Origin of the sequence: Rhodovulum tesquicola (assembly GCF_024128855.1) — a bacterium.
Lineage (GTDB): Bacteria > Pseudomonadota > Alphaproteobacteria > Rhodobacterales > Rhodobacteraceae > Rhodovulum > Rhodovulum tesquicola.
This window is the reverse complement of sequence record NZ_JAMYDV010000017.1, coordinates 1-56,273: the sequence shown is the minus strand read 5'-3', so window position 1 is coordinate 56,273 and position 56,273 is coordinate 1. Positions and strand designations below refer to the sequence as shown.

Annotated in this window: 50 protein-coding genes and 1 riboswitch (1 of these 51 running past the window's edge); of the genes, 25 read left to right on the top strand and 25 right to left on the bottom strand. The window is 69.2% G+C overall.

The annotated features are described in order from the left end of the window. From NHN26_RS13540 to NHN26_RS13530, 3 genes are all read left to right on the top strand, one after another. A protein-coding gene (locus tag NHN26_RS13540) for a hypothetical protein (protein WP_253089939.1) crosses the window boundary here: on the top strand, positions 1-75 show its 3' end. 165 nt of this gene lie to the left of the window's left edge; the window shows 75 of its 240 coding nt (coding positions 166-240); its start codon lies beyond the left edge, outside the window; it ends in the stop codon at positions 73-75. Positions 76-159: 84 nt separating this feature from the next. Further along, on the top strand, positions 160-1,446 hold the full coding sequence (locus NHN26_RS13535; RefSeq protein ID WP_253089938.1) for a homoserine dehydrogenase: 1,287 nt from the start codon (positions 160-162) through the stop codon (positions 1,444-1,446). A gap of 150 nt (positions 1,447-1,596) precedes the next feature. Beyond that, entirely contained in the window at positions 1,597-3,651 is a 2,055-nt protein-coding gene (locus NHN26_RS13530; RefSeq protein WP_253089937.1) for a glycosyltransferase family 2 protein, read from the top strand. Here NHN26_RS13530 and NHN26_RS13525 read toward each other — a convergent pair. Further along, entirely contained in the window at positions 3,585-4,238 is a 654-nt protein-coding gene (locus tag NHN26_RS13525; protein WP_253089936.1) for a GntR family transcriptional regulator, read from the bottom strand. The genes NHN26_RS13530 and NHN26_RS13525 overlap by 67 nt on opposite strands. A 103-nt stretch (positions 4,239-4,341) precedes the next feature. Here NHN26_RS13525 and NHN26_RS13520 point away from each other — a divergent pair, with 103 nt between their 5' ends. The 4 genes from NHN26_RS13520 (at position 4,342) to ilvC (ending at position 7,712) form a co-directional block, all read left to right on the top strand. Continuing rightward, entirely contained in the window at positions 4,342-4,992 is a 651-nt protein-coding gene (locus tag NHN26_RS13520; RefSeq protein WP_253089935.1) for a pyrimidine 5'-nucleotidase, read from the top strand. A gap of 140 nt (positions 4,993-5,132) precedes the next feature. Further along, positions 5,133-5,318, top strand: coding sequence for a hypothetical protein (locus NHN26_RS13515; RefSeq protein ID WP_253089934.1), 186 nt, complete (start codon positions 5,133-5,135; stop codon positions 5,316-5,318). Positions 5,319-5,379: 61 nt separating this feature from the next. Beyond that, positions 5,380-6,585 carry a UbiH/UbiF family hydroxylase gene (locus NHN26_RS13510; protein WP_253089933.1) on the top strand — a complete coding sequence of 402 codons (1,206 nt, stop codon included), beginning with the start codon at positions 5,380-5,382 and terminating at the stop codon, positions 6,583-6,585. Between the two features lie 104 nt (positions 6,586-6,689). After that, positions 6,690-7,712 (top strand): ketol-acid reductoisomerase, encoded by a 1,023-nt coding sequence (gene ilvC, locus NHN26_RS13505; protein ID WP_253089932.1) that lies wholly within the window; start codon positions 6,690-6,692, stop codon positions 7,710-7,712. A gap of 45 nt (positions 7,713-7,757) precedes the next feature. Here ilvC and NHN26_RS13500 read toward each other — a convergent pair whose 3' ends face one another. From NHN26_RS13500 to NHN26_RS13465, 8 genes are all read right to left on the bottom strand, one after another. Further along, the gene (locus tag NHN26_RS13500; RefSeq protein ID WP_253089931.1) at positions 7,758-8,570 is read right to left on the bottom strand and encodes a DUF429 domain-containing protein; all 813 of its coding nucleotides are present in this window, start codon (positions 8,568-8,570) and stop codon (positions 7,758-7,760) included. Next, a complete protein-coding gene (glmM, locus tag NHN26_RS13495; protein WP_253089930.1) occupies positions 8,570-9,916 on the bottom strand; it encodes a phosphoglucosamine mutase in 1,347 nt (448 codons plus the stop codon). Before glmM ends, NHN26_RS13500 begins: the two co-directional genes overlap by 1 nt. Beyond that, positions 9,913-10,926, bottom strand: a complete 1,014-nt coding sequence (gene folP, locus NHN26_RS13490) for a dihydropteroate synthase (protein WP_253089929.1) — start codon at positions 10,924-10,926, stop codon at positions 9,913-9,915. Before folP ends, glmM begins: the two co-directional genes overlap by 4 nt. Positions 10,927-10,965: 39 nt before the next feature. Then, positions 10,966-11,916, bottom strand: coding sequence for a dihydroneopterin aldolase (locus tag NHN26_RS13485; protein WP_253089928.1), 951 nt, complete (start codon positions 11,914-11,916; stop codon positions 10,966-10,968). A gap of 112 nt (positions 11,917-12,028) precedes the next feature. Beyond that, on the bottom strand, positions 12,029-12,715 hold the full coding sequence (locus NHN26_RS13480; RefSeq protein ID WP_253089927.1) for a cell wall hydrolase: 687 nt from the start codon (positions 12,713-12,715) through the stop codon (positions 12,029-12,031). Positions 12,716-12,863: 148 nt separating this feature from the next. Next, positions 12,864-15,452 carry a putative PEP-binding protein gene (locus NHN26_RS13475; RefSeq protein WP_253089926.1) on the bottom strand — a complete coding sequence of 863 codons (2,589 nt, stop codon included), beginning with the start codon at positions 15,450-15,452 and terminating at the stop codon, positions 12,864-12,866. Between the two features lie 69 nt (positions 15,453-15,521). Next, a complete protein-coding gene (gene glyS / locus NHN26_RS13470; protein ID WP_253089925.1) occupies positions 15,522-17,768 on the bottom strand; it encodes a glycine--tRNA ligase subunit beta in 2,247 nt (748 codons plus the stop codon). A 9-nt stretch (positions 17,769-17,777) separates the two neighbouring features. Continuing rightward, on the bottom strand, positions 17,778-18,722 hold the full coding sequence (locus NHN26_RS13465; protein ID WP_253089924.1) for a glycine--tRNA ligase subunit alpha: 945 nt from the start codon (positions 18,720-18,722) through the stop codon (positions 17,778-17,780). Between the two features lie 180 nt (positions 18,723-18,902). Here NHN26_RS13465 and NHN26_RS13460 point away from each other — a divergent pair, with 180 nt between their 5' ends. Beyond that, entirely contained in the window at positions 18,903-20,633 is a 1,731-nt protein-coding gene (locus NHN26_RS13460) for a serine protease (RefSeq protein ID WP_253089923.1), read from the top strand. Between the two features lie 6 nt (positions 20,634-20,639). On the opposite strand, the gene NHN26_RS13455 is transcribed toward NHN26_RS13460, so the two are convergent. From NHN26_RS13455 to ftsY, 6 genes are all read right to left on the bottom strand, one after another. Beyond that, entirely contained in the window at positions 20,640-22,088 is a 1,449-nt protein-coding gene (locus tag NHN26_RS13455; protein WP_253089922.1) for a TrkH family potassium uptake protein, read from the bottom strand. Positions 22,089-22,133: 45 nt separating this feature from the next. Continuing rightward, the gene (gene folE2, locus NHN26_RS13450; protein WP_253089921.1) at positions 22,134-23,237 is read right to left on the bottom strand and encodes a GTP cyclohydrolase FolE2; all 1,104 of its coding nucleotides are present in this window, start codon (positions 23,235-23,237) and stop codon (positions 22,134-22,136) included. Between the two features lie 105 nt (positions 23,238-23,342). Further along, positions 23,343-24,512, bottom strand: a complete 1,170-nt coding sequence (metZ, locus tag NHN26_RS13445; protein WP_253089920.1) for an O-succinylhomoserine sulfhydrylase — start codon at positions 24,510-24,512, stop codon at positions 23,343-23,345. Positions 24,513-24,559: 47 nt separating this feature from the next. Continuing rightward, a riboswitch (SAM riboswitch) is annotated at positions 24,560-24,638 on the bottom strand. Positions 24,639-24,683: 45 nt separating this feature from the next. After that, positions 24,684-25,298, bottom strand: a complete 615-nt coding sequence (locus NHN26_RS13440; RefSeq protein WP_253089919.1) for an inner membrane-spanning protein YciB — start codon at positions 25,296-25,298, stop codon at positions 24,684-24,686. A 6-nt stretch (positions 25,299-25,304) separates the two neighbouring features. Next, positions 25,305-26,210 carry an EamA family transporter gene (locus NHN26_RS13435; RefSeq protein WP_253089918.1) on the bottom strand — a complete coding sequence of 302 codons (906 nt, stop codon included), beginning with the start codon at positions 26,208-26,210 and terminating at the stop codon, positions 25,305-25,307. An 18-nt stretch (positions 26,211-26,228) separates the two neighbouring features. Then, positions 26,229-27,728, bottom strand: a complete 1,500-nt coding sequence (gene ftsY / locus NHN26_RS13430) for a signal recognition particle-docking protein FtsY (RefSeq protein ID WP_435594210.1) — start codon at positions 27,726-27,728, stop codon at positions 26,229-26,231. 1,009 nt (positions 27,729-28,737) lie between these two features. Here ftsY and NHN26_RS13425 point away from each other — a divergent pair. Next, positions 28,738-29,148: a hypothetical protein gene (locus NHN26_RS13425; protein ID WP_253089917.1), complete on the top strand. Its 411-nt coding sequence runs from the start codon at positions 28,738-28,740 to the stop codon at positions 29,146-29,148. A 10-nt stretch (positions 29,149-29,158) separates the two neighbouring features. Here the strand turns inward: NHN26_RS13425 and xseA are convergent, their stop codons facing one another. Then, entirely contained in the window at positions 29,159-30,715 is a 1,557-nt protein-coding gene (gene xseA / locus NHN26_RS13420) for an exodeoxyribonuclease VII large subunit (protein WP_253089916.1), read from the bottom strand. Continuing rightward, on the bottom strand, positions 30,715-31,200 hold the full coding sequence (locus NHN26_RS13415) for a hypothetical protein (protein WP_253089915.1): 486 nt from the start codon (positions 31,198-31,200) through the stop codon (positions 30,715-30,717). The genes xseA and NHN26_RS13415 overlap by 1 nt, the downstream gene beginning before the upstream one ends. Positions 31,201-31,292: 92 nt before the next feature. Here NHN26_RS13415 and purD point away from each other — a divergent pair, with 92 nt between their 5' ends. Then, positions 31,293-32,555 carry a phosphoribosylamine--glycine ligase gene (gene purD / locus NHN26_RS13410; RefSeq protein ID WP_253089914.1) on the top strand — a complete coding sequence of 421 codons (1,263 nt, stop codon included), beginning with the start codon at positions 31,293-31,295 and terminating at the stop codon, positions 32,553-32,555. 111 nt (positions 32,556-32,666) lie between these two features. Here purD and NHN26_RS13405 read toward each other — a convergent pair whose 3' ends face one another. Together NHN26_RS13405 and NHN26_RS13400 are read right to left on the bottom strand one after the other, a co-directional pair. Then, positions 32,667-33,362, bottom strand: coding sequence for an FG-GAP repeat domain-containing protein (locus tag NHN26_RS13405; protein ID WP_253089913.1), 696 nt, complete (start codon positions 33,360-33,362; stop codon positions 32,667-32,669). Further along, positions 33,362-33,685: a 2Fe-2S iron-sulfur cluster-binding protein gene (locus NHN26_RS13400; RefSeq protein WP_253089912.1), complete on the bottom strand. Its 324-nt coding sequence runs from the start codon at positions 33,683-33,685 to the stop codon at positions 33,362-33,364. Before NHN26_RS13400 ends, NHN26_RS13405 begins: the two co-directional genes overlap by 1 nt. A gap of 215 nt (positions 33,686-33,900) precedes the next feature. On the opposite strand from NHN26_RS13400, the gene NHN26_RS13395 reads away from it, so the two are divergent. The 3 genes from NHN26_RS13395 to NHN26_RS13385 all read left to right on the top strand — a co-directional run bounded on the left by NHN26_RS13395 (position 33,901) and on the right by NHN26_RS13385 (position 36,615). Further along, the gene (locus tag NHN26_RS13395; RefSeq protein WP_253089911.1) at positions 33,901-34,275 is read left to right on the top strand and encodes an OB-fold nucleic acid binding domain-containing protein; all 375 of its coding nucleotides are present in this window, start codon (positions 33,901-33,903) and stop codon (positions 34,273-34,275) included. Between the two features lie 97 nt (positions 34,276-34,372). Beyond that, a complete protein-coding gene (locus NHN26_RS13390) occupies positions 34,373-35,626 on the top strand; it encodes an aminotransferase class V-fold PLP-dependent enzyme (RefSeq protein WP_253089910.1) in 1,254 nt (417 codons plus the stop codon). A gap of 80 nt (positions 35,627-35,706) precedes the next feature. Beyond that, positions 35,707-36,615 carry an HAD-IIA family hydrolase gene (locus tag NHN26_RS13385; RefSeq protein WP_253089909.1) on the top strand — a complete coding sequence of 303 codons (909 nt, stop codon included), beginning with the start codon at positions 35,707-35,709 and terminating at the stop codon, positions 36,613-36,615. Positions 36,616-36,712: 97 nt separating this feature from the next. Here NHN26_RS13385 and NHN26_RS13380 read toward each other — a convergent pair whose 3' ends face one another. Together NHN26_RS13380 and NHN26_RS13375 are read right to left on the bottom strand one after the other, a co-directional pair. Beyond that, positions 36,713-38,149: a thioesterase family protein gene (locus NHN26_RS13380; RefSeq protein ID WP_253089908.1), complete on the bottom strand. Its 1,437-nt coding sequence runs from the start codon at positions 38,147-38,149 to the stop codon at positions 36,713-36,715. A gap of 202 nt (positions 38,150-38,351) precedes the next feature. Further along, positions 38,352-39,395 (bottom strand): aldo/keto reductase, encoded by a 1,044-nt coding sequence (locus NHN26_RS13375; protein ID WP_253089907.1) that lies wholly within the window; start codon positions 39,393-39,395, stop codon positions 38,352-38,354. 155 nt (positions 39,396-39,550) lie between these two features. On the opposite strand from NHN26_RS13375, the gene NHN26_RS13370 reads away from it, so the two are divergent. The 4 genes from NHN26_RS13370 to NHN26_RS13355 all read left to right on the top strand — a co-directional run bounded on the left by NHN26_RS13370 (position 39,551) and on the right by NHN26_RS13355 (position 44,263). Then, on the top strand, positions 39,551-40,159 hold the full coding sequence (locus NHN26_RS13370) for an ImuA family protein (protein WP_253089906.1): 609 nt from the start codon (positions 39,551-39,553) through the stop codon (positions 40,157-40,159). A gap of 82 nt (positions 40,160-40,241) precedes the next feature. Next, entirely contained in the window at positions 40,242-41,957 is a 1,716-nt protein-coding gene (metG, locus tag NHN26_RS13365; protein ID WP_253089905.1) for a methionine--tRNA ligase, read from the top strand. Between the two features lie 58 nt (positions 41,958-42,015). Further along, positions 42,016-43,290, top strand: a complete 1,275-nt coding sequence (locus tag NHN26_RS13360; RefSeq protein ID WP_253089904.1) for a 3-deoxy-D-manno-octulosonic acid transferase — start codon at positions 42,016-42,018, stop codon at positions 43,288-43,290. Continuing rightward, on the top strand, positions 43,283-44,263 hold the full coding sequence (locus NHN26_RS13355) for a threonine dehydratase (RefSeq protein ID WP_253089903.1): 981 nt from the start codon (positions 43,283-43,285) through the stop codon (positions 44,261-44,263). Before NHN26_RS13360 ends, NHN26_RS13355 begins: the two co-directional genes overlap by 8 nt. Before the next feature lie 4 nt (positions 44,264-44,267). Here NHN26_RS13355 and NHN26_RS13350 read toward each other — a convergent pair whose 3' ends face one another. The 3 genes from NHN26_RS13350 to NHN26_RS13340 form a co-directional block, all read right to left on the bottom strand. Beyond that, the gene (locus NHN26_RS13350; protein ID WP_253089902.1) at positions 44,268-44,750 is read right to left on the bottom strand and encodes a hypothetical protein; all 483 of its coding nucleotides are present in this window, start codon (positions 44,748-44,750) and stop codon (positions 44,268-44,270) included. Positions 44,751-44,775: 25 nt separating this feature from the next. Next, complete coding sequence (gene thpR, locus NHN26_RS13345) at positions 44,776-45,342, bottom strand: RNA 2',3'-cyclic phosphodiesterase (RefSeq protein ID WP_253089901.1); 567 nt, start codon at positions 45,340-45,342, stop codon at positions 44,776-44,778. A gap of 142 nt (positions 45,343-45,484) precedes the next feature. Next, on the bottom strand, positions 45,485-46,015 hold the full coding sequence (locus NHN26_RS13340; RefSeq protein WP_253089900.1) for a glutathione peroxidase: 531 nt from the start codon (positions 46,013-46,015) through the stop codon (positions 45,485-45,487). A 132-nt stretch (positions 46,016-46,147) separates the two neighbouring features. Between NHN26_RS13340 and NHN26_RS13335 the strand changes: the two genes are divergently transcribed. From NHN26_RS13335 to ptsP, 3 genes are all read left to right on the top strand, one after another. Beyond that, on the top strand, positions 46,148-46,570 hold the full coding sequence (locus NHN26_RS13335; RefSeq protein ID WP_253089899.1) for a DUF1178 family protein: 423 nt from the start codon (positions 46,148-46,150) through the stop codon (positions 46,568-46,570). Between the two features lie 179 nt (positions 46,571-46,749). Beyond that, positions 46,750-47,988, top strand: coding sequence for an aspartate kinase (locus NHN26_RS13330; RefSeq protein ID WP_253089898.1), 1,239 nt, complete (start codon positions 46,750-46,752; stop codon positions 47,986-47,988). 11 nt (positions 47,989-47,999) lie between these two features. Next, on the top strand, positions 48,000-50,246 hold the full coding sequence (gene ptsP, locus NHN26_RS13325) for a phosphoenolpyruvate--protein phosphotransferase (protein WP_253089897.1): 2,247 nt from the start codon (positions 48,000-48,002) through the stop codon (positions 50,244-50,246). A 3-nt stretch (positions 50,247-50,249) separates the two neighbouring features. Here ptsP and NHN26_RS13320 read toward each other — a convergent pair whose 3' ends face one another. Next, on the bottom strand, positions 50,250-51,470 hold the full coding sequence (locus NHN26_RS13320) for an MFS transporter (RefSeq protein WP_253089896.1): 1,221 nt from the start codon (positions 51,468-51,470) through the stop codon (positions 50,250-50,252). A 166-nt stretch (positions 51,471-51,636) separates the two neighbouring features. Between NHN26_RS13320 and NHN26_RS13315 the strand changes: the two genes are divergently transcribed. The 5 genes from NHN26_RS13315 (at position 51,637) to brnA (ending at position 55,996) form a co-directional block, all read left to right on the top strand. Next, positions 51,637-52,701, top strand: coding sequence for a YeeE/YedE family protein (locus tag NHN26_RS13315; protein WP_253089895.1), 1,065 nt, complete (start codon positions 51,637-51,639; stop codon positions 52,699-52,701). Between the two features lie 227 nt (positions 52,702-52,928). Further along, positions 52,929-53,624 carry a VPLPA-CTERM sorting domain-containing protein gene (locus NHN26_RS13310; RefSeq protein ID WP_253089894.1) on the top strand — a complete coding sequence of 232 codons (696 nt, stop codon included), beginning with the start codon at positions 52,929-52,931 and terminating at the stop codon, positions 53,622-53,624. 189 nt (positions 53,625-53,813) lie between these two features. Beyond that, positions 53,814-55,481 (top strand): energy-dependent translational throttle protein EttA, encoded by a 1,668-nt coding sequence (gene ettA, locus NHN26_RS13305; RefSeq protein ID WP_253089893.1) that lies wholly within the window; start codon positions 53,814-53,816, stop codon positions 55,479-55,481. A gap of 49 nt (positions 55,482-55,530) precedes the next feature. Then, a complete protein-coding gene (locus tag NHN26_RS13300) occupies positions 55,531-55,794 on the top strand; it encodes a BrnT family toxin (RefSeq protein WP_153747449.1) in 264 nt (87 codons plus the stop codon). After that, on the top strand, positions 55,775-55,996 hold the full coding sequence (gene brnA / locus NHN26_RS13295) for a type II toxin-antitoxin system BrnA family antitoxin (protein WP_253089892.1): 222 nt from the start codon (positions 55,775-55,777) through the stop codon (positions 55,994-55,996). The genes NHN26_RS13300 and brnA overlap by 20 nt, the downstream gene beginning before the upstream one ends. Positions 55,997-56,273: the final 277 nt, after the last annotated feature.

Here is a 56,273-nt window from a genome sequence, read left to right as displayed (position 1 = left end):
GACACCGAGGCGCTCGAGGCGCGCGCCGCCGCGCTGCGCGCCACGGCCGCCGCCCTGCGCGCCCGCGACCTCTGAGCCCCGGGCCGCGTTGCAAGACCCGCGCCTTCGCGCTAACACCCCCGCGAACCCTCGGCACCAGCCCAACCGGGAGCACGCCCCATGACCACCCCCCTGCGCCTCGGCATCGCCGGGCTCGGCACCGTCGGCGCCGGTGTCGTCAAGATCGTCCAGACCCGCGCGAACCTGATCGCCCAGCGCGTCGGGCGGCCGGTCACGGTCTCGGCGGTCTCGGCCCGCACCCGCGACCGCGACCGGGGCGTGGACCTGTCCGCCTTCGCCTGGGAGGATGACCCCGTCCTGCTGGCCCGGCGCGAGGACGTGGACATCTTCGTGGAACTCATGGGCGGCTCGGACGGCCCCGCCAAGGCCGCGACCGAGGCGGCGATCGCCGCAGGCAAGGACGTGGTGACCGCCAACAAGGCGATGCTGGCCGTTCATGGCCAGGCGCTGGCCGAGGCGGCCGAGGAAGCGGGCCGGGTGATCCGCTTCGAGGCGGCGGTCGCGGGCGGGATCCCCGTGGTCAAGGCCCTGACCGAGGGGCTGGCAGGCAACCGGATCACCCGCGTCATGGGCGTGATGAACGGCACCTGCAACTACATCCTGACCCGGATGGAAGCCGAGGGCCTGCCCTATGAAACCGTCTTCGAGGAGGCCCGCGCGCTGGGCTATCTCGAGGCCGATCCGACGCTGGATGTGGGCGGGATCGACGCCGGTCACAAGCTGTCGCTTCTGGCCGCCATCGCCTTCGGCACAAAGGTCGATTTCCCCGCGATGGAGCTGGAGGGGATCGAGCGGATCTCGATCGACGATATCCGCCATGCCGCCGACATGGGCTTCCGGATCAAGCTGCTGGGCGTGGCCCAGATCACCGGCCGCGGGCTGGAACAGCGGATGTCGCCCTGCCTGGTGCCCGCAAGCTCGCCGCTGGGCCAGCTTGAGGGGGCGACCAACATGGTCGTGCTGGAAGGCGACGCGGTGGGCCAGATCGTGCTGCGCGGCGCCGGTGCCGGTCAGGGGCCGACGGCCAGCGCGGTGATGGCCGACGTCATCGACATTGGCCGCGGCTTCCGCGTGCCGACCTTCGGCCAGCCCGCCGCGGGCCTTGAACAGGCGCGCGCGGCGCGCGCCTCGGCCGCGGCGCCCTACTACCTGCGGATGGAGCTCGAGGACAAGCCCGGCGCACTGGCCAGGGTGGCCGCGGCGCTGGGCGAGGCGGGCGTCTCGATCGACCGGATGCGGCAGTATGGCCACGCCACGACCACCGCGCCGGTGCTGATCGTGACCCACAAGACCACCCGCGATGCGCTGGATCACGCGCGCAAGGGCTTTGCCGGAACCGGTGTCATGGTGGGCGATCCGGTCGCGATCCGGATCGAGGAAGTCTGATCCGGCGGCCCGGGTCGCACCACCCTGCCACCGGCGCACGGCGATGCACCCCGCCCGCATCGCCGCCATCCGCCCGGGCCGGGTTGGCCTTTACCCTTCATTAACCTTAACGGGCGATTGAATCGGGGTCTTGTTCGAGAGGCCCTTTCCATGCCGCCGGTGATTTCCCTGGCCGCGGCCCGGCAGCACCCCGCCGCGACCGCCGAGTTCGCCCCCCAGCCGCATCGCAGCGCCCTTCGCCTGGGCGAGCAATTGCTCTTCGCCGGGGCCGTCACCCCCGAGGCGCTCGAGCGCGCGCTGGCCGATCACGCGCGGATGGAGGTGCGGCTGGGCGAACTTCTGATTGCCGAGGGCGACGCCACCGCCGACGCCGTGGCCGAGGCGCTGTGCCGCCAGTTCGGCACGGGTCGCGCCGATTTCGCCGCCTACCCGCCCGATCCGAGGCTGATAGACATCCTTGGCGCGCGGACCTGCCTGAAAAAGGGTCTCCTGCCCTGGCGCCGATTCGCGGGCGCCACGCTGATCGCGACCGCGCACCCCGACCGGTTCGAGCAGCTTGCCCCGACGCTCCCCGCCGACCTGACCCCCGCGATCATGGTCATCTGCCGCGAGGACGAGTTGCAGCAGGCGCTGGCCTCCTGCCGGTCCGAAGTGCTGGCCCGCGCCGCCGAAACCCGCGTGCCCGAGCAGGAAAGCTGCCGGGCCTGGCTGCGCGCCGGTCCCCGCGCCGGTGTTCTGATCGCCCTGGCCGCGCTTGCGCTGCTGGCGGCGCTGGCCCCGCTGACGGTGCTGGGCGTGCTCACGCTCTGGGCGCTGGGCTGGATGCTGGCCGGCAGTCTTCTCAAGGCGGCCGCGGCGCTTTCCCAGGCGCGCGCCATGATCCGGGACCGTGGCGCGCCGCCCCAGGCCGCCCCGATCATCGCGCGACTGCCGCGGATCTCGATCCTCGTGCCGCTGTTCCGCGAATCCGCCATCGCGCCGTGCCTGATCGCGCGACTGTCGCGGCTCGACTATCCGCGCGCGCTTCTGGACATCTGCCTGGTGACCGAGGCGGGCGATGACGACACCCGCGCGATGCTCGACGCCACGCCCCTGCCGCCCTGGATGCGGCGGGTGACGGTCCCCGAGGGCGCGCTCAAGACCAAGCCGCGCGCGCTGAACTACGCGCTCGATTTCTGCCGCGGCTCGATCGTCGGCATCTATGACGCCGAGGACGCCCCCGCCCCCGACCAGTTGCGCAAGGTGGTCGCGCATTTCCACAGCTGCGGCCCCGATGTCGCGGTCGTGCAGGGAGTCCTGGACTTCTACAACCCGCGCGCCAACTGGCTGGCGCGCTGCTTTTCCATCGAATACGCCGCCTGGTTCCGGGTGGTGCTGCCGGGGCTCGCGCGGCTGGGCATGCCGGTGCCGCTGGGCGGCACGACGCTGTTCTTCCGCCGTCGCGTGCTGGAGGATCTGGGCGGCTGGGACGCCCATAACGTGACCGAGGATGCCGATCTGGGCCTGCGCCTTGCCCGGCACGGTTATCGTACCGAGTTTCTCGACAGCGTCACCGAGGAGGAAGCCAATTGCCGGGCCTGGCCCTGGGTGCGGCAACGCTCGCGCTGGCTAAAAGGCTACGCAATGACCTGGGCCACCCATATGCGCCGCCCCGACCTCTTGCTGCGCCAGTTCGGCCCGCTGGGCTTTTTCGGCATGCAGGTGCTGTTCCTGGGCACGCTGACCCAGTTCGCGATGATGCCGCTGATCTGGTCGTTCTGGCTGTTGCCGCTGGGGATCACGCACCCGCTGGCACAGGCGGTTCCGGCGGGCGGATTCGTCGTGCTCTTCGCGCTGTTCATCGCTGCGGAGCTGGTCACGCTGGGGGTGGGGGCGATGGGGCTTTCGCGGGCGGGCAAGCGCGGGCTGATCCCCTGGCTGCCGACGCTGCACCTGTATTTCCCGCTGGCGGCCATCGCCTCCTACAAGGCGGTCTGGGAAATGGCGGCGCGGCCCTTCTTCTGGGACAAGACGCGGCACGGGCTGGACGGACCCGACCGCGGCCAGACCGCCTCGGCCCGCGCCCATGTGCGCGCCGCGATTGCGCGGGCGGGTGCCGTAGATGTCAGGCAAGGCGCCGGGCAGACCGCCGACGCGGTTCAGCCCTGGGCCATCAGGGCCTCTGCGTCGTGGCGCAGGCGCGTCTCGAAGGCCAGCGAGATGTGAGCCTTGAGCGCCGCCGAGGCCGCCTCGCCATCGCCCGCCTCGATCGCGGACACGATGGCGTCATGCTCGGCCATCGCATCCTCCCCCCGCCCCTGGATCGCCAGAGAGGTCGTCGCCATCAGCGCCATGGTCCGATGCACCAGGTCAAGCTGCTGCACCAGATAGCGGTTATGCGAGGCCAGGTGGATCTGCTTGTGGAACCGCCGGTTCGCCCGGGCCATGGCCGACAGGTCGCGCATCAACCGGCGATCCTCCTCGACCATGGCGCGCAGCACGCGGACCTCTTCGGCCGTGGCATGGCGCGCGGCAAGGCGCGCGGCCAGCCCCTCCAGCTCGGCCCGCACGACGTAAAGCTCGGCCATCTGGTCGTGGCTCAGCGAGGCCACGATCAGGCTGCGCCCGTCCCGGGCGAGCAGGGACTGGGTTTCCAGTCGCTGCAAGGCCTCGCGGATCGGGGTGCGCGACACACCAAAGCGTTCGGCCAGTTCGCTTTCGACAAGGCGGTCACCGGGACCGTAGATGCCCACATCGATCGCCTCCAGGATCAACTCATACGCATCCTTGTGTGCGGGGCGGACGTCCTTCATCTGCGGGGGCTCCTGCATACGATGGTCCACAATAATGTATGACCGCATGAGAGTTCAAGGCTTCGTGATTGTTCCCGTTGCCGCAGTCGGTTAGGCAGGGCGCATGGTGGCCGATGATTTCTCGCATGTCCGGGGCTGGGTCTTCGATCTGGACAACACGCTCTACCCGCCGGGGATGCGCCTGTTCGACCAGATCGAACAGCGGATGGCCGGTTTCGTGATGGACCTGCTCGGCGTCGACCGGGCCGAGGCCGACCGTTTGCGCAAGCTCTACTGGGCGGAATACGGCACCACGCTGGCGGGGCTGATGGAACGCCACGGCATCGAGCCCGGCCCCTATCTGGTCGCCGTCCACGACATCTTGTTCGACGCGCTGACACCCGACCCCGACCTGCGCGCCCGCATCGCCGCCCTTCCCGGCAGGCGAATCGTGCACACCAATGCCAGCGCCCCCTATGCCGAACGGGTTCTCGCGGCGCGCGGGCTCACGGGCGTGTTCGATGCGGTCTTCGGGGTGGAACATGCCGGTTTCCAGCCGAAACCGCGTCGTGCCGCCTTCGAGGCGGTCCTCGCCCAGGGCGGCATCCTGCCGGTCGAGGCCGCGATGTTCGAGGATGACGCGCGCAACCTGGCCGAGCCCCACGCCATGGGCATGCGTACGGTCCATGTCGCCCCCATGCCGGAACCGGCCCCCCATATTCACCACCATACCGACGATCTGACGGCCTTTCTCGCCAGGCTCGATCGGGGATAGGTCGGCGTCTTCGATGCGAAGGTCTGTCTCGCCGGGGCGGCCCTTCCGCGGCAGTATCTGCATGCACTCGTATGCAAAGACTTGCCACATCAGCCGAGGCATCCTAGGATCCGTGGCGGGAAACATTCACGGGGACGAATATGGCGGACGGTCACGAGGAAAAGACCAGCATCTGGACCGAGGCGGGGATCTGGGTCGTCGTTCTGGCGGCCATGGCGCTCTGGGCGCTCGCGATCCTGAAATGGGGGGTTCTGGGGCTTTACATGCCCGCCGTGATCTCGGTGCCGATCATCCTGCTGATCCTTGTCTGGATCAGCCGCGGCTGACCCCGGATCGCCCCTTGGACCGGACGGCCCGGCGGGCTATGTCCGGGGCAGGAGGCATCCCATGACGCGCATTTCCACCGATATTCTCGTGTCCGGCGGCGGGGTCGCCGGGCTTGCGGCCGCGGCCCTGTTCGGCTCGGCCGGGTTCCGGGTGATCTGCGTCGATCCCGCCCCGCCCGTCACCGACGAGGCCGCCGACGGCGCCGACCTGCGCACCACCGCCTTCCTGCAACCCTCGCTGAAGGTGCTGCGCGAAGCCGGGCTGTGGGATCGCCTTGCCCCGCACGCGACCGAGCTTCAGGTGATGCGCATCGTGGATGCGGGCGGCAAGACCCCCGCCCCCCGCATCACCCGCGATTTCAACGCAGCCGATGTCTCGGACCTGCCCTTCGGCTGGAATCTGCCCAACTGGCTTTTGCGGCGCGAAATGGTGGCGCGCGTCGCCGAACTGCCGAATGTCACGTTCCGCCCCGGTATCGGCACCAAATCGGTGCTGACCCGCGACACCGAGGCGCTGGTCACCCTGAGCGACGGCACCCGCGTCTCGGCCCGGCTGCTGGTGGCCGCCGACGGGCGCCATTCCCCCGTGCGCGAGGCGGTGGGGATCGGCGCGCGCACCATTCGCTATGGCCAGAAGGCGCTGGCCTTCGCCGTCACCCACCCCCAGCCGCATGGCAATGTCTCGACCGAGATCCACCGCTCGGGCGGGCCGTTCACCCTGGTCCCGCTGCCCGACCGTGACGGGCGGCCCTGCTCGGCCATCGTCTGGATGGAACGCGGCCCCGAGGCGCTGCGCCTTTTCGCGATGCAAGAGGCCGAGTTCAACGCCGAGATGACGGCGCGCTCCGGTGCGATCTACGGCCCGCTGACGCTGATCACCCGCCGCACGCTCTGGCCGATCATCAGCCAGATCGCGCATCGCTTTTCCGCCCAACGCACCGCGCTGGTGGCCGAGGCCGCGCATGTCGTCCCGCCCATCGGTGCGCAGGGGCTGAACATGAGCCTTGCCGATCTGCGCGTGCTGCTGGAACTGTGCCGCGGCGCCCCGGCCCATATCGGCGAAGCGGCCATGCTGGAGATGTATCACCGCCGCCGCTATCCCGAGGTCGCCGCCCGCGTCACCGGCATCGACATGCTCAACCGCGTCTCGATGCAGGGCGCGCCCGCCATCCGCGACCTGCGCGCCGCCGGCATCGCCGCGCTTTACGGCCTGCCGCCGGTGCGCAAGACCCTGATGCGCGCGGGGCTGGGCATGCGGCTGGGCTGAGGCCCCCGAACCGCTTGGCGTTGCAACTCGCGCAGATTCCGGTATTCAGCCCGGGATCATTCCGGCGCGCGCCGCGCCGCTCACCGCTGCAACGAGGGACATCCATGCGCGTCTATTACGACCGTGACTGCGACATCAACCTGATCAAGGACAAGAAGGTGGCGATCCTGGGCTATGGCAGCCAGGGCCATGCCCACGCGCTGAACCTGCGCGACTCGGGTGCGAAGAACGTCGCCGTCGCGCTGCGCGAAGGCTCGCCCTCGGCGAAAAAGGCCGAGGCCGAAGGGCTTCAGGTGATGGGCATTGCCGAGGCCGCCGCCTGGTGCGACCTGATCATGTTCACCATGCCCGACGAACTTCAGGCCGAGACCTACCGCAAATATGTCCATGACAACCTGCGCGAAGGTGCGGCCATTGCCTTCGCCCACGGCCTGAACGTGCATTTCGGCCTGATCGAGCCGAAACCCGGCGTCGATGTCATCATGATGGCGCCCAAGGGCCCCGGCCACACCGTCCGCGGCGAATATGTCAAGGGCGGCGGCGTGCCCTGCCTTGTCGCGGTGCATAACGATGCCACCGGCAAGGCGCTGGAAATCGGCCTGTCCTATTGCTCGGCCATCGGCGGCGGGCGTTCGGGCATCATCGAGACCAATTTCCGTCAGGAATGCGAAACCGACCTGTTCGGCGAACAGGCGGTGCTGTGCGGCGGTCTGGTCGAACTGATCCGCATGGGCTTCGAGACGCTGGTCGAGGCCGGCTACGAGCCCGAGATGGCCTATTTCGAGTGCCTGCACGAGGTGAAGCTGATCGTGGACCTGATCTACGAAGGCGGCATCGCCAACATGAACTACTCGATCTCGAACACTGCCGAATACGGCGAATATGTCTCGGGCCCGCGCATCCTGCCCTACGAGGAAACCAAGGCGCGTATGAAGGCCGTGCTGACCGACATCCAGACCGGCAAGTTCGTGCGCGACTTCATGCAGGAAAACGCCGTCGGCCAGCCCTTCTTCAAGGCCACCCGCCGCATCAATGACGAACACCAGATCGAACAGGTCGGCGAGAAACTGCGCGCCATGATGCCCTGGATTTCCGCGGGCAAGATGGTCGACAAGGCCAAGAACTGAGCCGGTCCCCCGGCCGACGACAGGGCGCCCCCCGGGGCGCCCTTTTCAGTTCAGGATTCTCGGATCGGCAATCCACCCCTCCAGCGGATCGCAGCCCGGCGGCCCGCTGTCCTGGAACCCCTGCCGGAACGCCCAGGCGGCCTGCACCGCACAAAGCGCCGCGTCCAGCCTGTCGCCGGCGGGATCATCCGCAAGCCAATCGGGGGCTTCAACGGCAAGGCCGTAGGACTGCGCCCCGATATCCCCCCGAACCGCGTCGAGGATCGCCTTGCGCGCGGCGGCCTGCCCGGTCGTCTGGCGAGTGCGGTTGTCGTTCTTGTAGGAAAGTCGGCCGACCAGGTGGCGGGCGATCACGCCGGGATAGGCTTCGACGCATATGCGATTCCGGTCCCCCTCTGCCAGCCCGGGAACATGCACCCCGGCACGCAAGAGCGCGGGCGCGGCCCTGAAGAACATGCGTCCGACCGGCGTGAAATACAGCGTCTGAGGGCTTGCCCCACCGCAAAGGCGGTCGACCTGACGGAAATGCTGCCTGTCCCCATCCGGTCGCTCGGCCTTGTAGGCTTCCAGTTCCGCAACGAACCCCCGCATGTCCATGCGGGCGACATGCGCGACATAGCCCTTCCAGTCCCCTGGCCAGCCGATTGTCTCGATGAAACGCCTTGCCTGACCGAAGGGAAAATCCAGACCGGCTATCCACGAACCCGGACGGGAAAGGAACTCATCGAAGGCCGCGAGGGTCGTCAGGGCCTCGAACGCCTCGAACCGAAGGGTGACCCCGTCCAGCCGGAACGCCGCCAACGTGATCGGTTTGCGGCGCCCCGGCGCCGAGGTCATGTCGACGCCGAAGACCCGCATCACCCCGCCGCGCGGCTGACGGCCTCCACCACGCCGCCCACCACCTCGGCCAGCAGCGCCTCGTCCTCGCATTCGGCCATCACGCGGATCAGGGGTTCCGTGCCCGAGCGGCGGATCAACAGCCGCCCGCAGCCGGTCAGCCGGTCCTCGGCCGCGGCGATGGCGGCCTTGACGGGCGCGGCGCCCATCGGGTCCGTCCCGGCGGCGTAGCGCACGTTCTGCAACATCTGCGGCACCCGCTCGAACCGCTGCGCCAGCGCGGATGCCCTCTGGCCCGTCTCGACCATCGCCGCCAGGAACTGCAAGCCCGCCAGCAGCCCGTCGCCGGTGGTGCCGTAATCGGTCATCACGATATGGCCCGACTGCTCTCCGCCCAGATTCCAGCCGCCGCGGCGCATCGCCTCGACCACATAGCGGTCGCCTACCGCGGTCCGTTCCAGCCGCAGCCCGCGCGCGCCCAGATGCCGTTCCAGCCCAAGATTCGACATCACCGTGGCGACCAGCGTGCCATCCTTCAGCCGCCCCTCCTCGGCCCAGCGTTCGGCGAACAGCGCCATGATCTGGTCGCCATCGGCCACCGTGCCGGTCTCGTCGATGATCATCACCCGGTCGGCATCGCCATCGAGGCAGATCCCCAGATCCGCGCCATGCGCCACCACCGCGGCGGCCGCCGCCTCGGTATGGGTCGAGCCGCATTTGTCATTGATGTTCAGACCGTTCGGCGACACGCCCAGCGGGACCACCTCGGCCCCCAGTTCCCACAGCACCTCGGGCGCCACCCGGTAGGCCGCGCCATTCGCGCAATCGACCACCACCTTCAGCCCATCGAGCCGCCGCCCGGCCGGAAAGGTCGTCTTGGCATATTCCGCATAGCGCCACAGCCCGTCGTCGATCCGCTTGGCCTTGCCGATATTCTCGGGCTGGGCCAGCCTGATCTCGCCGCCCAGGATCGCCTCGATCTCGGCCTCGGCCTCGTCGGACAGCTTGAAGCCTTCGGGGCCGAAGAACTTGATCCCGTTATCCTCGTGCGGGTTGTGGCTGGCCGAGATCATGATGCCCAGATCGGCCCGCATCGACCGCGTCAGGAACCCCACCGCAGGCGTGGGTACCGGCCCCAGCAGCAGCACGTTCATCCCGGTCGAGGTCAGCCCCGCGGTCAGCGCGTTTTCCAGCATGTAGCCCGACCGCCGCGTGTCCTTGCCGATCACTACCCGGTGCTTGTCGGACCGGTCGCGCCGGAAATACCGCCCCGCCGCCGCGCCCAGACGCAGCGCCATCTCGGCGGTCATCGGATAGCTGTTCGCCCGGCCCCGCACCCCGTCGGTGCCGAAGATCGTCCTGGTCATCCCGCCTCTCCGTATTCCTTCAATGCCCCGTCCAGCCGCATCGCCTGCCGCGTCTCGGCCACGTCATGGACGCGCAGGATCTGCACCCCCTGCGCGATCCCGGCCAGCGCCACGGCCAGCGAGCCCGGCCCGCGCCGATCGGCCCGCTCCGCCCCGCCCAGCGCGCCGATGAACCGCTTGCGCGAGGCCCCCAGCAGGATCGGACAGCCCAGCCCGTGGAACAGGCTGAGGCCGCGGATCAGCGCGAGGTTATGCGCCACCGTCTTGCCGAAGCCGATGCCGGGATCGACCACGATCCGCGCGCGGGGAATGCCCGCTTCCTCGGCCGCGGCGATGCGGGCGGCAAGGAAATCGTAGACATCCAGCAGCACATCGTCATAGCGGGGATCGTCCTGCATGGTGGCGGGGTCGCCCTGCGCATGCATCAGGCAGACCGGCACCCCGGCCCCGGCCACAACGCCCGCCAGCGCGGGATCGAAGCCCAGCGCGGCTACGTCGTTCAACATGTCGGCCCCTGCGGCCAGCGCCGCCCGGGCCACCGTGGCCTTGCGCGTGTCGATGGAAATGGGCGTTGCCACACCCGCCGCGCGCAGCGCCGCGATCACCGGGGCGGTGCGGGCGATCTCGTCGGCCTCGGGCACCGCGGCCGATCCGGGCCGGGTCGATTCGCCGCCAATGTCCAGAATGTCGGCCCCGGCCGCCAGCGCCCGGCCATGGGCCAGCGCGGCCTGCGGATCGGCAAAGCGGCCGCCATCGGAAAAGCTGTCGGGCGTGACGTTCAGGATGCCCATGATCCGCGGCCGATCAAGGCTCAGCCCGGCCAGCGCGGGGCGCGGGGCGGTCAGCTTGGCGCGTACCTCCTCGGGCAGGTCGGCGGCGCGCAGCAGCCGGGGGGGGGCGTCACGGCCGAATTCTTCGGCCAGCGTGAACCATGCCCAGCCGCCCGCCAGCGGCAAGGCGTCGACCGGCCGCGCGGCATCTGTCTGCACGAGGGGGCGGTAATAGCGCATGGCGGTTGAATGGGTGACGCGCCCCGTTTTGGCAAGCCCTCAGAGCGCGCCCAACAGCGCGCCGGGCGCGACCGCCGTGACATCCAGCGCCCCGGTCGGAGCGACCTCGCCCATGCCCACCACCAGCACCCGCGCCGCATCCAGCAGATGGGCCAGCCACAACGCCAGCCCGACCGCGTCGCGTGGGCTGGCCGAGGGATGCTCGACCGTATCCAGCACGATCTTGGACGGCGCCCAGACGGTGAACTCGCGATGCTTCATCGCCCAGTCGATCTCGGTCCGGCTGCCGCGCACCACACAGCGGGGATCGCGGCCCGCCAGCACCCAGGCATTCTGTTCGATGGCCAGCAGGTCAATCCGCCGCTGGGCGGGCGCGATGGCCGAGCGCGGCGCGGGCGTGTCGGCCGCGCCGACGCACAGCACCACCGGATGCGCCCCCGCCCCCATCCGGTCCAGCCATTGCGGCAGCGCCGGATCGGCGATGGCCGCGTTCGACAGGAAGACCACCAGCGGATGATGCAGCGCCTCCTGTTCGGGATCGGCCGGCTGCACCAGCCGCGGCGCATCGGGGCGGCGGTCGCGCACGATCTCGACACCCAGCGCGCCGGGCCCGCGATCCAGCTTTTCCACCCGCACGAAGGCGCGCATCGCCTGCGGTTCGGCCAGGATGCGCTCGGCGATGCGTTCGGCCAGCGTCTCCAGCAGGTTCAGCCGTTCGGAGGACAATTCGGCGGCAATCGCCTCGGCGATGGTGTCATAGGACAGCACCCGGTCGACATCATCCTCCAGCGGCGCGGGATGGGGCCGCACCTCGACCACCACGTTGAACCGCACGCGCTGGGTGGTGCCGCGCTCGGGCTGAAAGGCACCGATCTCGACCTCGACCACATGATCGCGCAGCGAGATGCGGTCGCGCATCGGCCGCGCGGGATCCAGCGCCGCCGCCCGTTCGGACGGGTGGGCAAAGGCAAGGCGGATATCGTCGCTCATGGGGCCTCCGGGCAGCTCCTTTGGCCCCTGATACGCCGGATCGGCCGCCGGGGACAGCCCTGGCGCGGCAGGGCAGGACCCGCAAGCGACCATGCAGGGCCGGCGTGGCGTCTCAGTTCTGCGCCACCTGCGCCCCGGGCTGGCGATAGAAATGATGCACCCCGATGGTGGCGGTGCGCGGGAAGGCGCTGGCCCAGCGCGGCTGGACGGCCTTGGTATGGTAATGCGTCGCCCCGCCGGTCAGCGGGCGCGGTGCGCCTTCCAGCATGACCCGGGCGATCTTGCCCATCCGCTGATAGGCGGCGGGCTCGCGGATCACCTCGGCGCGCCCGTCGCAGGTATAGCTGAACTGGCACTGGTAGCGCTTGCCCGTGCCCTGCCGGATCACGCCGCAGACCGAGTCCGGATAGGCGGGCGAGGCGACACGGTTCAGGATCACCTCGGCCACCGCGAACTGGCCCTCGACGCTTTCGCCGCGCGCCTCGAAATACAGCGCCTCGGTCAGGCATTGCCATTCATCGCCGCCACGGGCCGAAGGCTGGGCCGCCAGCCATGCCGCATCGTAGCGGGGCACGCCCCCGCCCCGGCGATCGGTCTTGCGCGTCGCCAGCCGCTTGATCCGGCGGTCGTCCACCGCCTTCAGCGCGCGCCGCTCGACGCCCAGCAGACGGGCCATGTTCTCGCCCATCATCGCCGTCGGATCGTTCGATTGCGACGCGGTCATCTCGGCCTCGGCGACCCCGGCAGAAAACACAAGTGCGGCCGCAAGACCTGCGGCCCGGACAGTTACGTTACTCATTCTTCCCCCAACCCTGGCGTGGCCCCTCGGGGCAGCGGGGCAATTCGTTAACGCGAGAGCGCCGCGAAGTCCACCCCCGTTGCCCGAAAGCAACAGAATGCCGCACAAGGTATATCAGTATGTTAGACGAGACGGCTCATGCAGCACATCAGGAGCGAAGCGCAAGGGGCTGTTCGTCCGCACCCCCTCGATCGGCATGAACCTGCTCACCAAGCGCCAGTTGCGCCGCCGCAAGCCGGGCCACGGGCACCCGGAACGGCGAACAGGAAACGTAATCGAACCCCGCCGCGCGGCAGAAGGCGATGGATTCGGCATTGCCGCCATGCTCGCCACAGATCGACAGCGTAACCCCGGGCCGGGCCTCCCGGCCGCGCTCGGCCCCGATCCGCAAAAGCTCGCCCACCCCCTCGGCATCGAGGATATGGAACGGATCCTCGGCAAAGACCCCCTGCTTGACATAGGACCCCATGAACCGCCCCGCATCGTCGCGCGACAGCCCATAGGTCATCTGCGTCAGGTCGTTCGTGCCGAAGCTCAGAAAGGCCGCATGCTGCACGATATCGCCCGCGCGCAGCGCCGCGCGCGGCGTCTCGACCATGACACCCAGCCGATAGTCGAAATCCACCCCCCGCTCGGTGCGCACGGCGGCGGCCAGCGAATCGATCCGGGTCTTGACCAGTTCGACCTCGCGCATCGCCGAGACCAGCGGGATCATGATCTCGGGCACCACCGGATCGCCCTGGCGGCTGGCCTCGATCGTGGCCTCGAAGATCGCGCGCGCCTGCATGTCGTAGATCTCGGGAATTGTGATCCCCAGCCGAACCCCGCGCATGCCCAGCATCGGGTTGAACTCGCTCAGCGCCTGCACCCGGCGCTGCACGTCCGAAACCGGCATCCCCAGCGCCTCGGCCAGATCCCGCACGCCCTCGCGCGATTGCGGCAGGAACTCGTGCAGCGGCGGGTCGAACAGCCGGATGCAGACCGGCAGCCCCTGCATGATCTCGAACAGCCGCTTGAAATCGGCCCGCTGCATCGGCAGCAGCCGCGCCAGCACCGAGGCGCGGTCCTGCGCCCGGTCGGCAAAGATCATCTCGTGCATCACCGTCAGCCGGTCGGCCTCGAAGAACATGTGCTCGGTGCGGCACAGCCCGATCCCGTCGGCACCGAAGCGGCGCGCCATCTGGGCATCGGCGGGCGTGTCGGCATTGGCCCGCACGCCGATATCGCAGGCTTCCTCGGCCCAGCCCATCAGCGCCTGGAACGCGTCGTCCAGTGCCGGTTCCAGCATCTTGACCGGCCCCAGCAACACCTGCCCGCTGGTGCCGTCCAGCGTGACGATATCGCCCTCGTGCAGCTTGTGACCGCCCGCGGTAATGAGCACCCCGTCGCGCCGGTTCAGCCGCATGTCCGAGATGCCGACCACGCAGGGCACGCCCAGCCCGCGGGCGATCACCGCCGCATGGCTGGTCATGCCGCCCCGTTCGGTCATCACGCCCGCGGCGGCATGCATGCCGCGGATGTCCTCGGGCGTGGTCTCGCGCCGCACCAGGATGCAGGGCTCGCCGCGCGCCGCGCTGGCCTGCGCCGCGGCCGAGCCGAACACCAGCCGCCCCGTCGCCGCGCCCGGACTGGCCGCGATGCCATGCGCGATCACATGGCGCGGCCCGGTCGGATCGACCTGGCTGTGCAGCAATTCGCTGACCGCGCGCGGCTCGATCCGGCACAGCGCCTCTTCGCGCGGGATGATCCCCTCATCGGCCAGCATCACCGCCATGCGCACCGCCCCGCGCGCACTGCGCGGCACCCGCAGCGCGTCCAGCACCCACAGCCGACCGGCCTCGATGGTGAAGTCGATCCGCATTTCCTCGCGCAGGTTCAGTCGGCAGGTGTCGCCATAGCGGCGCAGCCGGGCGACCAGGTCGGGGCAGCGGTCCTCCAGCGCCGCGCCGCGCGGATCGCGGGTCAGGAACAACGCCCCCTCGCGCGCCGAAATCGCATCGCGGCCCTGGCTCTGGGACAGGTAGCGGCCCACGATCCGGCGCTGGCCCGTCACGCTGTCGACGAACTGGATCACGCCCGAGCCGCTTTCGCCCGGCCCCACGCCCAGCACCATCGCCTGCACGAGCATGCCCAGCCCGGCCTCGGCCGGCGCCCCCTTGGCCTGGCGCAGCAACCGCGCGGTCGTGCCCTCCCAGGCCCGCGCCATCGAGCGCAGCACCTCCAGCAATTGCCGCCCCGGATCCTGCGGAAAGGGGTCGTCGGTCTCCTCGGCATAGGCGTCGAGTGCGGCGCGCAGCGCGTCCCTCGACGGGGCCTCGGGCTCGAACATGTCGGGGTCCAGCCGCGCCACATGCACCGCATAGGCCTGGATGAAGCGCAGGTAGAGCGCATTCGCCGCCGTCTCGCCATGGGTCGAACACAGCGCCGCATGGCGGCTGTCATTCATCCCGATATTCAGGATCGAGGCCGGCCCGCCCCAGTCCTGGTTCTCGGAACTCGGCCGGACCGAGACCAGCGGCGCGGCGCCGAAGACCGACATCAGCGCGGCGACATCGGGCAGCGTGCCCTGTGCGATCCGGCGCACCGCATCGAAGGACAGCGCCACCGTGCGCGGCAGCGGCAGGTCCATCCGCACCAGTCGCTGAAGGCATTTCGCGCGCGCACCATGGCGGTCCGCGGCGATGTCGGCCTGCGGCGTTATCTCGGTAAACTCAATGTTCTCCGCGCCTTTCTGCACCGCAGCGTCCTTTCGGTTCCCCGCAGAATACGCCCATCCCGGCGGCTGGCAAGCGAAGCTTGAGGAACGCTACGCCCCTTCGATCCGGGTCAGGTCGGCCACCGCCAGACAGGTGGCGCGGATGCGGTGCAGCAGGTTCAGCCGGTTGCGGCGCAGGATTTCGTTCTCGGCATTGATCTGCACCGCCTCGAAGAACGCGTCGATCGGGCCGCGCAGCGCGGCCATCGCGGCCATCGCGGCGGCGAAATCCTCGTGCTCCATCGCCGGACCGATCGCGGCCTCGGCGGCGTCGAGCGCGGCAAACAGCGCCGTCTCGGCCGGATCCTCGGCGAATTTCGGATCGGCGCCAAAGGAGTATTCCACCCCGTCCTTCGCCTCGGCCTGGGTCAGGATATTGTTCGCCCGCCGGAACCCCTGGACAAGGTTCTCGCCATCCTCGGTCCTGAGAACCTCGTTCAGCGCCTCGGCCCGGCGAACCAGCAGCGTCAGGTCGTCATTGCCGGGCATCGACAGGCAGGCGTCGATCACGTCATGCCGGATGCCTTGCTCGCGCAGGTGAACCTTGAGGCGGTCGTGGAAGAAGGCGAGGAGGTCGGACACAATATCAACTGTGCTGGAAAACGGAGGAAATTGATCATTTGAATTTGGCTCAATCTTCAAGACATTTCCCTCCTTGAGAAGGGTTTGGACGAAACCAAGTCCATACTTTGTATCTCTTTCACCGATCAAGATTTCACCGGTCTCAATCCAACGGACTGCCGCTAACGACTGAAAGAGCAAGCTCTGGAGCAATGCTAGATGTGCAAGCTCAAGGATTGAGGCGAGCCTAAACTTGGCCCCATTCCCCAGCACCAGCCGGATCACCCCCAGCGCCGCACGCCTTAGCGCAAAGGGATCCTTCGACCCGGTGGGCTTCTCGTCGATGGCCCAGAAGCCGGTCAGCGTGTCGATCTTGTCGGCCAGCGCCACGGCGACCGAAACGGGCTCGGTCGGCACGGCGTCGGACGGGCCCAGCGGCTTGTAATGCATCTCGCAGGCCGCGGCGATCTGGGAGGGCAGGCCCGCCGCCTCGGCGTAATACCGGCCCATGATGCCCTGCAATTCGGGAAACTCGCCCACCATCGCCGATTGCAGGTCCAGCTTGGCGACCCGCGCCGCCTGTGCCGCCTGATCGGCATCCGCGCCGACCAGCGGCGCGATCTCGCGCGCCAGCGCCTCGATCCGGGCGATGCGGTCGGCCTGGCTGCCCAGCTTGCCGTGGAACGTCACCTGTTCCAGCCCCGCGCGCCAGTCCGCCATGCCCGCGCGCGCCACAGCCAGGTCATTGCCCCAGAAGAACGCCGCATCCGACAGCCGCGCGGCCAGCACTTTTCCGTTTCCGTGCAGGATGGTTTCGCCGTGATCGGCCGTTTCGCGGTTCACGACTGTCACGAATCGAACAATCCGCCCCGATTTCGGATCGCGCACCGAAAAGAACTTCTGATGCTCCTTCATCGAGGTCTGCAACACCTCGGCGGGCAGGCTCAGGAACTCCTCGCGGATCGCGCCCATCAGCACGACGGGCCATTCCACCAGCCCCGCGACCTCGGCCAGCAAGCCGCGATCCTCGACCAGTTCCAGCCCCTGGGCAAAGGCCGCATTGGTGGCCGCGTGCCAGATGTGATCGGCGCGCTCGTCCTGGTCCAGCATCACGAAGGCGCGTTTCAGCTTTGCCTGGTAATCCTCGACGCCCGTAACCCGGAACGGCGCGGGCGCCATGAACCGGTGGCCGCGGGTGACATCGCCCGCGCGGATGCCGTCCACCTCCAGCGGCACGATCTCGGCGCCCGCCTCGTCGCTCAGGAGGCACAGGATCGACTGCAAGGGCCGCACCCAGCGCAAGCTGCCCGCGCCCCAGCGCATCGACTTTGGCCAGGGGAAATTGCGGATCGTCGCCTCCAGCACCTCGGCCACGATGTCCGCGGCGGGGCGGCCGGGTTTTTCAAGGATCGCGATCCAGACCTGCCCCTTCTTGTCGTCGCGCGCCTGCAACTGATCCTTCGTCAGCCCGGTCGAGCGCAGGAACCCCTCCAGCGCCTGCTCGGGCGCATCGACCCGCGGCCCCTTGCGTTCCTCGCGCAGATCGGGGCTGCGGCCCGTCAGCCCCTCGACCGCCAGCACCAGACGGCGCGGCGTCGACCAGGCGCGGGCGGCGGCATAGGTCAGCCCCGCCTCGACCAGCCCATCGGTCACGCGCCTTTTCAGCGCCTCGCGCGCATCGGCCTGCATGCGCGCGGGAATTTCCTCGGAAAACAGTTCGATCAGAAGATCGGGCATGGGCTGTCCCTATTCGGCCGCGGCCGACGCGTCGCCCGTCCAGCCGCCTGCATTGGTCTCGACAAAGGCATCGGCGCAGCGTTTCGCCAGCGCGCGCACCCGCCCGATATAGGCCTGCCGCTCGGTCACCGAGATCACGCCGCGCGCGTCCAGCAGGTTGAAGAAATGGCTGGCCTTGATGCACTGGTCATAGGCCGGATGCACCATGATGATGCGCTTGCCCGACCGCGGATCCACCTGCGGATGGTCCAGGATGCGGACGCATTCCGCCTCGGCCGCCTCGAAGAAGTGCAGGAGCTTGCCGGTATCGGCCACGTCGAAATTCCAGCGCGAATATTCCTCTTCGGTCTGGCGGAACACGTCGCCGTATTTCAGCGGGATGGGCGCGCCTGGGTCGTTGAAGGGCATGTCCATCACATGGTCGATGCCCAGCACATACATCGCCAGCCGTTCCAGCCCGTAGGTCAGTTCGCCCGAGACGGGGCGGCAATCATGCCCGCCGACCTGCTGGAAATAGGTGAACTGGCTGACCTCCATCCCGTCGCACCAGACCTCCCAGCCCAGCCCCCAGGCGCCCAGCGTCGGGCTTTCCCAGTCGTCCTCGACGAACCGGATGTCGTGATAGTCGAAGTCGATCCCGATGGCGGCCAGCGAGCCGAGATAAAGCTCTTGCAGATCGGGGGGCGAGGGTTTGATAAGCACCTGATATTGATAGTAATGCTGCAACCGGTTCGGGTTCTCGCCATAGCGCCCGTCGGTCGGCCGGCGCGAGGGCTGGACATAGGCCGCGGCCCAGGGGCGGCTGCCCAGCGCGCGCAGGGTAGTCGCCGGATGAAAGGTGCCCGCGCCCACCTCCATGTCATAGGGTTGCAGGATGGCGCAGCCCTGCGCGGCCCAGTAGGCCTGAAGCCGCAGGATGATCTCCTGGAAACTGCGCGGTTTGCCGTCGCTCATGGCGCATGGGCCCCTTTGCCGGTGAAGACGGGGCCTCAATAGGCAACAGGTGCAACAGGGTCAATCGAACCTGCGCGTCTGACAGAGGTTTGTCGTGCATCGCCCGGCCGCTTTGCTACGGTCCCAGGGTGATTCGCACACGGGGGTGTGGCCGTGGGACTGATGGAGTTTCCGGGACTTATGAAGAGATTTGTTGCCGTTCTGATGCTGATGATCGCCACCGCCCTGCCCGGCTGGGCGCAGGATCCTGTCTGGGTCCAGATCGAGGCCCACCCCACGCTGAACGAGGCCGAGGACCGCGCCCGGAGCTATGCCGGCAGTTTCGGAAATGTCGGCGCCTTCCGGCTGACATCGGGTTGGTACGGGATCGCGCTTGGCCCCTATGACCGGCCCGAGGCCGAGGCGGCGCTGCGCCAGTTGCGCGGCGGCGGGTCGATCCCGCGCGACAGTTTCGTGTCGGACGGGGGCGATTTCAGCCAGCAGGTCTGGCCCGTGGGTGCCGCCTTGCAAAGCCCGCAACCGCCCGCCGAACCCGCCGCCGCTCCCGAACCCGCCGCCCCCCCCGCACCGACGGACCTGCCCGACGAGACCCGGGCCGAGGCGCTGCAAGCCGAACGCGCGCTCGACCGCGACGGTCGCGCGCTGATCCAGACGGCGCTGCAATGGAAGGGGCACTACAATCAGGCGATCGACGCCTCCTTCGGGCCGGGCACGCGCAACGCCATGGCCGCCTGGCAGGCCGCGGAGGGGCATGACCCCACCGGCGTCCTGACCACCCGGCAGCGCGCCGCGCTGATCGCCGCCTATCAGGCCGAGATCGGCCGCCTGGGCATGGCCGCGCTCGATGAACGCGAGGCGGGCATCCGGATCGAGATGCCGCTGGGCCTGGTCGAGTTCGACCGCTACGAACCGCCCTTCGTCCATTTCCGGCCACGCGGCGACAGCGGGGTGCGGGTCCTGCTGATCAGCCAGCGCGGCGATCAGGCCACGCTGTACGGGCTCTACGACATCATGCAATCGCTGGAAATCGTGCCGCTTTCGGGCACGCGCGACCGCGATGCCACCTCCTTCACGCTGACCGGCAGGAACGAACGCCTGCAATCCTACACCTATGCCCGGCTGATCGGCGGGGCGGTCAAGGGCTTTGCCCTGGTCTGGCCCGCGGCCGAGGATGAACGGCTGATGATGCGTGCCGCGATGACCATGCGCGAGACGCTTGAATCCGTGCCCAATGCCGCGCTCGACCAGACCATGGGCGAGGCCAGCCCCGAACAGCGCGCCGACATGCTGGCCGGGCTGGAAATCCGCAAACCGGACGAGACCCATTCGGGCTTTTTCGTCGATGGCAAGGGCACGGTCCTGACCGCCGTCAAGGGGCTTGAGTCCTGCAACCGCATCACCATCGGCCATGATGTCGAGATGCGCCTGACGGCCAGCGAGTCCGCGCTGGGACTGGCCGTGCTGAAGCCCACCGTGGCGCTGGCCCCGATCGACTATGCCAGCTTCCAGGCACGGGTGCCGCGGCTGCGCTCGGACGTGGCGGTGGCGGGCTTTTCCTATGGCGAGGTGCTGGACCTGCCGGTGCTGACCCAGGGCATGCTGGCCGATCTGCGCGGGCTGAACGGCGAGGACGGCATCGCCCGGCTGGAGATCGAGGCGCTGCCCGGCGATACCGGCGGGCCGGTCTTCGATGCCGCGGGCGCGGTTCTCGGCGTGCTGCTGCCCCCCGCCGAGGGGGCGCGGCAATTGCCTGGAAATGTGCGCTACCTGGCCGATATCGCCTCGGTCGGCGCCTTCCTGTCCGAGAACGGCATCGAGATGCGCGCCTCCGAGGCCGAGGGCGCGCTGCCGCCCGCGCTGCTCTCCCGCCGCGCAGCCGACATGACGGTGCCCGTGTCCTGCTGGAACTAGGGGGTATCAGGCGCGCCAGAACTGCGTGGTCAGGATCGCGAAGACCACCAGCAGTTCCAGCCGCCCGATCAGCATCGCGACCGACAGGATCCATTTCGCCGGGTCGTTCAGCCCGGCGAAATTGCCTGACGGCCCGATATGCTCGCCCAGCCCCGGCCCGATATTGGCCAGCGCCGTCGCCGCCCCCGACAGCGACGTGGTGGCATCCAGCCCCGTCGCACTCAGCAGCACCGCGGTCAGCCCCAGCGTGACCACGAAGAACACGAAGAACGACATCACCGAGGACAGCACGTCGTCATCCACCGGCTGCCCCTCGAACCGCGGCTGGAACAGACCGTGCGGGGCGTGGATCGCCTTGATCCGCACCCGGATCGCCGAGAACAGGATCTGGTAGCGGAACACCTTGACCGAACAGGCGGTCGAGGCCGAGCAACCGCCGATCAGCCCGATGAAGAAGAACGCGATCATCGGGAACGAGCCCCAGAGCTGGTAATCGGTGCTGGCATAGCCCGTGCCCGAGATGATCGAGACGACATTGAAGACGCCCTCGCGGAAGGCATGCTCGGCATGGTCCTCGTTGATCAGGACGCGATAGGCCGCCATCAGCAGCACGAACCCGAAGATCAGGGTCAGATAGGTCCGAATCTGGCTGTCGCGCAACAGCGGCCGCGGCTCGCCCGCCATGAACTGCACATAGCGCACGAAGGGCAGGCTGGCGAGGATCATGAACACCGCCGCGACATATTCCGCCGCTCCCTGGAACGCCCCGAACGAGGCATCGCGGGTGGAGAATCCGCCCGTCGACATCGTGGTGAGCGCATGGTTCAGCGCATCGAACGAATCCATCCCCGCCGCGCCATAGGCAAAGCCGCAGGCAATGGTCAGCGCGACATAGATCCACCAGATCTGCGAGGCGATCTGCGCCGCGCGCGGCAGCACCTTGCCCGAGGTCTCGAACGCCTCCGAGCGGAAGATCTGCATCCCCCCCACCCGGAGTTCCGGCAGGAAGGCCATCGCCACGACGATGATCCCGATGCCGCCGAACCATTGCAGCATCGAACGCCATAACAGCGTGCCGCGCGGCAACTCGTCGAGTCCGGAAAACACCGTGGACCCGGTGGTGGTCAGCCCCGACATCGCCTCGAAAAAGGCATCCACCGGCCGGGCATCCGGCGCACCCAGCACGAAGGGCAGCGCGCCGAAGACCGGCAGCACCAGCCACACCCCCGAGGTCAGCAGAAAGGTCTGTTGCAGCGTCAGCCGGTCCCCGACCCCGTTGGCGCAGGCCAGCGCGACCAGACCGCCGGTCAGCCCGGTGATGATCGCAGCTTCCAGGAAGGCCCGCCAGTTCGGGTTCCCCGCCGCCATGTCCACAACCATCGGCAGCAGCATGGTCGCGCCCAGAACGGCGACCAGCAGGCCGATCACATATCCGACGGGACGCAGGTCAAACATGACGCGCAGGCTTGGCCGGGCGCGTCATAGCTGTCAAGCGGCGCCTCAGCCGTTATGGATCAGGGTTGCGAACAGCTTGGGGTCCAGGCTCTCGGCGGCAAAGGTCGGCCCCTCGGTCAGGACGCTGACCGCGTCATGGCTGTGCAGGCTTTCCTGATGGCTGGCCACCACGCGGAAATCGCCGATCCGCGGATCGCGCTCCAGCGCCTCGCAGAACAGCCGCGCGGCATCCTCGACAAAGATCGGATGGGCCGCGTTCAGTTCCGCGAATGCCTGTTCGTCCTCGCGCTTGACCATGACCTGCGTCTCGGTCGGCACCGCCGAGCGGCACAGTTCGATCAGATCCTCGAACCACAGGCAGGGCGCCGCCGCATCCAGCACCACCGAGATCCGCGCCACCGAGCGTTGCGAATGCGGCGTCGCCAGTTGGCCCCGCTCGCGGCGCGCATGTTCGGAAAGTTCAAGCGAGCAGGGGCAGGTCGAGGAATACACATAGTCCATGTGCATGATCTTCTTGACCACACCGGCCTGTTCCACCAGTTCCAGCGCAAAGTCGTAATACTGGAATCCTTCAAGCCCCGAGCGCAGCGAGCGGACCTTCATCGGAAAGGAAAACCGCATCATGATCCGCGCGTCAAAGCTTTCCAGATCGCTCTTGTAGCTGTCCAGCGCCGCCTCGATCACCTCGAAGCTGAAGGTCCGTTCGGCATGCGCATAAAAGCTGCGCATGATGCGGGACATGTTGATGCCCTTCTTCTCGGCCTCCAGGCTGACCGTGCCCGTGACCGAGGTTTCCAGCGTCAGATCGCCATTGTCGCGGGTATGGAACCGGATCGGCAGGCGGAAATTCGAGATGCCGACATGCTGGATCGGCCGCTTCGCGCCGCGGATCAGGCTGGCGGGGCCGTTCTGCAAATCGGGCATGGTCGCCTTGTAGGCATCGTCGGCCTGAAAGCCATGGGGATAGGCGCGGCTGAAGGCCGGATAGCCCCCCGCCGGACGGCCCGCGACCAGCGCGGCCAGCGCGGGATCGGCCGTGGCCAGGTCCGACTCGGATGCCGCATCCGCCCAGCGGCGCAGGATCTCCAGCGCGCGCTCGGCCTCCTCGCGCCCGGGCCTTGCGTCGATCTCGCGGTTATGGACATTCATCTTCGGCCCCTCCCTTTCGCATCCATCGTATCCGACGGAGGCTAAAGATGGGCGCCCGCGGCCAAATGTCCACGGCAAATGGCGGTTTTTTGCCGCGCGCCCCGATCAGACCGCATCCAGCGCGGATTTCAGGTCGGTAATCAGGTCGTCCGGGTCTTCCAGCCCGACACTCAGCCGCAGCAGACCCGGCGAGATGCCCAGCGCGGCCTTGCGATCCTCGGGCAGGCGCTGATGCGTCGTGGTGGCGGGATGGGTCGCGATGCTCTTCGCGTCGCCCAGATTGTTCGAGATTCGCCAGATCTCCAGCCGGTCGAGCAGCGCGAATGCCGCCTCCTTGTCGCCCGCAAGCTCGATCGCCAGCACCGTGCCGCCCTCGGGGAACAAGGCGTGCTGCGGATGGCTTTGCAGCCCGGGATAGATCACCCGCGACAGCCGCGCATCGCCTTCCAGCGCCTCGGCAATCGCCAGCGCGCCCGCCGCCTGCGCCCGCACCCGCAGGTCCAGCGTCTCCAGCCCCTTGAGCATCACCCAGGCGTTGAACGGGCTGATCGCGCCGCCGGTATGCTTCATGTAGGTCTCGACCGGCCCGCGCACGATGTCGCGCGGGCCGAGGATCATGCCGCCCAGGCAGCGCCCCTGCCCGTCCACATGCTTGGTGGTGGAATAGACCACCAGATCGGCGCCCTGCTCGATGGCGCGCGAAAAGACCGGCGTGGCAAAGACATTGTCCACGATCACCCGGGCCCCCGCCGCATGGGCCAGCGCCGCCACCGCCGCCGTGTCGATCACCTCCAGCGTGGGGTTCGAGACCGCCTCGAAGAACACCACGCGGGTGCCCGGCGTGATCGCGTCGCGCCACTGGTCCAGGTCGGTGCCGTCGACAAGGGCCACCTCGACCCCGAACCGCGGCAGGATGTCTTCAAGGATATGCAGACAGGATCCGAACAGCGCGCGCGCCGCCACCACCCGGTCGCCCGCCCGCACGCTCGCCATCAGCGCGCCATTGACCGCCGCCATGCCGGACGCGGTGGCAAAGCCCGCCTCGGCCCCCTCGATCCCGGCCAGCCGGTCCTCGAACATCGCCACGGTGGGATTGCCGTAGCGGGCATAGATGAACTCGTCCGGGCCCGCCTCGATGAACCGCGCCTCGGCCGCGCCCGCGCTGGGATAGTCGAAGCCCTGGGTCAGGAACAGCGCCTCGGACAACTCGCCATACTGGCTGCGCCGCGCCCCGCCATGGACTGCCTGCGTCCGCTTCGACCACTTGCCCGTCATCGCCCGCGCCCTCCGCGCAAAGAAAAACCCCCACCGTCCAAGACGTCGGGGGCTGGGCCCTGACCTCTTTAGCGGCATGTTTAACGTGGCCCGCAATCCGGTGAACAAATCGCCACGATGGCGCATCTGATAGGCCGTCGCGCAGCATGCGTCAAGCCGGGCGGCACCCGCTCAGGCGCCGTCCTTCTTCTTGCCCTCGGTCCCGTATCTCTCGAACAGCTTGCCCTGCGCCATGAAGAAGGCGAAGATCGCGATGGTCAGGCCGAAGGTCTTGAAATTGACCCACATATCGGTCGACATCGTGCGCCAGATCACCTCGTTCAGCACCGCAAGCCCGGCGAAGAACGCGGTCAGCCGCCGGGTCAGGATCATCCAGCCCGCCCGCTGCATCGGCATCACCTCCTCCATCACGAATTGCAGGTAGGACTGCCCGCGCAACAGCCCCACGCCCAGCACCCCCGCGAACAGCGCATAGATGATCGTCGGCTTCATCTTGAAGAAGCGTTCGTCGTTCAGCCAGACCGTCAGCCCGCCGAACACCACGACCAGCACCGCCGTCGCGACCTGCATCTTCGAGATATGGCCCGTCAGCCGCCACAACAGAGCCGTGGTCAAGAGGATCAGCGGGATGAAACCCGCGGTCGCCAGCACGAAGCCGTCATAGTCCGTGCCCGCGATGGTAAAGACCTTCTCGCGCAGCATCAGATAGCCGACGAAGAAGGCCGCGATCGGGCCAAGCTCCAGCGCCAGTTTCAGGCCGGGATTGATCGGTTTCCTGTCATCCATCGGGCGTCAGCCTCCCATCTCGACGATCACGGCACCTGCCGCGATCAATGCCATCAGCGCCAGCCGCCGCGGCCCGACCGTCTCGCGCAGCACCAGCCAGCCGATCAGCGCCGCAAACACGGTCGAGGTCTCGCGCAGTACCGCCGCCTGCCCCACCTTGTCCAGCCGCGTCGCCAGCATGACCGCGCCAAAGCTGAAGAACGCCACCACGCCCCCCGCCAGCCCGCGCAGCATCAAGGGCCCCAATGCAGGCCGATGCGCCATCCTTGCCCAGCGCATCGCGGCCAGCCAGGGCATCACCGTCAACCCGTCGATGAAGAAGAACCACGCCAGAAAGGTGAACGGATCCGCCGTGGCCCTTATGCCATAGGCGTCATAGGTGGTGTAAAGCGCCACGAACCCGCCGGTCAGCAGCGCCAGCATCAGCGCCGGTTTCAGCGTCTCGCGGTCCAGCTGCCAGTGGATCAGGTTATAGGCCGCCAGCCCGAAGATCCCCGCCAGCAGCACCGCCACCCCCAGCCACTGGACCGGCGTGAACACCTCGCCGAACAGCAGATAGGCCCCGATCACCGTGAACAGCGGCCCGGTCCCGCGCACCACCGGATAGACCACCGTATAGGCGCCGCGCGAATAGGCATGGCCCTGCGCGATCTTGTAGCCCAGATGGATCACGAAGACCCAGGCAAAGATCGGCCACATATGCGGCTCGGGCCAGGGCACCACGAACAGCGCCAGCGGCGCCGCAATCGCGCCATAGCAGAAATCGATCGCCCCGCGCGACAGCCAGGGATCGTGCCGCCCCTTCTGCAACGCACCAAAGACCGCATGCAGCACCGCCGCCATCAGCGCCAGCATCACCGCGACCCGATGCCCGGTCGCGGTCCCCTCGATCGAGATCAGCCAGTCGGTCATCGCCGGCCCTGACGACCCCTAGGCATCCAGCCCCGCCAGCGCGCGCGCGAAATCCTCGGGCTCGAAGGGGGCCAGGTCGTCGATCTGCTCGCCCACCCCGATGGCATGGATCGGCAGGCCGAACTTGTCGGCCAGCGCCACCAGCACGCCGCCCTTGGCCGTGCCGTCCAGCTTGGTCATCACCAAGCCCGAGACATCCGCCAGCTTGCGGAAGATCTCGACCTGGGTGACCGCGTTCTGCCCGGTGGTCGCATCCAGCACCAGCAGCGTGTTATGCGGCGCGGTCTCGTCGCGCTTGCGGATCACGCGGACGATCTTTTCCAGTTCCGCCATCAGGTCCTGCCGATTCTGCAACCGCCCCGCCGTGTCGATCAGCAGCAGATCCGCGCCCTCCGCCTCGGCCCGCGCCATCGCGTCAAAGGCCAGCGAGGCCGGGTCCGTCCCCTGCGCCGCCGTCATCACCGGCACGCCCGCGCGCTTGCCCCAGACCTGCAACTGCTCGACCGCGGCCGCGCGGAACGTGTCGCCCGCGGCGATGATCACCGACTTTCCCGCTGCGCGGAACTGGCTGGCCAGCTTGCCGATCGTCGTGGTCTTGCCCGATCCGTTGACGCCGACGACCAGCACCACCTGCGGTTTCTTGGGATATAGCGGCATCGGCCTTGCCACGGGTTCCATGATCCGGGTGATCTCGTGTGCCAGAAGCTCCTTGATCTCCTCGACCGACAGCCGCTTGCCGAACCGGCCCTCGGCCATGTTCGCCGTCACCCGCATCGCGGTGTCCACCCCCAGATCCGAGGTGATCAGCAGCTCTTCCAGGCTTTCCAGCATGTCGTCGTCCAGCTCGCGCCGGATCACCGTCTTCTTGCGGATCGTGCGGCCCAGGACGCGGCCAAGGAACCCGCGGCGCGGCGCCTCCTCCTCTTCCTCGACCTCCTCGACGACCCCGCCCCGCTCCAGCGCCTCCAGCGCCGAGACCCCGCGCTCATAGGGCATCTCGACAGGCCCCTCGGGCGGCGGCACCTCCTGCGGCGTCCAGTCGGGCAGTTCGACAGGCGGCGCGGGCAGTTCGACGGGCGGCGGCGGCGGGATCTCGGGCGGCGCGGACGGCAATTCCACCGGCGCCGGTTCCGGCTCGGGCTCCGGTTCGGGCGCGGGTTCCGGCTCCGGCTCGGGCAGCGGTTCCGGCTCGACCGGCGGAACCGGCAGAGGTTCGGATTCCGGCTCCGGCTCAGGCTCGACCGGCAACTCCGGCTCCGGCAGCGGTTCCGGCTCCGGTTCTTCCGCAACTTCGGGCAGCGGCTCCGGCTCCGGCTCCGGCTCGACCCGTTGCGCCCGTTCCGGTTCGGGCAACGGTTCCGGTTCTTCTGCAACTGCGGTCGGCAGCACAGGTTCCGGCTCGACCAGCGACTCCCGTTCCGGCAGCGGCTCGGGTTCTTCCCCGGATTCGGCCTCCGCCTCGACCGTCAGGACGGGATCCGGCTCCGGAGTCGGGGGAATGGCTTCGGCCTCGCGCATGGGCGCGGCTGGCTCGGCCTCGATTTCGGGGGCGGCGGCGGTGTCGGCGGCGGCCTCGTCCGGTTCCTCGGCCAGCGCCGCGCCCGCCGGTTCGGCCTCTGCCGATTCGGTCGGCGCCTGTTCCGCGACCGCGTCCGGCGCGGGCATCTCGACCGCCTGCCCGGCTTCGGGTTCGGGCGCGGCGGGCCAGGCGGGCGCAGGCGCCCATCCCGTCACGGGCTCGGGCGCAGGCGGCCAGGCAGGCGCGGGCGCCCAGCCGGTCGCCGCTGCGGGCTGCGGTTCAGGCTCGGGCTCGCGTTCCGGTTCGACCGGAGGCTCGGGCAGAGGTTCCGGTTCCGGCTCGGGCACCGGTTCAGGCTCGGGTTCAGGCTCCGGCTCGAGTTCCGGTTCGACCGGCGGTGTGGGCAGCGGTTCCGGCTCGGGTTCGGGCGCAGCTTCAGGTTCCGGCTCGGGTTCGACCATAGACACGGGCGGATGTTCCGGCTCCGGTTCGGGCGCGGCTTCGGCCTCGGCCCGGGGCGGGTCGGCGGGCAGGTCCGCGCGCTGTACCGGCTCGGGCGGAACCGCGAGCGCGGCTCCCAGCACCAGGGGCGCGGGCCGCGCCTCGGGCGCATCCGCCGCATCGGATCCGGGCGCCTCGGCCTCGCGGGCAGCTTCGGGGCCGGATTGCTCGGGACCGGGCTCCTCGACCTCGATCTCCTCTTCCCGGCCGCCCTCGCGCACGATGGCCTCAAGCCCCTCCTCGATCTTCGAGGACGAGCCCCGCAGCCTGTCCCTGAGCTTCTTGAAGAACGCCATCTCGCCTCCTGCGCCCCCGCGTCCGCGCCTGCCCTGACCTATGCGCAAACGCGCCCCATTGGAAGAGGGCCACCCCGCCCCCAGGGTCACGGCCGCCCCATCCTGCCCGCTGACCGGCACGCGGACGATGCCGCCTGCCGCCGCACCCCGGCCACTGGCCATTCGCGCGCCGCTCTGGCAGACTTCGACCATGACAAGAGAAGGAAACGGAATGCGCGCCCTCCTGACCGCCCTGCCCCTGGTCGCCGCCCTCGCCACGCCTGCCCTTGCAGCCGAACCCCAGGCGATGAGCGGCGAGGAGTTCGAGCGCTACGCCACCGGCAAGACCCTGTTCTACGCCTCCCGCGGCCTTGCCTACGGGGCCGAGCAATATCTCGGCGGGCGGCGGGTGATCTGGACCTTTCTCGACGGCGAATGCACCGAAGGCAGCTGGTACGAGCAGCAGGGCCAGATCTGCTTTGTCTATGACCACAGGCCCGACGATCCGCAATGCTGGAGCTTCTACCGCTCGCCCACGGGTCTGATGGCGCGGTTCGAGAACGACCCGATGCAGACCGAACTGATCGAGGTCGAACAAAGCCGCGAGCCGCTGATCTGCACCGGCCCCGAGGTCGGGGTCTGAACCGACCGGATCAGAACAGGCTGCCCTGATCCGGCGGATCGCCCGCCTTGCGCGGCCGCTTCGGCGCCTTGTCGGCCGGGCCGCCGATGGCAAGCCTGCCATCCCGGAACTCGATCTCCAGCGCCCCGGCGGTTTCGGCGGCGGTTTTCGTGGTCACGACGCGGCCATCGCCCCGCACCACCGCGAATCCGCGCTTCAGCGTTTCCTCATAGCCAAGCCCCTGACGCACCCGGTCAAGCGCATCCAGCCTGGTGCGGCGCCGCTCGATCCCCGCCTCCATTGCCGCGGCCAGCCGCCGGTCCAGCGCGGCCAGCGCCTGCCCGCGCGCCGCGATCTGGCGCCCCACCGCCTCGGGGCGCAGCCGCGCGGCGCGGGCGTCAAGCTGCTGTCGGCGCAGGCCGATCAGCCGCTCCAGCGCGGGCGCCACCCGCCCCGCGCGATCCTCAAGCCGCCAGGCCTCCTGCGCGATCCGCCGCCTCAGCGTCGCGGGGCGCAAGGCCGCGGCAGCCTCGGACAGGCGCAGACGCTCGCGGCTGACGCGGGCGCGGATCGCCATGGGCAGCCGCTCCGACGCGCGGTCCAGCCGCTGCGCCGCCGCCTGAACCAATGTCTCGGGCCGGGGCAACGCGCGCGACAGATCGGCCAGCCGCTGACGCCGCTGGCCCAGCGCCCGGGCAATCGCCTGCGAGCGCCGCGCCTCGAACCCGTCGATCGCGGCCAGCAGGTCAAGCCGCACCGGCACCGCCATCTCGGCGGCGGCCGTGGGCGTGGGCGCGCGGCGGTCGGCGGCAAGGTCGATCAGCGTCGTGTCGGTCTCGTGCCCCACGGCCGAGATCAGCGGGATCTCGGACGCGGCCGCGGCGCGCACCACGATTTCCTCGTTGAAGCCCCACAGATCCTCCAGGCTGCCGCCACCGCGGGCCACGATCAGCAGATCGGGCCGCGGGATCGGTCCGCCCGGCGCGAGCGCGTTGAAGCCGCGGATCGCGCGCGCCACTTCCGGCGCGCAGGACGCCCCCTGCACCGCCACCGGCCAGATCAGCACCCGGCGCGGAAAGCGGTCGCGCAGCCGGTGCAGGATGTCGCGGATCACCGCCCCCGAGGGCGAGGTCACCACCCCGATCACCTGCGGAAGATAGGGCAGCGCCCGCTTGCGCTCGGCGGCGAACAGCCCCTCGGCCGCCAGCGCCGCCTTGCGCTTTTCCAGCATCGCCATCAGCGCGCCCATCCCGGCGGGCTGGATGTCCTCGATCACCATCTGATAGCGCGACTGCCCGCCGAAGGTGGTCAGCCGCCCCGTGGCGATCACCTCCATCCCCTCCTCGGGCTGGGTCGCCAGACGGGCGGCGGCGCCCTTCCAGATCACGCTTGCCAGCACGTTCCGGTCGTCCTTGAGGTCCAGATAGACATGGCCCGAACGCGGGCGACTGACGCGGCCCACCTCGCCGCGCACGCGGATATGGGTGAACGCGCCCTCGATCGTGCGCTTCACCGCGCCCGAGATTTCCGAAACGGTGAATTCCGGCGCATTGCCGCCCGGCCCCTCGTCCTCGATCAGGTCGGACATCATCCGCGCACCCCCAGATCCTTCCGCGCCGCCGCGATCACCTCGACCAGCGCATCATTGGTGACGGTCGCGCGCTCGATCTGCCGTTCCATGGCGCTGTCCTTGCCGCGGGCCAGATCCATGCCGCGGAAATAGCGCCGGATCGCCTCCTGGCTGTCGGGCGACATCAGCACCAGCCCCTCATTGGCGAGGCCGCGCAACCGCTGGCGCGCTTCCTCGTGGTCCCAGGCGGTGCGCATGGCCGCCTCCGCATCCTGCGCCCCACCCTCGCTCTCGTGTTGCAAGGCGGCATCCTCGATCTGCTTCAACCGGCCCAGCGTGGCGACAAGGTCCTGGTAGAAGCCCGCCTTCTTCTCCCACCAGTGCCGGCTGCGCAAGCGGCGCAGCGCAACAAGCCCGGGCAGCCAGATGCCCAGCCCGATCACCGCCAGCGCGACGACCAGATCGCCCAGCATCGCCGGTCCGAAAAGCTCTGCCCATGCCATCCTTCGCCGCGCCTCCGCCCGGGGAATCCGAGTTGCCTCTGCCGCGCGGCGAGCCTAGAACGCCCCGGGTCGAAGGCCAAGCGGAGAGCCCCATGAATATCCTGATCCTCGGCGGCGGCGGGCGCGAACATGCGCTGGCCTGGGCGATCCAGCAGAACCCCAAATGCGACCGGCTGATCGTGGCGCCGGGCAATGCCGGGATCGCCCGGATCGCGGAATGTGCCGCGCTGGACATCGAGGATAGCGGCGCGGTCGCGGTCTTCGCCGAGGAAAACGCCGTCGATTTCGTCGTGATCGGCCCCGAGGCGCCGCTGGCCGCGGGCGTGGCCGACCGGCTGGCGGCGGCGGGCATCCTGTGCTTCGGCCCCTCGCAGGCCGCCGCGGCGCTGGAAAGCTCGAAGGCGTTCACCAAGGCCATCTGCGACGCCAGCGGCGCACCCACCGCCGCCTATGGTCATTTCACCGATGCCGAGGCGGCCAGGGCCTATGTCCGCGCGCAGGGCGCCCCCATCGTGGTCAAGGCCGACGGGCTGGCCGCGGGCAAGGGCGTGATCGTGGCCGAAACCCTGGCCGAGGCCGAGGCCGCCATCGACGAGATGTTCGGCGGCAGTTTCGGCGGCGCGGGCGCCGAGGTGGTGATCGAGGAATTCATGGAGGGCGAGGAGGCCTCGTTCTTCGTGCTCTGCGACGGCGAGACGGTGCTGCCGATCGGCACCGCGCAGGACCACAAGCGCGTGGGCGAGGGCGATACCGGCCCCAACACGGGCGGCATGGGCGCCTATTCCCCCGCCCCGGTGATGACAGATGCCGTCTGCGCCCGCGCGCTGGACGAGATCGTGCGCCCCACCATGGCCGAGATGGCGCGGCGCGGCACGCCCTACCGGGGCGTGCTCTATGCCGGGCTGATGATCAGGGACGGCGCGCCGCGGCTGGTGGAATACAATGTCCGCTTCGGCGATCCGGAATGCCAGGTGCTGATGATGCGGCTGGGGGGCCAGGTGCTGGACCTGCTGCTGGCCTGCGCCGAGGGGCGGCTGGCCGAGGCGCGGGTGAACTGGGCGGACGATCACGCGATGACGGTGGTGATGGCGGCCCGGGGCTATCCGGGGGCCTACGAGAAGGGCTCGGTCATCGGCGGGCTGGACGGGCTGCCCGAGGACAGTGCGCATATGGTGTTCCATGCCGGGACCGCCGAGGCCGGGGGGCAGGTGGTGGCCGCGGGCGGGCGGGTGCTGAACGTCACCGCGCGCGGGGCGAGCCTGGAACAGGCGCGCGACCGGGCCTATGGCATGGTCGACCGGATCGACTGGCCCGGCGGGTTTTTCCGCCGCGATATCGGCTGGCGGGCGCTTTGAGGTCAGCGGGGTCAGGGGGGCCGTCTGCCCCCCTCTTGGCCTGACGGCCAATTCACCCCCCGAGGATATTTCCGGCCAGAAGAAGCACGGGCCCGGGTCCTTGGCCCCCTGTCAGTCCCGGCAGCCCAGCGCCCTGCGAAAGCCCGTCGGCGTGGCGGGCAGGCCCGTGGGCCGGGTCTCGATCCGGTCGGCCGTGAGGCGGGCGAGGACGATCCGCGACCAGTCGGGGGCGGAGAGCGCCAGTTCGGGGCCCGTGCCGCAGTCGCGGATGCCGCCCGAGATGGTGCGCGCGCCGATGCGGTGATTGGTCAGGCCCGGGATCGAGGCGATTTCGGTCAGGCGGCCCGCCTCGAAGCGCCAGATGCGCAGGATGCGGGCAAGGTGGGGGCGGTCGATCAGGGCGATCTCGATCCGCCCGTCGCCGTCCAGATCGGCCGCGCCGACGGGGGCGAGCCAGCGGTGGCGCGTGCCGATGAAGGGGGTGGCGGCGATCAGCCCGTTTTCGCCGTAGATCGACAGCCTTGCGCCGAGGGCGAGGTCGCTTTCCACGACGATCACCTCGGGGGCGCCGTCGCCGTCGAGGTCGGCCAGGCGCGGGGCGGTATCCTCGAAGACGCGGGTCCCGGGCAGGACCAGGCGGCGGATCGTGCCGTCGGCCAGGCGCAGTTCCAGCGCGCCCCATTCCACCGCATCGCCCAGGACGCCGTGATCGTAGCGCGTCGTGGGCTGGTCATAGCGGGCCGAAACGACCTGGGCCGCGGCGGGCGCGGCGAGAAGGGCGGCCGCAAGAAGGGCCGCCCAGCCCATCAGATCTGCTTTTCGGGCATCTGCACGATCAGCCCGTCAAGCGCGTCGGTGACCTTGATCTGGCAGGTCAGGCGCGAGCGTTTCGGGTCGGTTTCATACGCGAAATCAAGCATGTCGGCCTCCATCTCCTCGATCGGGGGCAGCCGGGCGACCCAGTCGGGATGGATATAGGCATGGCAGGTCGAGCAGGCGCAGGCGCCGCCGCAATCGGCGTCGATGCCGGGGATGGCGTTGTCGCGCGCGCCTTCCATCACGGTCAGGCCATTGGCGACCTCGACCACATGTTGGGTGCCGTTGAACTCGATATAGGTGATCTTCGCCATGCCGGGCGTGCCTCCTGTTGTCCGGATCGAGGCCCAGATACGCGAGGCGGGAGGGATTTTCCAGCGAAAGACGAAACCGCCCCGCGGGGCGGTGTCCGACTGTCGGATTTCCATCGGACTTCCATCGGACTTTCATCGGACTTCCGGCGGGTTTCGGCGGGGCCGGGCGCGGCGCGGCGGTTGCGTGACGCGAAATTTGTTCTACACTTGTTCTCATGCCCGATCCGCGCCCCCCCGACTGGCCGAAACCGCCCGCCTGCCTGCCGCATGCGATGCTGGACCTGCCGCCCGCGGGCGCGCGGGTCTGCGTGGCGGGGCTGGTGCTGGTGCGCCAGCGGCCGGGCACCGCCAGGGGGGTGATCTTCGTCACGCTGGAGGACGAGACCGGCGTGGCCAACGTGGTCGTGTGGGCCAGGGTGTTCGAACGCTTCCGCCGCGCGGTGATCGCGGGGCGGCTGTTGCGGGTCGCCGGGCGGGTGCAGCGAGAGGCGGGCGTGACCCATGTGATCGCCGAAGAGATCGAGGACATCTCGCACATGCTGGACGAGTTGCTGCGCCACGAGATCTGCCGGGCGGCCGACCAGCCCTGAGCCGCGCGCCGCATCGGGGCTGGGCAAACCGCGCGCGCTGGCATATCCGGGCGCGGGCGAGGGGCGCCCCGCCCCCGTCACCGAACCGGAGTCCGAGATGATCGCCGACACCCCCGGCCTGATGGACGAGATCCGCAGCCGCTTCGCCCATGTCGAGACCTGCCCCTTCGAGGGCAGGCGCATCTTCTTCGAGAATGCGGGCGGCGCGCTGCATCTGAAATCGGTGGTCGAGACAAGCGCGTTCCACGCCGCGATCCCCGACAATCCCGGGCGGGCGAACGCGGCCGGCACGCGGCTGCAGCAGATCGTCGAGACCGGCAAGGCCGATATGCGGCTGTTCTTCAACGCGCGCAGCGGCCGGGTCTTCGTCGGGGAAAGCGGGACGGAACTGCTGTTCCGGCTGGTGCGCGCCGCCGCGCTGGGCACCGAGGCGGGCGGCGCGATGATCGGCTCGACGCTGGAACATCCCGCAACCGCCAGTGCGCGGGCGCGCTGGGCCGGGATCACCGGGCGCGCGGTGATCAAGGTGCCGCATGACGATGCGACGGGGACGGTCGGGGTCGAGGCCTATCGCGCGCATCTGACGCCCGATATCCGGGTCGCGACGATCCTGCACACCTCGCCCGTCACCGGCATGGCCGCCGATGTGGCCGCCATCGCCGCCGCGATCCGCGAGGTCGCGCCCGCGGCGCTGATCGTGGTGGACGGCATCCAGCATGCCAGCCATGGCGCGGTGGACGTGGCCGGGCTGGGCGTCGATGGCTATGCGATCTCGCCCTACAAGATGTTCGCCCGCCATGGCTATGGTGTGGCCTGGGCCTCGGACCGGCTGGGCGCCTGCGGCAAGGACAACCTGGCGGGCGGGCCTGCGGACAACTGGGAACTGGGCACGCGGGATGCGGGCGCCTATGCGACCTTTTCCGACGTGGTTTCCTATCTGGACTGGCTGGGCGGGCAGGTCTGCGACAGCCCGGACCGCCGCGCCCGGCTGGAGGCGGCAGGCCGCGCCATCGCGGCGCAGGACGCGCGGCTGGCCCGGGCGGTGATCGGCGGCACCGGCACCCTGCCCGGCCTGGGCGCGATGGCGGGGATCACGCTGATCGGCGGCGACCGGATCGACGGGCGCGAGGGGGTGGTGTCCTTCCGGGCGGTGGGCCGGGACTCGCCCGCGCTGGTGGAGCATCTGCGGAAGAACGGCATCCGGGTGCATACGCGCAAGGCGGATCACTATTCGGGCAATGTGCTGGTCCCGCTGGGCATGGCCGATTGCGTGCGGCTCTCCTTCAGCCATTACAATACCGAAGCCGAGGTCGCGCGGTTCCTCTCGGTGATGCAGGGGCTGACGAGCTGACCCGGGCGGGCAGATCGCGCTCGACCTTGGCGGGGCGAAGGGGCTAGTCTGCCCGCGCCCCTGCCCCGAAAAGCCCCCCGATGCGCGCCCGCCCTGCCCCCGGCCCCGACCTGGAGACGGTCTTCGCCCGCTACGAGACCCTGCGCAAGCGGCTGCCCCCGGCCATGTTCGGCGCGGCGCCGGTGGTTGCGGACACGCTGGAGGATGTGGCCGGGGAATATGACGGCTTCGTGCTGGATGCGTTCGGGGTGCTGAATGTGGGCGAGACCCCGATCCCGGGCGCGGTCGCGCGCATGGCGCGGCTGCGCGCGATGGGCAAGCGGCTCTGCGTGCTGACCAATGCCGCCAGCTATCCGCGCGCCGCGGCCGTGGCCCGGCTTCGCCGCCTCGGCTTCGACTTCACGCAAGACGAGGTGATCTCGAGCCGCGACATCGCCGCCGCGCATCTGCACGCGATCGCGCCGGGCGCGCTCTGGGCCGCGATCGCGGCCGAGGGCGACGATTTCGCGGACATCCCGGCCCAGGTCGCCGACGCGATGGCCGATCCGGGGCTGTTCCACCGGGCCGGGGCGATCCTGTTCCTGTCCTCCGCGCGCTGGACCGAGGCCTGGCAGGACCGGCTGGCCGCGGCCCTCGACGCCCATCCCCGCCCGGTGGTGGTCGCCAATCCCGACCTCGTCGCCCCGCGCGAGGGGCGGCTCACGATCGAACCGGGCTGGTGGGGGCATGACCTGACCGACCGCACCGGGCTCGGGCCGCATTTCTTCGGCAAGCCCCATGCCGAGGCCTTCGCCGCCGCGCGGGAACGGCTGGGGCCGGGGCGGCATGCGATGGTGGGCGACACGCTGCATACCGACATCCTGGGCGGGCGCGCGGCGGGGCTCGGCACGGTGCTGGTGGCCGATCACGGGCTTTTCGCGGGCCATGACGTCGCCCCCTATATCGCCCGGTCCGGGATCCGGCCCGACGCCATCGTGGCCACGACCTGAGGCCCCGGCCCGCCCCCCTCCTTCTTCTTCTGGCCGGAAATATCCCGGGGGGAGTCCGCAAGGACGGGGGGCAGCGCCCCCCTGCCCCGCCAGCCGCCTAGCCCGGCTTCTGGCCCACGGCGCGGCCCGCGCCATCGGGACGCGGCAGCGCGGCATGGGCCTCGGCGATCCCGGCCAGGCGGCGGGCGATCCCGGGGCCGGGGGGCGTGCTGCGGCGGGTGGCCAGGCTGACATGCAGCAGCAGATGCTCGCCGGTCGCAGCCAGGGTCTCGCCCGCCAGCATCCGGTGAAACAGGTGGATCTTCGCCCCCCCGGCCTCCAGCAGCGTCGTCTCGACCCGGAACCGCGCGCCCGCGTGCAATTCGGCGAGGTGGCGGATATGCGTCTCGGCGGTGAAGAAGCTGGCCCCCGCGGCGATGTAATCGGCATCGCAGCCGATGACCTCCATGAACCGGTCGGTGGCATCGCCGAAGGCATGCAGATAGCGCGCCTCGTTCATGTGGCCGTTGTAATCGGTCCAGTCCAGCGGCACCGCGCGGTCCTGGGTCAGCAGCGGGCCGTCGATCGCGCCGGGCGGCGGCTGGCGGGCCGCGTCGAACGCGGCCAGATGCGCCCCCGCGCCTGCGCCGGTGCCGCGCAGCGCGCGCAGCAGCGCCACCAGATCGGTATCGCGCGCGCGCAGCAGCTCGGCCACAGGCACCCCGCCCGTGGCCGCATCGGATTGCTCGGCCAGGGTCCGGGCCAGCGTCTCGCTCGCCTCGGGCAGGTCGGCCAGCCGCGTCTCGGCCCCCAGCCGGGCCAGCGCGGGGGCCAGCCCCTCTTCGCCGCCCGCCAGAAGCCGCGCCCCGAACGGCCCGGCCTGCGCCCAGGACAGGCCCGGGCCAAGGCGGATCGCGCGGTCGATCTCGGCGGTGGTGGCGATGCCGTCCTGCACCAGCCACAGCGCCTCGCGCCACAGCGCCCCGGTCAGCCGGTCCGCGATCTGGCCCTCGGTCCCGGCCCGCAGCAGCAGCGGCGCCATGCCGATCCCGGCCAGCAGATCGCGGGCGCGGTCCAGCGTTCCGGGCGGCGCGTCGGGGGCGGCGGCCAGTTCGACCAGCGGCAGCAGATAGACCGGATCGGCGGGCCGGGCGACCAGCACCGGGCAGCGCCGCGCCCCCGGCCCCTGCAGGGCGGACGGCGTGAACCCGGCCGAGGACGAGGCGAGGATCACGTCACAGGCGCAATTCTCCTGCACCTTCTGATAGAGCGTGCGCTTGAGTTCCAGCCGCTCGGGCACGCTTTCCTGGATCCAGTCCGCGCCCTGCACCGCCCGCGAGATCCGGTCGGCCAGGATCACCGCGCCCTCGGGCGGCAGCGGGCTGTCATGCAGCCCGGGCAAGGCGCGGCGGGCATTGTCCAGCGCGGACCTGACCCGGTCGGCGGCGGCCGGATCGGGGTCGAAGACCCGCACCTGCCAGCCCATCAGCGCAAAGCGCGCCGCCCAGCCCGCGCCGATCACGCCCGCACCGAGAATGGCCGCGACATGGCTCATGCGCGGCGGTCCGGGCATCGGGGTCCGGTGGCGGCGGCGCCCCCCATGCGGTTCGTCTGACGCGGCATGATCTTCCCCCCTGTCCGCAAGCCTGATGATGGCGCCGTCGCAGGGCGTGGCAAGCCCCGGACGCGGGAGGCGGACGCGCAAGGGGCCAAGCGTGCCGGAGATGCAACGCTTGGCCGCCCGCTGCGGCGCGGGATCAGAACGGCATCGGGTGGACCTTGTGGGCCGCGGCGATATCGGCCAGCACCGCGTCCGACAGGGTCAGATCGGCCGCGCCCAGCGCGGTGTCCAGCTGCGCGGTCGAGGTCGCGCCCAGGATCGGGATCACCGGAAAGGGCCGCTGGGCGACGAAGGCGATGGCCATCTGGACCGGGTCCAGCCCATGCGCCTTGGCGATGCCCAGATAGGCCGAGACCGCCTCCCAGACCCGGGGGGTGATGCGGCCGTTCAGGTCGGACTGGCGCGCGCGGCGCGTGCCCTCGGGGGTGACATCGCCCGCGTATTTCCCGGTCAGAAGCCCCGCGGCCAGCGGCGTATAGGCCAGCAGCGTCAGCTCCTCGTTCACGCCCAGTTCGGCGAGATCGGTGTCGTAAAGGCGGCAGAGCAGCGAATATTCGTTCTGGATCGTCTGCGCCCTCGGCAGGCCGTGGCGGTCGGCCAGCCCCAGCCACTGGCAGATGCCCCAGGCGGTTTCGTTCGACAGGCCGAAATGGCGGATCTTGCCCTCCTGCACCAGGTCGGCCAGCGTTTCCAGGCAGTTCTGCATGTCGGCCAGCGTCGCGTCGCGGTCCTGCCCCGAGGGGTCATAGGTCCAGGACTTGCGGAAATGATAGGAGCCGCGATTGGGCCAGTGGAACTGGTAGAGGTCGATATGGTCGGTGCGCAGCCGCCGGAGCGAGCCTTCGACCGCCTCGCGGATGGTTGCGGGCGAGATCGGCGCGCCCTCGCGCACCGCGCGCTGGCCCTCGCCGGTGATCTTGGTGGCCAGGATCACGTCATGGCGGCGGCCGGAGGTCTGCAGCCAGTTGCCGATGATCCGCTCGGTCCGGCCGACGGTTTCCTCGCGCACCGGGGCCACGGGATACATTTCCGCGGTGTCGATGAAGTTCACGCCCCGGTCGAGCGCCAGGTCGATCTGGGCATGGCCCTCTTCCTGGGTGTTCTGGCTGCCCCAGGTCATGCTGCCCAGGCACAGGCAGGACACCCGCAGACCGGTCCGGCCCAGTGCGACTTTCCTCATGGCGCTCCCCTGTCCTTTGGTTCGGGCGCAGAGTGATCGGCGCGCGCCCCCGGTGCAACCCCTCTCGCACGCAAGGGTTGACAAAATCCTTGCGTGATGGGGTGTTGATGGCGCGAAAGCTTGAGAACATAAAGCGAACGCGCTATCTTCCGCGCATGAGTCTGCACCCGCCCCTGACCCGCACGCCCCATCGCGCGCCCCCGGCGCTGACCGCGCTGGGCGAGATCGCGCTGCCGCTGGCGCGGGCGCATGAGCTGTGCGGCCCGGCGCGGCACATGCTGGCGCTGGTGCTGGCGGGCGCGGCCAGCGGGCCGGTGATCTGGATCCAGCCCGCCTGGGCGCCGGGGCGGCTGTATCCCGACACGCTGGCCGAACGGATCGCGCCGGGACGGCTGATCCTGGTGACGCCGAAACGGGCCGAGGATCTGCTGTGGTCGATGGAAGAGGCGCTGCGCGCGGGCGTGGTGCCGCTGGTGGTGGCCGAGCTGCCCGAACCGCCGCCGCTGACCCCGGTGCGCCGGCTGCACCTGGCGGCCGAGGCGGGGGCGGCGACCGGGCATGGCCTGCCGCTGGGGCTGATCCTGACGCCGGGGCCGGGCGGGGCGGCGGGCGTCGAGACGCGCTGGCACATGGCGCCGCGCCATGCCCCCGGCCGCAGCGAATGGCGCCTGGAACGCCGCCGCGCCCGCAACGCGCCCCCCGCCGCCTGGCAATTGCGCGAGACGGGCGGGCAACTGGCGCTGTCGCGCGCCGCGATGGGCTAGGGGCGGACCCCACGGGCGCTGGCCAAGGCGCGGGGCTTGGGCTAAACGGGGCGCCGACGCTCGGCAAGAAGGCAGCCCCCGAATGGCACGCATCCTGATCACCTCGGCGATCCCCTATATCAACGGGATCAAGCATCTGGGCAATCTCGTCGGCAGCCAGTTGCCCGCCGACCTTTACGCCCGCTACATGCGCGCCCGCGGACATGAGGTGATGTTCCTCTGCGCCACCGACGAGCATGGCACGCCCGCCGAACTGGCCGCCGCCAAAACCGGCGAGCCGGTGGCCGAGTATTGCGCGCGGATGCACGGGGTCCAGGCGGAACTGGCGCGCGGCTTCCGGTTGTCCTTCGACCATTTCGGGCGGTCCTCCTCGCCCCAGAACCACCGGCTGACGCAGTATTTCGCGGGCCGCCTGGCCGAGAACGGCTATATCGAGGAAGTCGCCGAGAAACAGGTCTATTCCAACGCCGACAAGCGGTTCCTGCCCGACCGCTATATCGAGGGCACCTGCCCGAATTGCGGCTATGACAAGGCCCGCGGCGACCAGTGCGAGAACTGCACCAAGCAACTGGATCCGACCGACCTGATCGAGCCGCGCAGCGCGATTTCCGGCTCGACCGACCTGGAGGTGCGCGAGACCAAGCACCTGTATCTGCGCCAGTCGCTGATGAAGGACGACCTGGCGGCCTGGATCGACTCGAAAACCGACTGGCCGATCCTGACCACATCCATCGCCCGGAAATGGCTGAACGATGGCGACGGGTTGCAGGACCGGGGCATCACCCGCGATCTGGACTGGGGCATCCCGGTCAAGCGCGGCGAAGAGGACTGGCCGGGGATGGAGGGCAAGGTCTTCTATGTCTGGTTCGACGCGCCCATCGAATATATCGCCGCCGCCGCGGAATGGGCCGAGGCGCAGGGGCGGCCGGAGGCCGACTGGCGGCGCTGGTGGCGGACCGACGAGGGTGCGGCGGATGTTCGATATGTGCAATTCATGGGCAAGGACAACGTGCCCTTCCACACCCTGTCCTTCCCGGCCACGATCATGGGCTCGCGCGATCCGTGGAAGCTGGTGGATTACATCAAGTCGTTCAACTACCTGAACTACGATGGCGGGCAGTTCTCGACCAGCCAGGGCCGCGGCGTGTTCATGGACCAGGCGCTGGCGATCCTGCCCTCGGATTACTGGCGCTGGTGGCTTTTGTCCCATGCCCCCGAAAGTTCGGATAGTGAATTCACCTGGGAGAATTTCCAGGCCAGCGTGAACAAGGATCTGGCCGATGTGCTGGGCAATTTCGTCAGCCGCGTGACCAAGTTCTGCCGTGCGAAATTCGGCGAGGTGGTGCCCGAGGGCGGCAGCCCCGGCGACCGCGAGACCGAACTGACCGATGAGCTCTATATCCGCCTGCGCGCCTATCAGGCGCATATGGAGGCGATCGAGATCCGCAAGGCCGCGGGCGAGCTGCGCGCGATCTGGGTGGCGGGCAACGAATATCTGCAAGCCGCCGCGCCCTGGACCGCGATCAAGACCGAGCCCGAGACGGCCGCCATGCAGATCCGCTTTTCGCTGAACCTGATCCGGCTTTACGCGGTGCTGTCCGCGCCCTTCATCCCCGATGCCAGCGCGGCCCTGCTGAAGGCGCTGGACAGCGGGGACGACTGGCCCGACGACCTGCCCGCCGCGCTGAACCGGCTGGCGCCGGGCCATGCCTTCGCCACGCCCGACATCCTGTTCCGCAAGATCGCCGACGAGGAGCGCGAGGGCTGGCAGGCGCAGTTCGCGGGCGCGCGGCGCTGAGGGTTGCGGCGGCCGCGCGCTTGCGCAACCCTGAACCCTCCCGCAACCCGGAGCGGCCGTGCTGTCCTATCGCCTCCTGCTGAGCCTTGCCGCGCCGGTCTTCGCGCTGCGCCTGATCCGTGACGGGCGCCTGGCCGCCGAACGTCTGGGCGGCGGTCCCGGCGCAGGGCCGGACGCGGGGCCGGTGATCTGGCTGCATGGCGCCTCGAACGGCGAACTCGCCTCGGCGCGGGGGCTGGTGGACCGGCTGCTGGACAGGCGGCCCGGGGCGCGGCTGGTGGTCACCTGCAACAGCGCGACCGGGCGCGCGCTGGTGCGGGGCTGGGGGCTGGACCGTGTCGCGGTGCGGCTGGCGCCGCTGGATTACCGCTGGGCGCTGGGCCGGTTCCTGTCGCGCTGGCAGCCCGCCGCGCTGGTGCTGATCGAAAGCGAGCTGTGGCCGAACCGGCTGGCGGCAATGGCGGCGCGCGGGCGGCCGGTGCTGGTGGTGGGCGCGCGGATGTCGGCGCGCAGCGCCGCGCGCTGGGGGCGGCTGCCGGGGCTGGTCGGCGCGATGCTGGCGCGGGTGGGCTATCTCTCGGCGCAGGATGCGGGATCGGGCGCGCGTTTCGTGGCGCTGGGCCTCGATCCCGCGCGGCTGGGGCCGGTGGTGGACCTGAAATCGGGCGGCGCGGCCCCTGCCCCGCCCGACCCCGATGCGCTGGCCCGCCTTGCGCCGCTTTTCCCGCGCGGCGACACGCTGCTGGCTGCCTCGACCCATGAGGGCGAGGAACGCGCGGTGCTGGCGGCCTTCGCCGCGGCCCGCGCCACCCGGCCCGGGCTGCGCCTGATCCTCGCCCCCCGCCATCCCCGCCGCAGCCCCGAGATCGCGGCCGAGATCGCGCGGACCGGCCTGCCCTTCGCCACCCGGTCCAGGGGCGAAGCGCCGGGGCCGGACATGCCGGTCTACCTGGCCGACACGATGGGCGAGATGGGGCTGTGGTATGCGCTGGCGGGGATCGGGTTCATCGGCGGCTCGCTGGTCGACCGCGGCGGCCATACCCCGTGGGAGCCCGCCGCCCAGGGAACCGCCATCCTGCATGGGCCGCATATCGCGAATTTCGCGCGCGTCTATGCCGCGCTGGACGCCGCAGGCGGGGCGCGCAGGGTCACCGGACCGGACGAGCTGGCCCGCGCGCTGGCCGGGCTGGATGGCCCGGCCCAGGCGGCGATGGCGGCCCGCGCAAGCGACATCGCCGCGCGCCTGAGTGCCGATGGCGCGGGGCTGGACCCGCTGCTGGACGCGCTGATCCGGCTGATCGACACCCCGAACGGAGACCCCGACCATGGCTGAGCCGATGTTCACCCTCGACGAATTGCAGGCGGCCGCAGCCTTCGTGCACAGCCGCATGCCGCCCACCCCGCAATATGCCTGGCCCCTGCTGGCCGAGGCCACCGGCGCCGAGACCTGGGTCAAGCACGAGAACCACAGCCCCACCGGCGCCTTCAAGATCCGCGGCGCGCATAGCTTCATCGACTGGCTGAAGCGCACGCAGCCCGACTGTCCCGGCATCGTCACCGCGACGCGCGGCAATCACGGGCAGGGCCAGGCGCTGGCGGCGCGGGCCGCCGGGATGGTGGCGAAGATCTATGTCCCCGAGGGCAATTCGGTGGAAAAGAACGCAGCGATGCGCGCCTTCGGGGCCGATCTGATCGTGCATGGCGCCGATTTCGACGCCGCGCGGCAAGAGGCCCAGCGCGTGGCCGAGGCCGAGGGGCTGGCCTTCGTGCCGCCCTTTCACCGCGAACTGGTGCGCGGGGTCGCGACCTACGGGCTGGAACTGTTCACCGCCGTCCCTGACCTGCACACGGTCTATGTGCCGATCGGCTGCGGCTCGGGCATCTGCGGCACGATCGCAGCGCGCGATGCGCTGGGGCTGGACACGCGGATCGTCGGCGTCGTGTCGGAAAATGCCGATTGCGTGCTGCGCTCGATGGCGGCGGGCGATTATGTCGAGACCGAGACCGCCCGCACCTTTGCCGACGGCATCGCCGTGCGCGTGCCGGTGCCCGAGGCGTTCGACATCTTTGCCCGCGGCGCGGAACGAATCGTCTCGGTCTCGGATGCCGAGGTGGCCGAGGCGATCCGCCTCTATTTCCGCGCCACGCATAACCTGGCCGAAGGCGCGGGCGCGGCGGCGCTGGCCGCGCTGATGGCCGAACGCGACATCATGGCGGGCAGGCGCGTGGGCGTGATCCTCTGCGGCGGCAATATCGACAGCGAGTGGTTCGGAACGGTCCTGTCGGGCGGCGTGCCGCGGGTCTAGCGGCCTACAGGAAACTCATCGCGTCCGAATTCTCGCAGGTGCCGGGACAGGAGCCGGGGCGGTAGAGCGTCACGCTGCGCTCGTCGTGATACTCGATCTCGGGCTGGAAAAAGCGCCGGTCATGGGGTTCGTAGAACCCGCCAAGCGTCAGTCCCGCCGCGGGAAAACACAATTGTTCCTGGCAGAGCGCCACATTGCCCAGTCGTTCCTCCAGGCGGCGGACGATCTCGGACGGGTCGGCGGCGAAGAAATCCTCGCCCTCGAACAGGACGCCCTCGACATGGCGGCTGGAGACGATGCGCACCAGCGCATCCTCGCGGTATTCGCAGATCGGCAGACCCAGGCCGCGATATTCCATCTGCCGCCCGCCCGCGCCGCGATAGACATGCTGCGGCCGCCCCATCAGCGGCAGCGCCTCGACCTCAGCGCGCGACATGCCCAGCCGCAGGGGTCCCAGCCCCTCCCCCGGCGTGATGCTCCAGACCATGGTCTCCCCCTCCTCCTCGCCTGTTTCAGGGAACATAGGGATCGGGATGCGGTGCGGGAAGGGGGTAATGGGCCAGCTCGGCATGGCAGGCGGCCCCCTGCCCGAGATCCGAGCGGTAAAGCCCGAATCCGGTCACCGCGAAAGGTCCGGCGCGGAAATCCCAGCCTGCGGCGACCGCGCGTTCCAGCCGGTCACGCCCCGGTGCGGCCGGATTCAGCCGGGCCAGCGTGACATGCGGGACAAAGCGGCGATGCGCAAGCCGCACCCCCGCCCCGCGCGCGGCCTGTTCGACCTTGGCCTGCAGATGCCGCAGCCCCGCGCAGTCGGCCACCCCCGCATAGGCGGCCCGCGGCCGCGTCCCGCCGAACAGCCCCAGCCCCGCCAGCGTCAGATCGAAGCCCGGCGCATGCAGGGCCGAAAGGGCCAGATGCACCTCGTCCAGCACCGGCCCGGGCAGCTCGCCCAGGAAGACCAGCGTCAGGTGCAGGTTCTCCGGCGGGACCGGGCGCTTCACCGGCAGGCTTTCCTGCACCCGCACCAGCGCGGCGCGGATCTCGTCGGGCAGGTCGATGGCGGCGAAGGCGCGGATCACTGGACTTCCCTCCGCCCCGGTGCGGCGGATGCGCCAAGGATCGCGGGAATGTCGCGATCATGCAAGCCTGAGGCACGCAAAGGGCCGGTTTCCGGCGCAACCGGCAGGCCGCATGTTCGAAAAGGTCAAGCCCGGCCGCGCCCTATCGGGCCAGCAGCGCCTCGATCTGGCGCGTCACCGCGCCCGAGGTGGGCTTGGTCATCGAACCCCAGGTCGCCACCACCTCGCCCGCCGGGCCGATCAGCACCTTGTTGAAATTCCAGCGCGGGGCAAAGCCGTGCTCGGCCGCCAGCCAGCGGTAGAACGGATGCGCGTTGCTGCCCCTGACATGGGTGATCTCGGTCATCGGCAGGGTCAGGCCGAAATTGACATCGCAGAATTCCTTGACCTTCGCCTCGGAGGCCAGTTCCTGGTTGAAATCGTCCGACGGCACCGCCAGCACCACCAGCCCGCGCGGGCCATAGCGTTCATGCAGCCGCTGCAACCCGTCATATTGCGGCGTGAACCCGCATTGCGAGGCGGTGTTGACCACCAGCACCGGCTGCCCGCGATAGGCGTCCAGCGCGATTTCGCCGCCGTCGATCGAGGCAAAGGAAAACCCCTGCGCCGCCTCGGCAGAGGGGGCGGCGGCGGCGGTCAGACCAAGCGAGAAAAGCAGGGCAAGCGGGCGCATCGGACAGATCCATGGCTGCGAAAAGGCATGGCGGGGAGGTATCGCGCCGCGCCGCCCGGTCAAGCCTGCCCCGATTGCATTCCCCGGCCCAACGGTTATCTCTTGGCAAGGATCCGCAAGGATGATCGACGGATGATCCGCTATTCGCTCGACTGCGCCGAGGGACACCGCTTCGAAAGCTGGTTCCAGTCGGCCGATGCCTTCGACAAGCTGCATGCCGCAGGACTGGTCGCCTGCGCGATCTGCGGCGGCAGCGATGTCGCCAAGGGGCTGATGGCGCCCGCCGTCGCCCCGGACCGCGCCCCGCCCGCGCGCCCGCTGTCGCAACCGGCCAGCCCCGCCGAACAGGCGCTGGCCGAACTGCGCCGCCGGATCGAGACGGACTCCGAGGATGTGGGGCTGCGCTTCGTGAAGGAGGCGCGCGACATGCATGAGGGCCTGACGCCCCGGCGCGCGATCCGGGGCGAGGCGCGGCTGGACGAGGCGAAGAAGCTGATCGAGGAGGGCGTGCCCATCGCGCCCCTGCCCTTCGTGCCGGGCCGCAAGGCCAATTGACGCGGCGCCCCCGTCATGCGGGGGCGCTGTCTGTCGGCCTGCGCAAGACGATGGACCACGCGGGCCGAACGACCCGGACGGCGCGTCCGCCCGAGCGCCCCCCCCTTGCAAGCCTGCTTGCCCTTTGCCGGCCGCACCCTTATGAAGCGCGCGGATAATTGCGGGGCACAGGGCGCCAGATGCCGCTTTTGGTGATGAAATTCGGGGGCACCTCGGTGGGCGATCTGGCCCGCATCCGGAACGCTGCCGAAAAGGTCCGTCGCGAGGTCGAGCGCGGGTTCGATGTGATCGTCGTGGTCTCGGCGATGTCGGGCAAGACCAATGAACTGGTCGGCTGGGTCGAACAGACCTCGCCGCTGTTCGATGCGCGCGAATATGATGCCGTGGTCAGTTCCGGCGAGAACGTGACCGCCGGGCTGATGGCGCTGACGCTTCAGGAAATGGACGTGCCCGCGCGCAGTTGGCAGGGCTGGCAGGTGCCGCTGAAAACGACCTCCGCCCATTCCGCCGCCCGGATCGAGGACATCCCGCGCGCCAATATCGACCAGAAATTCGCCGAAGGCATGCGCGTGGCCGTGGTCGCGGGCTTTCAGGGCATCAGCCCCGAGGGCCGGATCACCACGCTGGGCCGGGGCGGGTCCGACACCACCGCCGTGGCCTTTGCCGCCGCCTTCGACGCGGTGCGCTGCGACATCTATACCGATGTCGACGGGGTCTATACCACCGATCCAAGGATCGAGGGCAAGGCGCGCAAGCTTGACCGCATCGCCTTCGAGGAGATGCTGGAACTGGCCAGCCTTGGCGCCAAGGTGCTTCAGACGCGCTCGGTCGAACTGGCGATGCGCTACAAGGTGAAACTGAGGGTCCTGTCGAGCTTCGACGAGACCGACGAGAACTCCGGCACGCTCGTCTGCGACGAGGAGGATATTGTGGAACAGAACGTGGTTTCCGGCGTCGCCTATTCCCGCGACGAGGCCAAGATGACGCTGATCTCGGTCGCCGACCGCCCCGGCATCGCGGCGGCGATCTTCGGCCCGCTGGCCCGCGCGGGCGTCAACGTGGACATGATCGTGCAGAACATCTCGGAAGAGGGGCGCACCGACATGACCTTTTCCTGCCCGGTCAACCAGGTGCCCCGCGCCGAGGACGCGATGGAAAAGGCCCGCGCCTCCGGCGAGATCAATTTCCACGGGCTGGTCGCCGATACCGACGTGGCCAAGGTCTCGGTCGTGGGGATCGGCATGCGCAGCCATGCCGGCGTTGCCGCGCGGATGTTCGAGTCGCTCGCCGCCGAGGGGGTCAACATCAAGGTCATTGCAACCTCCGAGATCAAGATTTCCGTTCTGATCGACCGGAAATATATGGAACTTGCCGTGCAAGCCCTCCATGATGCGTTCGGACTGGACAAAGCAGCCTGACGCGGGGGCCGATGCCCGGACAGACCGACAGCGCAAGTCGCAGGCTGCTCGGCCGCCTGCGCGGTGCCCTGGCCGAACCCGGCGCGGGGCAGGAACGGCTTGACCGCATCACCACGATCATCGCCGAGCAGATGGGCACCGATGTCTGCTCGATCTACCTGTTCCGCGATGCCGACACGCTGGAGCTGTGCGCCACCGAGGGGCTGAAATCCGAGGCCGTGCACCAGACCCGCCTGCGCGTGGGCGAGGGGCTGGTGGGCCGTGTCGCCAAGACCGCGCAGCCCATCAATACCGGCAACGCGCCCCAGGAACGCGGCTTCCGCTACATGCCCGAAACCGGCGAGGAGGTGCTGTCCTCCTTCCTCGGTGTGCCGATCCAGCGGCTGGGCGAACGGCTGGGCGTGCTGGTGGTGCAGTCCCGCGAGGGACGGCAATATTCCGAGGACGAGGTCTATGCCCTCGAAGTCGTGGCCATGGTGCTGGCCGAGATGACCGAGCTGGGCGCCTTCATCGGCGAGGGCGAGGCGCTGGCCGCGCTGCACCAGCGCCCGGTCATGTTCCAGGGCACCGTCGGGCAGGAGGGCGTGGCGGTCGGCCATGTCTGGCTGCACGAGCCGCGCGTCGTCGTCACCAACCCCATCGCCGACGACCCCGAGAAGGAACTGACCCGCCTGCGCGAGGCGGTGGACCGGCTGCGCGTGACCGTGGACGAGATGCTGAGTTCCGCGCCCCTGGGCGACAAGGACCAGTTGCAGGTGCTCGAAGCCTACCGGATGTTCGCCAATTCCCGCGGCTGGAAACGCCGGATGGAAGAGGACATCGCCCGCGGCCTGTCGGCCGAGGCGGCGGTGGAAAAGGAACAATCCGCCGCCCGCGCGCGCATGCAGACCGTGCCCGACGCCTATCTGCGCGAAAGGCTGCACGATCTGGACGACCTGTCCAACCGCCTGCTGCGCATCCTGACCGGCCAGGGCGAGCGCACCGGCGCCGAGCGCCCGGCCGATCCGATCCTGATCGCGCGCAATATCGGGCCGGGCGAGTTGCTGGAATATGGCCGCGCGCTCAAGGGGATCGTGCTCGAAGAGGGCTCGGTCGGCAGCCATGCCGCCATCGTGGCGCGCGCCTTCGCGATCCCGCTGGTCATCAATGCCGCCCGCATCACCACCGAGGCGCTGAACGGCGATCCGATCCTGCTGGACGGCGAACAGGGCGTCGTCCATCTGCGCCCCGAGGAAACCGTCGCCGCCGCCTTCCGCGACAAGATGGCGATGCAGGCCAAGGCGCAGAAACGCTATGCCGCGATCCGCCGCGAACCCGCGGTCTCGCTTTGCGGCCAGCGCATCGCGCTGACCATGAATGCGGGGCTGATGGCCGAGCTGCCCTCGCTGGACAGTTCCGGCGCCGAGGGGGTCGGGCTGTTTCGCACCGAATTGCAGTTCCTCGTCCGCTCCAAGGTGCCGCGCCGCAGCGAACTGGCCGCGCTGTACGCCCGCGTGATGGACGCCGCCAGGGGCAAGCGCGTGGCCTTCCGCACGCTCGATATCGGCTCGGACAAGGTGCTGTCCTACATGAAGCCGCAGGAGGAGCCCAACCCGGCGCTGGGCTGGCGGGCGATCCGGGTGGGGCTGGACCGTCCCGGCATGATGCGGATGCAGTTGCAGGCACTGATCCGGGCCGCGAACGGGCGGCCGCTGACGGTGATGTTCCCCTTCATCGCCCAGCTCGACGAGTTCCGCGCCGCGCGCGACCACCTGCTGCACGAGCTTGACCGCGAGGAACGGCTGGGCCGCGTCCTGCCCGAGAAGGTCGAGATCGGCGCGATGCTGGAAACCCCCTCGATGGCCTTCGCCCCGCGCCAGTTCTTCGAGGAGGCCGATTTCATCTCGATCGGCGGCAATGACCTGAAACAGTTCTTCTTCGCCGCCGACCGCGAGAACGAACGCGTCCGGCGCCGCTATGACACGCTGAATGTCAGCTTCCTGACCTTCCTGGAACTGATCGTCCGGCGCTGCGAGGAAACCGGCACGCCGCTGTCCTTCTGCGGCGAGGATGCCGGCCGCCCGGTCGAGGCGCTGTGCTTCGCCGCGATCGGCTTTCGCGCGCTGTCGATGCGGCCTGCCTCGATCGGGCCGGTCAAGCACCTGCTGCGCAAGAGCGACCTGTCCGAGGCCCGCGCGGTGATCGACGCCGCGCGCGCCACCGGCGCGCAATCGGTCCGCCCCGCGGTGATGGACTGGCTGCGCCGCCGCGGCGAATAGGCCCTATTCCGCGGGCGTCGCGATCAGCCCCGACAGGATCGTCTCGTTCCCCTTCTCGGGATGGCGCGGGATCAGCAGCGCCAGGCCCAGCGACACCGCCGCCATGCCAGCCGCCAGCACGAACACGCCATCGGGCGAGGTGATCCACAGATAGCCCAGCGCCGCGGGCAGGAAGACCGCCGCGATATGGTTGATGGTAAAGGCCACCGCCGCCGTGGGCGCAATGTCGCCCGGATCCGCGATCTTCTGGAAATAGGTCTTCAGCGCGAAGGCCAGCGCGAAGAACAGGTGATCCAGCACATAAAGCGCCGCCGCCAGCACCACCCCCCAGCCGAACCAGTAGATGCCGCCATAGGCCAGGAACACCCCCGTCAGCCCGACATATTCGAAGGCCAGCGCGCGCCGTTCCCCCCATTTCGCAACCGCCCGCCCCATCAGCGGCGCGGCGGCCATGTTGGCCAGGAAATTGATCAGGAACAGCGCGGTCAGCTCATGCACCTCGAAGCCGAATTTCTCGACCATCATGAAGGCCGCGAAGACGACGAAGATCTGCCGCCGCGCCCCCGACATGAATTGCAGCGCATAGTAAAGCCAGTAACGCCGCCGCAGCACCAGCCGTTTCACCTGCGGGTTCGGCGCCTCGAATTGCGGATAGGCGATCAGGCAGAACAGCGCCACGGCGGCGGTAAACCCCCCCGCCGTCAGGTAGACGAAATTGTAGGACAGATCGAACGCCTTCCACGTCACCACCAGCAACCCGTAGGCCAGCAGGGACGCCGCCGACCCCGCCGCCACCAGCCAGCCCAGCACCTGCGGCGCGCGCTCCTTGGCGATCCATTGCAATTGCAGCGACTGGTTGACCGTCTCGAAATAGTGAAACCCGATCGAACTGATCAGCGTCACCGCCAGCAGCCCGCCCAGCGAGGGGAACCAGGCCGTCACCGCCGTCGCCACCCCCAGCATCACCAGCGACACGATCCCCAGCACCTGCTCGCGGATGAACAGGATCAGCGCGATCACGCCCACCGCCAGGAAACCCGGGATCTCGCGCACCGTATGCAGCCAGCCGATCTCGACCCCGGTGAATCCCGCCGCCTCGATGACGAAATTGTTCAGCAAGGCCGACCAGGTCGCGAACGCCACCGGCATCGCGAAGGCCATCACGAACAGCAGGCTGACCGGACGCCGCCACAGCGGCAGCGCGGCGGCCTCGGCCAGGGGCATCGGGGAGGGTCGGAATGCAGGCATCATCGCCCTGCCATAGCCCCCCGCCCAGGCCTTGGCGAGGGGGGAATCGCCCCCCGCCCCAGGCCACGCGGCTGATCCAGATCAAGGCATCCCCCCCCGTTCCCGGGCAGACCCGGTCGAGGGAGCACGGGAGACACACGTCATGGACATTCTGGCGGTCGTGGAGCAATTCGACGAGGCGCCGACAGCGGCGCTGTTCGGCCTGATGACGGGCATGATCTTCGGCATCGCGGCGCAGCGCTCGGGCTTCTGCCTGCGCGCGGCGACGGTGGAATTCGCCCGCGGCTCGCTGGGCCCGCGCATGGCGGTCTGGCTTCTGTGCTTCTCGACCGCGCTGGTCTGGGTGCAGGGCGCGGAACTGATCGGGTTGATGCGCGCCGACGAGGCGCGGATCATGGCGGTCACCGGGTCCTGGTCGGGCGCGATCCTGGGCGGGCTGATGATGGGCGCGGGCATGGTGCTGGCGCGCGGCTGTCCGGGGCGGCTGCTGGTGCTGGCGGCGACCGGCAACCTGCGCTCGATCGTGTCGGGCCTGATCTTCGCCGTGCTCGCGCAGATGAGCCTGCATGGCTGGCTCTCGCCGCTGCGCGAATGGCTCGCCGCGCTCTGGGTGACGCCGGGCGGGCGCAACATCAACCTGATCGAGGCGTTTCGCCTGCCCCAGGCCACCGGCCTGATGGTCGGGTGCGGCTTCGCGGTGCTGGCGCTGTGGCTGGCCAGACGCAACCGCATCTCGTTCCGCACGCTGTTCTTCGGGGCGGGGGTGGGCTTTGCCGTGGCGGTGGGCTGGGTGCTGACCTTCGGACTGGCACAGATCAGCTTCGACCCGGTGCAGGTGCAAAGCCTGACCTTCACCGGCCCCTCCGCCAACACGCTGATGTTCTTCCTCGAACGCCCCGCGCTTCTGTCCTTCGATATCGGGCTGGTGCCCGGCGTCTTCCTCGGCTCGTTCCTCGCGGCCTGGATCGGGCGCGACCTGCAATTGCAGGGCTTCGAAAGCGAGGTGAACATGCGCAAGGCCATGATCGGCGCCGCCCTGATGGGCTTCGGCGGCATGCTGGCCGGCGGCTGCTCCATCGGCGCAGGCGTCACCGGAGGCTCGATCTTCGTCGCCACCATGTGGGTCGCGCTGGTCGCGATGTGGGTCGGCGGCGTGGCGACCGATTACCTGGTGGACCAGTCGCGGGGAAGTGTGAAGGCGGCGTAGGGGGGCCACGGCGCCATCAGAAGCAGCGCGCGGCGGCAAGGCGGACATGAGGGGCAGCGGGAATAGCCGCACCGCACAGGCCAACATCCCTGACCCGTGCGGATTCGATGCAAGCAGGGCTCGCATCCTTCCAAGCTTTGGAATCTCACGCGGCCGTGATACCTTGCGGCGGTGGGTGGTTCAATTTGGTCTAGAGTTTCTCAACAGCACAATATTTGGGGGTATCAATGAAAGTTCTCTCTGCACTCGGTTCGTTGGCGATCGCCATGGTGGCTATGCCAGCCTTGGCTGCCACCGTGAACCCGACCTTTTCGCTGGTGACCGTGGACACGACGAACGCGCAATCTTCTTCTGTTTACAAGGCGGACCTGACCGGTTTTCCGGAACTGACGCAGATCGGATCGATCACCGTCACCGACAGCAACAGCGGCACCGGCGGGTCGGCGGGCGCATATTCCGGCTTCGACATCGACGCGCTCTTCATCGACCTTGATGGCGACTACACCACCGTCGCCGACCAGATCTATGCGTCGTCCTTCATCTTCAACGCCGGGACGGTGCGCGCGGGGTCTGCCCCGGCGTCGAACACCTCGGGCGCGCTCAACGGCTCGAACGCGGATGGTACCGTCAACGAGGCCTTCGCCACCCTCAACGCCGTCGACGCGATCTTCTTCGGCACCGGGTCGATCTCGCTCGGCGATGGCGGGTCGCTCACGGCCAACTTCACCCCGGTGGTTCCGGTTGGCGCGAGCCTGTTCCTGATCGCCTCCGAGGTTGGCACTGAAGCGGGGGAGGCGATTGCAGCAGCGATCACTGTTCGGGATACTCCGGTCAATCCCGTCCCGGTCCCCGCGACATTGCCCCTCATGCTGGGCGCGCTGGGCGTTGCAGGCCTGGTCGCGCGCCGTCGCAAGGCGGCCTGAAAATACATGACATGCGAAAGAGCGGGCGGCCCTTCGCGGTCGCCCGTTTCCGTTTTTTTGCAACAACCGTAGGGTGGGTGCCAACCCACCACCCGGCCATCGGCGGACGGCCCCCCCTCATTGCCCTTGCCCCCCGGACCGGCTATGTCAGCCAGCAACCCAGACACCCAACCCGAAGGACGGTTCGCGATGGCTTCCTACCAGTATGTCTACCACATGGACGGAGTCTCCAAGACCTATCCGGGCGGCAAGAAGTGTTTTGAGAACATACGGTTGAACTTCCTGCCCGGCGTCAAGATCGGCGTTGTCGGCGTCAACGGCGCGGGGAAATCCACGCTTTTGCGCATCATGGCGGGCTGGGACAAGGATTTCTCGGGCGAGGCCTGGGCCGCCAAGGGCGCGCGCGTCGGCTACCTGCCGCAGGAGCCCGAGCTCGACCCCGCGCTGAATGTCCGCGGCAACGTGATGGAGGGCGTGGCCCAGAAGAAGGCCAAGCTCGACCGCTTCAACGAGATCGCCATGCAGGTCGCCGAGGAGTATTCCGACGCGCTGATGGAGGAGATGACCGCCCTTCAGGACCAGATCGACGCCGAGAACCTGTGGGATCTCGACGCCCAGATCGACATCGCGATGGAGGCCCTGCGCTGCCCGCCCGACGAGGCCGACGTCACCACGCTCTCGGGCGGGGAACGCCGCCGCGTCGCGCTGTGCAAGCTGCTGCTCGAAGCCCCCGACATGCTGCTCTTGGACGAGCCGACCAACCACCTCGACGCCGAAACCGTCGCCTGGCTGCAGAACCACCTGATCGAGTACAAGGGCACGATCCTGATCGTCACCCATGACCGCTACTTCCTCGACGACATCACCGGCTGGATCCTCGAACTCGACCGCGGCCGCGGCATCCCCTACGAGGGCAATTATTCCGCCTGGCTGGAACAGAAGGCCAAGCGCCTGTCGCAGGAGGCGCGCGAGGACAAGGCCAAGCAGAAGACGCTGGAGCGCGAGCTTGACTGGATCCGCGCAGGCCAGAAGGCCCGCCAGGCCAAGTCCAAGGCCCGCATCCAGGCCTACGAGGATCTCGCCAGCCAGTCCGAGCGCGAGAAACTCTCCCGCGCCCAGATCATCATCCCCAACGGCCCCCGCCTCGGCGGCAAGGTGATCGAGGTCGAGGGGCTGCGCAAGGGCTATGGCGACCGCCTGCTGATCGAGGACCTGACCTTCGCGCTGCCCCCCGGCGGCATCGTCGGCGTGATCGGCCCCAACGGCGCGGGCAAGTCCACGCTGTTCCGCATGCTCACCGGCCAGGAACAGCCCGACGCGGGTTCCATCACCTTCGGCGACACCGTGAAACTGTCCTATGTCGACCAGTCCCGCGACGCGCTGGATGCCAACAAGACCGTGTGGGAGGAGATCTCGGACGGGCTGGATATCGTCGTGCTGGGCGATGCCGAGGTGAACTCCCGCGCCTATTGCTCGTCCTTCAACTTCAAGGGCGGCGACCAGCAGAAGAAGGTGGGGCTGCTCTCGGGCGGCGAGCGCAACCGCGTCCACATGGCCAAACTCCTGAAATCCGGCGGCAACGTGCTCCTGCTGGACGAACCCACCAACGATCTGGACGTCGAGACGCTTCAGGCCCTCGAGGCCGCACTTGAGGATTTCGCCGGCTGCGCCGTCATCATCAGCCACGACCGCTTCTTCCTCGACCGCCTCTGCACCCATATCCTGGCCTTCGAGGGCGAGGCCCATGTCGAATGGTTCGAGGGCAATTTCCAGACCTACGAGGAAGACAAGATCCGGCGTCTGGGGCCGGATTCGGTCGAGCCGAAGCGGGTGAAATACAAGAAATTCGCCCGTTGATGGGGCCAAAAGGTATTGAAACCATACCTTTTCGACCCCATACTGCCCGATGATCTTCGAATACGACCCCGCGAAAAGCGCCGCGAACCTCGCCAAGCACGGGATCGACTTCGACGACGCCCAGGCGCTGTGGCTGGACGATGCGCTGATCGCGGCACCGGCGCGGAGCGAGGATGAACCGCGCTGGCTCGCCGTCGGTCGCATCGGCGGTCGGCACTGGACGGCGGTTTACACGCTGAGAAACGGGACGGTCCGGATCATCTCGGTCCGCCGCGCGAGAGGAGACGAGATCGATGCCTATCAAGGCCGCTGAGTTCGACCGCCTTTTCGACGGGGGCGGCGACATCTCCGAACATGTCGACTGGGGCAAGGCTGTCCGCCCCAATCGCGAACCCCGCCGCGTCAACGTCGATTTCCCCGCCTGGATGGTCGACGGCCTGGACGCCCGCGCCGCCCATCTGGGCATCACCCGGCAGGCGCTGATCAAGATGTGGATCGCGGAGAAGCTGGAATGAGGGCGGGAGGGGGCAAAGCGGGTTATGGATGAGACACTTGTGAGGTAAAAATTCTTGAATGAGAGAATTATAGAAGAATTTAAGGGTTGTGGACTTGGATACTTTGTCGAAACGGTCTGGACGACCGCAATTAAAAGAGAAGACCTTATATGTCCCATCCCGGACGATCACATAGACCCTCGCCGCTCTGCGCTCTTCATGGCAAGATCGTTGCTGGGTGAGGTTCGGGACGCGGGGCGAGGATGCTGATTTCTCTTCACAAGCAGGCGACGACAAC

Bases quoted from the DNA above. Each gene is read 5' to 3' on its own strand.
- NHN26_RS13535 (WP_253089938.1), top strand. From the start codon at position 160: ATGACCACCCCCCTGCGCCTCGGCATCGCCGGGCTCGGCACCGTCGGC.
- NHN26_RS13530 (WP_253089937.1), top strand. From the start codon at position 1,597: ATGCCGCCGGTGATTTCCCTGGCCGCGGCCCGGCAGCACCCCGCCGCG.
- NHN26_RS13525 (WP_253089936.1), bottom strand. From the start codon at position 4,238: ATGAAGGACGTCCGCCCCGCACACAAGGATGCGTATGAGTTGATCCTG.
- NHN26_RS13520 (WP_253089935.1), top strand. From the start codon at position 4,342: ATGGTGGCCGATGATTTCTCGCATGTCCGGGGCTGGGTCTTCGATCTG.
- NHN26_RS13515 (WP_253089934.1), top strand. From the start codon at position 5,133: ATGGCGGACGGTCACGAGGAAAAGACCAGCATCTGGACCGAGGCGGGG.
- NHN26_RS13510 (WP_253089933.1), top strand. From the start codon at position 5,380: ATGACGCGCATTTCCACCGATATTCTCGTGTCCGGCGGCGGGGTCGCC.
- ilvC (WP_253089932.1), top strand. From the start codon at position 6,690: ATGCGCGTCTATTACGACCGTGACTGCGACATCAACCTGATCAAGGAC.
- NHN26_RS13500 (WP_253089931.1), bottom strand. From the start codon at position 8,570: ATGCGGGTCTTCGGCGTCGACATGACCTCGGCGCCGGGGCGCCGCAAA.
- glmM (WP_253089930.1), bottom strand. From the start codon at position 9,916: ATGACCAGGACGATCTTCGGCACCGACGGGGTGCGGGGCCGGGCGAAC.
- folP (WP_253089929.1), bottom strand. From the start codon at position 10,926: ATGCGCTATTACCGCCCCCTCGTGCAGACAGATGCCGCGCGGCCGGTC.
- NHN26_RS13485 (WP_253089928.1), bottom strand. From the start codon at position 11,916: ATGAGCGACGATATCCGCCTTGCCTTTGCCCACCCGTCCGAACGGGCG.
- NHN26_RS13480 (WP_253089927.1), bottom strand. From the start codon at position 12,715: ATGAGTAACGTAACTGTCCGGGCCGCAGGTCTTGCGGCCGCACTTGTG.
- glyS (WP_253089925.1), bottom strand. From the start codon at position 17,768: ATGCCCGATCTTCTGATCGAACTGTTTTCCGAGGAAATTCCCGCGCGC.
- NHN26_RS13465 (WP_253089924.1), bottom strand. From the start codon at position 18,722: ATGAGCGACGGCAAACCGCGCAGTTTCCAGGAGATCATCCTGCGGCTT.
- NHN26_RS13460 (WP_253089923.1), top strand. From the start codon at position 18,903: ATGAAGAGATTTGTTGCCGTTCTGATGCTGATGATCGCCACCGCCCTG.
- NHN26_RS13455 (WP_253089922.1), bottom strand. From the start codon at position 22,088: ATGTTTGACCTGCGTCCCGTCGGATATGTGATCGGCCTGCTGGTCGCC.
- folE2 (WP_253089921.1), bottom strand. From the start codon at position 23,237: ATGAATGTCCATAACCGCGAGATCGACGCAAGGCCCGGGCGCGAGGAG.
- metZ (WP_253089920.1), bottom strand. From the start codon at position 24,512: ATGACGGGCAAGTGGTCGAAGCGGACGCAGGCAGTCCATGGCGGGGCG.
- NHN26_RS13440 (WP_253089919.1), bottom strand. From the start codon at position 25,298: ATGGATGACAGGAAACCGATCAATCCCGGCCTGAAACTGGCGCTGGAG.
- NHN26_RS13435 (WP_253089918.1), bottom strand. From the start codon at position 26,210: ATGACCGACTGGCTGATCTCGATCGAGGGGACCGCGACCGGGCATCGG.
- ftsY (WP_435594210.1), bottom strand. From the start codon at position 27,728: ATGCGCGAGGCCGAAGCCATTCCCCCGACTCCGGAGCCGGATCCCGTC.
- NHN26_RS13425 (WP_253089917.1), top strand. From the start codon at position 28,738: ATGCGCGCCCTCCTGACCGCCCTGCCCCTGGTCGCCGCCCTCGCCACG.
- xseA (WP_253089916.1), bottom strand. From the start codon at position 30,715: ATGTCCGACCTGATCGAGGACGAGGGGCCGGGCGGCAATGCGCCGGAA.
- NHN26_RS13415 (WP_253089915.1), bottom strand. From the start codon at position 31,200: ATGGCATGGGCAGAGCTTTTCGGACCGGCGATGCTGGGCGATCTGGTC.
- purD (WP_253089914.1), top strand. From the start codon at position 31,293: ATGAATATCCTGATCCTCGGCGGCGGCGGGCGCGAACATGCGCTGGCC.
- NHN26_RS13405 (WP_253089913.1), bottom strand. From the start codon at position 33,362: ATGGGCTGGGCGGCCCTTCTTGCGGCCGCCCTTCTCGCCGCGCCCGCC.
- NHN26_RS13400 (WP_253089912.1), bottom strand. From the start codon at position 33,685: ATGGCGAAGATCACCTATATCGAGTTCAACGGCACCCAACATGTGGTC.
- NHN26_RS13395 (WP_253089911.1), top strand. From the start codon at position 33,901: ATGCCCGATCCGCGCCCCCCCGACTGGCCGAAACCGCCCGCCTGCCTG.
- NHN26_RS13390 (WP_253089910.1), top strand. From the start codon at position 34,373: ATGATCGCCGACACCCCCGGCCTGATGGACGAGATCCGCAGCCGCTTC.
- NHN26_RS13385 (WP_253089909.1), top strand. From the start codon at position 35,707: ATGCGCGCCCGCCCTGCCCCCGGCCCCGACCTGGAGACGGTCTTCGCC.
- NHN26_RS13380 (WP_253089908.1), bottom strand. From the start codon at position 38,149: ATGAGCCATGTCGCGGCCATTCTCGGTGCGGGCGTGATCGGCGCGGGC.
- NHN26_RS13375 (WP_253089907.1), bottom strand. From the start codon at position 39,395: ATGAGGAAAGTCGCACTGGGCCGGACCGGTCTGCGGGTGTCCTGCCTG.
- NHN26_RS13370 (WP_253089906.1), top strand. From the start codon at position 39,551: ATGAGTCTGCACCCGCCCCTGACCCGCACGCCCCATCGCGCGCCCCCG.
- metG (WP_253089905.1), top strand. From the start codon at position 40,242: ATGGCACGCATCCTGATCACCTCGGCGATCCCCTATATCAACGGGATC.
- NHN26_RS13355 (WP_253089903.1), top strand. From the start codon at position 43,283: ATGGCTGAGCCGATGTTCACCCTCGACGAATTGCAGGCGGCCGCAGCC.
- NHN26_RS13350 (WP_253089902.1), bottom strand. From the start codon at position 44,750: ATGGTCTGGAGCATCACGCCGGGGGAGGGGCTGGGACCCCTGCGGCTG.
- NHN26_RS13340 (WP_253089900.1), bottom strand. From the start codon at position 46,015: ATGCGCCCGCTTGCCCTGCTTTTCTCGCTTGGTCTGACCGCCGCCGCC.
- NHN26_RS13335 (WP_253089899.1), top strand. From the start codon at position 46,148: ATGATCCGCTATTCGCTCGACTGCGCCGAGGGACACCGCTTCGAAAGC.
- NHN26_RS13330 (WP_253089898.1), top strand. From the start codon at position 46,750: ATGCCGCTTTTGGTGATGAAATTCGGGGGCACCTCGGTGGGCGATCTG.
- ptsP (WP_253089897.1), top strand. From the start codon at position 48,000: ATGCCCGGACAGACCGACAGCGCAAGTCGCAGGCTGCTCGGCCGCCTG.
- NHN26_RS13320 (WP_253089896.1), bottom strand. From the start codon at position 51,470: ATGCCCCTGGCCGAGGCCGCCGCGCTGCCGCTGTGGCGGCGTCCGGTC.
- NHN26_RS13315 (WP_253089895.1), top strand. From the start codon at position 51,637: ATGGACATTCTGGCGGTCGTGGAGCAATTCGACGAGGCGCCGACAGCG.
- NHN26_RS13310 (WP_253089894.1), top strand. From the start codon at position 52,929: ATGAAAGTTCTCTCTGCACTCGGTTCGTTGGCGATCGCCATGGTGGCT.
- ettA (WP_253089893.1), top strand. From the start codon at position 53,814: ATGGCTTCCTACCAGTATGTCTACCACATGGACGGAGTCTCCAAGACC.
- NHN26_RS13300 (WP_153747449.1), top strand. From the start codon at position 55,531: ATGATCTTCGAATACGACCCCGCGAAAAGCGCCGCGAACCTCGCCAAG.
- brnA (WP_253089892.1), top strand. From the start codon at position 55,775: ATGCCTATCAAGGCCGCTGAGTTCGACCGCCTTTTCGACGGGGGCGGC.